General features: G+C 40.4%; 39 protein-coding genes. 22 read left to right on the top strand and 17 right to left on the bottom strand.

Features of this window, described 5'->3' with window-relative positions; translation table 11 throughout:
* The first annotated feature begins 12 nt into the window (after positions 1–12).
* The 6 genes from WSC_RS24170 to WSC_RS25285 all read left to right on the top strand — a co-directional run bounded on the left by WSC_RS24170 (position 13) and on the right by WSC_RS25285 (position 5,518).
* On the top strand, positions 13–498 hold the full coding sequence (locus WSC_RS24170) for a sigma-70 family RNA polymerase sigma factor (protein WP_016956076.1): 486 nt from the start codon (positions 13–15) through the stop codon (positions 496–498).
* A gap of 118 nt (positions 499–616) precedes the next feature.
* Positions 617–1,405: an NPP1 family protein gene (locus WSC_RS0111485; RefSeq protein WP_016956075.1), complete on the top strand. Its 789-nt coding sequence runs from the start codon at positions 617–619 to the stop codon at positions 1,403–1,405.
* A 99-nt stretch (positions 1,406–1,504) separates the two neighbouring features.
* The gene (gene creB / locus WSC_RS0111480) at positions 1,505–2,221 is read left to right on the top strand and encodes a two-component system response regulator CreB (protein ID WP_026016806.1); all 717 of its coding nucleotides are present in this window, start codon (positions 1,505–1,507) and stop codon (positions 2,219–2,221) included.
* On the top strand, positions 2,211–3,653 hold the full coding sequence (gene creC / locus WSC_RS0111475; RefSeq protein WP_016956073.1) for a two-component system sensor histidine kinase CreC: 1,443 nt from the start codon (positions 2,211–2,213) through the stop codon (positions 3,651–3,653). Before creB ends, creC begins: the two co-directional genes overlap by 11 nt.
* Positions 3,654–3,741: 88 nt before the next feature.
* A complete protein-coding gene (creD, locus tag WSC_RS22610) occupies positions 3,742–5,148 on the top strand; it encodes a cell envelope integrity protein CreD (RefSeq protein WP_016956072.1) in 1,407 nt (468 codons plus the stop codon).
* A complete protein-coding gene (locus tag WSC_RS25285) occupies positions 5,138–5,518 on the top strand; it encodes a VanZ family protein (RefSeq protein WP_016956071.1) in 381 nt (126 codons plus the stop codon). Before creD ends, WSC_RS25285 begins: the two co-directional genes overlap by 11 nt.
* Here WSC_RS25285 and WSC_RS0111460 read toward each other — a convergent pair.
* Positions 5,513–6,364: a type 2 periplasmic-binding domain-containing protein gene (locus WSC_RS0111460; protein ID WP_157447270.1), complete on the bottom strand. Its 852-nt coding sequence runs from the start codon at positions 6,362–6,364 to the stop codon at positions 5,513–5,515. The two genes, WSC_RS25285 and WSC_RS0111460, sit on opposite strands and share 6 nt — an antisense overlap.
* 170 nt (positions 6,365–6,534) lie before the next feature.
* Here WSC_RS0111460 and WSC_RS22605 point away from each other — a divergent pair, with 170 nt between their 5' ends.
* Positions 6,535–7,641, top strand: a complete 1,107-nt coding sequence (locus WSC_RS22605; protein ID WP_016956069.1) for a serine hydrolase domain-containing protein — start codon at positions 6,535–6,537, stop codon at positions 7,639–7,641.
* Here WSC_RS22605 and WSC_RS0111450 read toward each other — a convergent pair.
* Together WSC_RS0111450 and WSC_RS0111445 are read right to left on the bottom strand one after the other, a co-directional pair.
* Positions 7,638–10,496 carry a TonB-dependent receptor domain-containing protein gene (locus tag WSC_RS0111450; protein WP_016956068.1) on the bottom strand — a complete coding sequence of 953 codons (2,859 nt, stop codon included), beginning with the start codon at positions 10,494–10,496 and terminating at the stop codon, positions 7,638–7,640. The two genes, WSC_RS22605 and WSC_RS0111450, sit on opposite strands and share 4 nt — an antisense overlap.
* Positions 10,497–10,555: 59 nt before the next feature.
* Positions 10,556–11,515, bottom strand: a complete 960-nt coding sequence (locus WSC_RS0111445; protein WP_016956067.1) for a FecR family protein — start codon at positions 11,513–11,515, stop codon at positions 10,556–10,558.
* Positions 11,516–11,767: 252 nt separating this feature from the next.
* Between WSC_RS0111445 and WSC_RS0111440 the strand changes: the two genes are divergently transcribed.
* The 4 genes from WSC_RS0111440 to WSC_RS0111425 all read left to right on the top strand — a co-directional run bounded on the left by WSC_RS0111440 (position 11,768) and on the right by WSC_RS0111425 (position 17,892).
* Complete coding sequence (locus WSC_RS0111440) at positions 11,768–12,706, top strand: choice-of-anchor A family protein (protein ID WP_016956066.1); 939 nt, start codon at positions 11,768–11,770, stop codon at positions 12,704–12,706.
* 107 nt (positions 12,707–12,813) lie between these two features.
* Positions 12,814–15,609 (top strand): XrtA/PEP-CTERM system TPR-repeat protein PrsT, encoded by a 2,796-nt coding sequence (gene prsT, locus WSC_RS0111435; protein ID WP_016956065.1) that lies wholly within the window; start codon positions 12,814–12,816, stop codon positions 15,607–15,609.
* A gap of 108 nt (positions 15,610–15,717) precedes the next feature.
* On the top strand, positions 15,718–17,409 hold the full coding sequence (locus WSC_RS0111430; protein WP_016956064.1) for an alpha-amylase family glycosyl hydrolase: 1,692 nt from the start codon (positions 15,718–15,720) through the stop codon (positions 17,407–17,409).
* Positions 17,410–17,505: 96 nt separating this feature from the next.
* The gene (locus tag WSC_RS0111425; RefSeq protein ID WP_016956063.1) at positions 17,506–17,892 is read left to right on the top strand and encodes a putative quinol monooxygenase; all 387 of its coding nucleotides are present in this window, start codon (positions 17,506–17,508) and stop codon (positions 17,890–17,892) included.
* 59 nt (positions 17,893–17,951) lie between these two features.
* Here the strand turns inward: WSC_RS0111425 and WSC_RS22600 are convergent, their stop codons facing one another.
* The 4 genes from WSC_RS22600 to WSC_RS22595 form a co-directional block, all read right to left on the bottom strand.
* Positions 17,952–18,455, bottom strand: coding sequence for a methylated-DNA--[protein]-cysteine S-methyltransferase (locus WSC_RS22600; protein WP_016956062.1), 504 nt, complete (start codon positions 18,453–18,455; stop codon positions 17,952–17,954).
* A 70-nt stretch (positions 18,456–18,525) separates the two neighbouring features.
* Positions 18,526–20,181: an alpha-keto acid decarboxylase family protein gene (locus WSC_RS0111415; protein ID WP_016956061.1), complete on the bottom strand. Its 1,656-nt coding sequence runs from the start codon at positions 20,179–20,181 to the stop codon at positions 18,526–18,528.
* A gap of 17 nt (positions 20,182–20,198) precedes the next feature.
* The gene (locus WSC_RS0111410) at positions 20,199–21,032 is read right to left on the bottom strand and encodes an MBL fold metallo-hydrolase (RefSeq protein WP_016956060.1); all 834 of its coding nucleotides are present in this window, start codon (positions 21,030–21,032) and stop codon (positions 20,199–20,201) included.
* A 93-nt stretch (positions 21,033–21,125) separates the two neighbouring features.
* Positions 21,126–22,562 carry a glycoside hydrolase family 15 protein gene (locus tag WSC_RS22595; protein ID WP_016956059.1) on the bottom strand — a complete coding sequence of 479 codons (1,437 nt, stop codon included), beginning with the start codon at positions 22,560–22,562 and terminating at the stop codon, positions 21,126–21,128.
* Between the two features lie 387 nt (positions 22,563–22,949).
* Between WSC_RS22595 and WSC_RS0111395 the strand changes: the two genes are divergently transcribed.
* From WSC_RS0111395 to WSC_RS0111375, 5 genes are read left to right on the top strand one after another with little or no spacing between them, the layout of a single operon-like run.
* On the top strand, positions 22,950–24,875 hold the full coding sequence (locus tag WSC_RS0111395) for a GMC family oxidoreductase (RefSeq protein WP_016956057.1): 1,926 nt from the start codon (positions 22,950–22,952) through the stop codon (positions 24,873–24,875).
* Positions 24,868–25,998 (top strand): ferritin-like domain-containing protein, encoded by a 1,131-nt coding sequence (locus tag WSC_RS22590; protein WP_016956056.1) that lies wholly within the window; start codon positions 24,868–24,870, stop codon positions 25,996–25,998. The genes WSC_RS0111395 and WSC_RS22590 overlap by 8 nt, the downstream gene beginning before the upstream one ends.
* Positions 25,998–26,504 carry a hypothetical protein gene (locus tag WSC_RS0111385; RefSeq protein WP_016956055.1) on the top strand — a complete coding sequence of 169 codons (507 nt, stop codon included), beginning with the start codon at positions 25,998–26,000 and terminating at the stop codon, positions 26,502–26,504. The genes WSC_RS22590 and WSC_RS0111385 overlap by 1 nt, the downstream gene beginning before the upstream one ends.
* A gap of 24 nt (positions 26,505–26,528) precedes the next feature.
* Positions 26,529–27,446 (top strand): myo-inosose-2 dehydratase, encoded by a 918-nt coding sequence (gene iolE, locus WSC_RS0111380; protein WP_016956054.1) that lies wholly within the window; start codon positions 26,529–26,531, stop codon positions 27,444–27,446.
* 26 nt (positions 27,447–27,472) lie between these two features.
* A complete protein-coding gene (locus WSC_RS0111375; protein ID WP_016956053.1) occupies positions 27,473–28,507 on the top strand; it encodes a sugar phosphate isomerase/epimerase family protein in 1,035 nt (344 codons plus the stop codon).
* A gap of 31 nt (positions 28,508–28,538) precedes the next feature.
* Here WSC_RS0111375 and WSC_RS0111370 read toward each other — a convergent pair whose 3' ends face one another.
* Entirely contained in the window at positions 28,539–29,408 is an 870-nt protein-coding gene (locus WSC_RS0111370) for an AraC family transcriptional regulator (RefSeq protein ID WP_016956052.1), read from the bottom strand.
* A 147-nt stretch (positions 29,409–29,555) separates the two neighbouring features.
* Between WSC_RS0111370 and WSC_RS0111365 the strand changes: the two genes are divergently transcribed.
* From WSC_RS0111365 to WSC_RS22575, 4 genes are read left to right on the top strand one after another with little or no spacing between them, the layout of a single operon-like run.
* Positions 29,556–30,143, top strand: a complete 588-nt coding sequence (locus tag WSC_RS0111365; RefSeq protein ID WP_016956051.1) for a GNAT family N-acetyltransferase — start codon at positions 29,556–29,558, stop codon at positions 30,141–30,143.
* A gap of 6 nt (positions 30,144–30,149) precedes the next feature.
* A complete protein-coding gene (locus WSC_RS24165) occupies positions 30,150–32,351 on the top strand; it encodes a carbohydrate binding family 9 domain-containing protein (RefSeq protein WP_016956050.1) in 2,202 nt (733 codons plus the stop codon).
* A gap of 10 nt (positions 32,352–32,361) precedes the next feature.
* Positions 32,362–34,962, top strand: coding sequence for an alpha-amylase family glycosyl hydrolase (locus WSC_RS22580; protein WP_016956049.1), 2,601 nt, complete (start codon positions 32,362–32,364; stop codon positions 34,960–34,962).
* A 58-nt stretch (positions 34,963–35,020) separates the two neighbouring features.
* Positions 35,021–37,015 carry a cation:proton antiporter gene (locus WSC_RS22575; RefSeq protein ID WP_016956048.1) on the top strand — a complete coding sequence of 665 codons (1,995 nt, stop codon included), beginning with the start codon at positions 35,021–35,023 and terminating at the stop codon, positions 37,013–37,015.
* Between the two features lie 16 nt (positions 37,016–37,031).
* Here WSC_RS22575 and pulA read toward each other — a convergent pair whose 3' ends face one another.
* The 6 genes from pulA to WSC_RS0111320 all read right to left on the bottom strand — a co-directional run bounded on the left by pulA (position 37,032) and on the right by WSC_RS0111320 (position 46,728).
* On the bottom strand, positions 37,032–39,845 hold the full coding sequence (gene pulA, locus WSC_RS0111345; RefSeq protein WP_157447269.1) for a pullulanase-type alpha-1,6-glucosidase: 2,814 nt from the start codon (positions 39,843–39,845) through the stop codon (positions 37,032–37,034).
* 90 nt (positions 39,846–39,935) lie between these two features.
* Complete coding sequence (locus WSC_RS0111340) at positions 39,936–41,327, bottom strand: alpha-amylase family glycosyl hydrolase (RefSeq protein ID WP_016956046.1); 1,392 nt, start codon at positions 41,325–41,327, stop codon at positions 39,936–39,938.
* A 99-nt stretch (positions 41,328–41,426) separates the two neighbouring features.
* Positions 41,427–41,621: a DUF4250 domain-containing protein gene (locus WSC_RS0111335; RefSeq protein ID WP_016956045.1), complete on the bottom strand. Its 195-nt coding sequence runs from the start codon at positions 41,619–41,621 to the stop codon at positions 41,427–41,429.
* A 28-nt stretch (positions 41,622–41,649) separates the two neighbouring features.
* Positions 41,650–41,859, bottom strand: coding sequence for a DUF2061 domain-containing protein (locus WSC_RS0111330; protein WP_016956044.1), 210 nt, complete (start codon positions 41,857–41,859; stop codon positions 41,650–41,652).
* A gap of 204 nt (positions 41,860–42,063) precedes the next feature.
* On the bottom strand, positions 42,064–43,623 hold the full coding sequence (locus WSC_RS0111325) for a sodium/sugar symporter (RefSeq protein WP_016956043.1): 1,560 nt from the start codon (positions 43,621–43,623) through the stop codon (positions 42,064–42,066).
* 144 nt (positions 43,624–43,767) lie between these two features.
* The gene (locus WSC_RS0111320) at positions 43,768–46,728 is read right to left on the bottom strand and encodes an early set domain-containing protein (protein WP_016956042.1); all 2,961 of its coding nucleotides are present in this window, start codon (positions 46,726–46,728) and stop codon (positions 43,768–43,770) included.
* 168 nt (positions 46,729–46,896) lie between these two features.
* Between WSC_RS0111320 and WSC_RS0111315 the strand changes: the two genes are divergently transcribed.
* Positions 46,897–48,846 (top strand): alpha/beta hydrolase family protein, encoded by a 1,950-nt coding sequence (locus tag WSC_RS0111315; RefSeq protein ID WP_040394366.1) that lies wholly within the window; start codon positions 46,897–46,899, stop codon positions 48,844–48,846.
* A 21-nt stretch (positions 48,847–48,867) separates the two neighbouring features.
* Here WSC_RS0111315 and WSC_RS0111310 read toward each other — a convergent pair whose 3' ends face one another.
* From WSC_RS0111310 to WSC_RS0111300, 3 genes are all read right to left on the bottom strand, one after another.
* Positions 48,868–50,376, bottom strand: a complete 1,509-nt coding sequence (locus WSC_RS0111310; protein ID WP_016956040.1) for a tryptophan halogenase family protein — start codon at positions 50,374–50,376, stop codon at positions 48,868–48,870.
* A gap of 5 nt (positions 50,377–50,381) precedes the next feature.
* On the bottom strand, positions 50,382–51,872 hold the full coding sequence (locus WSC_RS0111305; protein WP_016956039.1) for a tryptophan halogenase family protein: 1,491 nt from the start codon (positions 51,870–51,872) through the stop codon (positions 50,382–50,384).
* Between the two features lie 73 nt (positions 51,873–51,945).
* Positions 51,946–54,927: a TonB-dependent receptor gene (locus WSC_RS0111300; protein ID WP_026016803.1), complete on the bottom strand. Its 2,982-nt coding sequence runs from the start codon at positions 54,925–54,927 to the stop codon at positions 51,946–51,948.
* 421 nt (positions 54,928–55,348) lie between these two features.
* Between WSC_RS0111300 and WSC_RS0111295 the strand changes: the two genes are divergently transcribed.
* Positions 55,349–56,980 carry an alpha-amylase family glycosyl hydrolase gene (locus tag WSC_RS0111295; RefSeq protein ID WP_016956037.1) on the top strand — a complete coding sequence of 544 codons (1,632 nt, stop codon included), beginning with the start codon at positions 55,349–55,351 and terminating at the stop codon, positions 56,978–56,980.
* Positions 56,981–57,671: the final 691 nt, after the last annotated feature.

The raw sequence follows: 57,671 nt of genomic DNA, 5'->3' as shown, positions 1-57,671 counted from the left end.
CGGCAGCTGGCTGTGAATAACAACAATAGCGACTATTCAATAACATCAGAATTATTAAAAGAAGAATCAAAACTGAAAGGTGTGATCCGTAAATGGGTTGCCGAGCAGCATGATCAAGCCGATGTTTATCAAGAAACCCTCACCACAGTGATTGAACAACACCAACAATCACCAATTAAAAACCCAATTGCTTACGCAATAACAGTCGCACGTCATTTTGCTTGGAAACTTGGCAACCGCAGTTTTGAAGTGTACGACGAAAGCAGCGATTTACGCGAAAGCCACAGCGCCGAAGACAGTTTGTTACAAAATGAACAAATTGAAAAAATTCAGCAAGTACTCAACGCCATGCCACCAATGCGCCAACAAGTATTTATTCGCCGCCGTTTGCACAACCAATCACGCGAACAAATAGCGCAAGATTTAGACCTAAGCGAAGAAGCTGTTAAAAAGCATATCAGCCGCGCATTAGCGCAAATTGCTATGCATGTGGATTAGCCCCCAAACAAATTCGGTTACACTGCAATCAAACCTTCATAAATTTTTCTGTCTCCTTTTGTTGCACCAAACACTCATTGCTAATGAGTTCTCTCAAAACCCAACAAAGGAAAATTAAATGAAAACTATCTATCTTATTAGCAAACTCATAGCGCTCAGCGCGTTATTTATTAGCCAATTCGCCAATGCTGCGCCACCACCAAAAATTTTGGAATATGCAACCAACGCAGCCCATGAATGGTCACCTCGTTTTGATTACGACAGCGATGGATGTTATCCATCTGTTGGCATTGGTCGTGATGGTAATGTAAACGGCGGTTTAAAACCAACAGGCGACATTTCAGGGGGTTGCCACGATGTGTCGGATTTACACAACTCCAATACCAATCATAGAGGTATTTGCCAAACTGTAAACGGCAATAACTATTGCGCACATATGTACGCACTCTATTTTGAAAAAGACCAAGCTATCGACGGCGCTTGGTTTGACGATGCATTTAGCCACAGACACGACTGGGAATTTGTGATTGTGTGGTTAACCAATAACCAAATGACTCACGTAAGTTATTCTGAACACAGAGATGTAGTAACACGTGCCGCAAATACATATGTATATAACGATGCAGCGCAAAAACACGTGCGTATTGTTTACCATAAAGATGGCGCGTCTACCCATGTATTTCGCGCAGCAGACCCAGGTGAAGTCGCCGAAAATGACACAGGCTATTGGCACAAACCAACTTTAGTTTCGTGGAGTGCTATGGTCGGAAACTCAGGTGTAACCAATTCAGATCTTCAATATCTGTTTAACACCACCAGCTACGACAAAGCCAACACACCATTTAACGATGGTAACTTTATTAACAAACTCAACGCGGGTTTACCGTTTGGCTATCCGAGCTTTTAATTTTAGCGGCGACCAAATCGAGTTTTGGTCGCTTTGATTGCTGTTTTTAATCCACAAGCTTGTTATATTGCTAAAAAATCACTTTATTATTGCAAACTTATGCCAGCAAAAATTCTGATAGTCGAAGACGAACCTAGCATCGCAGATAACTTAATTTACGTTTTAAAAAACGAAAGTTTTGCGGTTGAATGGCTAAGTTTAGGCCAGCAGGCAATAGATTTAGCGGCGCAACAACAGTTAGATCTTATCGTATTAGATGTTGGTTTACCTGATATCAGTGGCTTTGAAGTGTGCAAACAAATTCGCAAATTCTCTGATGTACCAATTTTATTTTTAACCGCCCGAGGAGATGAAATAGACAGAGTTGTCGGTTTAGAAATAGGCGGCGATGATTATGTGGTTAAACCTTTTAGCCCTCGAGAAGTCACAGCGCGGATTAAAGTAATTGTGCGCAGAAATCGCCTGGAACAAACACCCGCTGACAACACTCCAGAGCCAGTGCAACCGGGCTGCCTATTTCAGCTAAACAATGACAAACGGCAAATAAAATATCAAAACAATTTACTCGATTTAACCTTTTACGAATACGGCATTTTAGCCTTATTAATTGAACATCCAGAACGTGTGTTTAGTCGTGAACAGCTAATGCAGGCGGTTTGGAATACCCCAGAAGACAGTTACGATAGAGCTGTTGATACCCATATAAAAACCATTCGCGCTAAAATTAGAACTGTTAACCCTCACGACAATTCACTGGTCACCCATCGTGGAATTGGCTATAGCCTCAATGTAAAAGGACATACAATTGAGTCTTAACTTTCGCATATTCTCAGCATATTTTGTGGTGCTGGCACTCGCCATTTATTTGCTGTTTAACGCTTTTATGTCGGAAATAAAACCCGGTTACCGCCAGTCAACAGAAGAAGCTTTAGTCGATATGGCAAACTTGGTTGCCGAGTTAATTACCGAAGATTTTATCGGTAATAATCAGCACAGTATTAGCCCGAATATCCAAGATTCAATTAGTCGTTTAGGCCAACGCGCCTACCAAGCCGATATATTTAATACACAAAAAAGTTACAGTAAATTGCGAATTTATATAACCGACAAACAAGGTATTGTCAGATACGATTCATCCGGCAAAGATATTGGCGCAGACTATTCACAGTGGAATGATGTTTACCTAACCTTGCGCGGCCAATACGGCGCACGTAGCACCAAAGCTGACCCGAACGATGATTTAAGCTCAGTTATGCACGTAGCAGCGCCCATTTATCATCAACAACAAATCATTGGTGTCGTCACAGTTGCGAAACCAAATATAGCAGTGCAACCTTTTATCGATAAAGTAAGAGCCAAACTGAAAAACCAAGGTATTTGGTTAATCGTGATGTCGTTTGTGTTAGCTTTAGCCCTCGCATATGGGTTAACCCATTCAATTCGAAAACTAGTCAACTATGCAAACAATGTAGCGCAAGGCAAACGTTTATCACCACCTAAACTTGCGGAGAAAGAACTGTCGAAATTGGCGGACGCAATGGAAAATATGCGCCAACAACTCGAGGGTAAAGAGTATGTAGAGCAGTACATACATACCCTAACCCACGAGTTAAAAAGCCCAATATCGGCAATTAAAGGTGCTAGCGAAATTATCTCGGCGGATATGAAAAGTGCGGATTTAACCCGCTTTATCCAAAATATTCAAAGCGAAACCAACCGCATCAATAATCTAGTCAATAAGTTGTTGGAATTGGCTTCGCTGGAAAAACAACAGAGCTTGACCCAGCTGTCGAAAATCAACTTAAATCAGTTGCTAGATAAAGTAGTTGAGAGCAAACAATATGCACTGGAAAGCAAATCTATCTCAATCCAAACCACCTATTCACAGCCAACTGTCATTCAAGCAGATAAACTGTTAATCAGCCAAGCTGTCGATAATTTACTGCAAAACGCGATAGATTTTAGCCCTCAACAATCAAGGATTAAGCTGCAACTTTCACACATAAACGACAAACAAATATCAATTCAAGTAGAAGACCAAGGGTCAGGCATTCCGCACTATGCATTGGATAAGATATTTAACCGATTTTATTCCTTACCTCGACCCAGCACAGGACAAAAAAGCTCTGGACTAGGTTTGTGTTTTGTCCAGCAAATAGCTGAGCTTCACCAAGGGCAATTTTTTATTAACAACACACAAAACCAAGGCGCTATTGCACAGCTAATACTGCCGACACAACAAAATTAACGACAAACACATAAAGCACACACAAAACACATAATTCGCCCATTTAAGTTCACTAGTCTATCGACAATAACAATTGATGGAGCGAATTATGAAACCAATACCTAAAACTCTTACGAGCAAAATAGCTTTTATCGTATTTATTAGTTTAGTGCTGCTTATTCCGCTAACTATGATAGATGAACAAATTAAAGACAGACAAAGATATTTAGCTGAAGCAAGCCAAGCTGTAGCGCACAGCTGGACTGGTCAACAAAAAGTGACAGGGCCAATTTTAGTTATGCCTTACGAAGTTGTTGGCACTAAACTGGTCTACGACACTTCCGCAGAAAAAACCGTTGAAAAGCCTTACCGCTACACAGATAAATATTTTATTAAACCGACTGATACACAAATTAGCGTAGAAACGCTCGACGATGTTAGGCACAAAGGTATTTATGCAATTCCAGTTTACACATCAAAAATTCAAATTAAGGGTAAACTTCCACAGCAACTGATTGAAGAAAAATTAGCAGCCAAAAATCTTTCAGAAAAACATGAGATCACCTTTTTTCCAGCATACATATCTATGATGATTTCAGATCCACGTGGTATTAATACAGTGCCCAAACTCAATTTAGCCAATAAAAGTTTCGATTTTGTTCCAGGCAGCCGAATTAATCAGCATAACAATGGCTTACACGCGCCAATTGGTGAGTTAAGTAAAATAGATTTAAACAACTTAACATTTAACTTAGAAATTTCGCTACGCGGCATGCAGCAACTGTCATTTGTACCTATAGGGAATAATGTTGCTATCACAGCACAATCAAACTGGCCACACCCACAATTTACCGGGCAGTTTTTACCAACAAAGCTAAATATTTCAGATGCGGGATATCAAGCACAATGGCAAGTTACCTCGTTTGCCAGTAATATTCAAAACAAGCTGGATGCCTGCGAAAACGGCAAATGTGATGAGCTGTTAGACAGCGCTTTAGGGATCAAACATATAGAGGCTGTAGATGTATATTTGCAGTCTGAGCGCTCAACCAAATATGGAATTCTGTTTATTGGCTTAACTTTTATCGCTTTTTTTGTGTTTGAAGTAATTAAACAACTAAGAATACATCCAATTCAATACACCTTAGTTGGCCTGAGTATTTCAATTTTTTACCTGCTGCTTTTATCTTTATCCGAACATATCGCCTTTATCAGAGCCTATACAATCGCAAGTATGGCTTGTGTCAGTTTGCTGATGTTTTATTTGTCTTTTGTCCTTAAAAGTTTTGTTCGTGCGAGTGCCTTTTCAACAGCCATCGCCAGTTTATATGCGGTGTTGTATGTGATTATTAGCGCAGAAGATTTTGCTTTGGTTATGGGGGCGTCATTAGTATTTATTGTGCTGGCCATCATAATGGTTGCGACGCGTAATATTGATTGGTATCAAGTCAGCGACAACTTAACGAGTACAAGTAATAAGCCAGCAGAAAATACTGAGTTCAACAATGTGGACTAAAGGCTTCTGCATCGCATTTATTTGCTTCATTGTTTGGGTGATCGCCGCCGCAAACAGTGGAGCAAACTTAATCTCGTTTCAGTTAGTAGCAGGTTTACCCTATGGCGATAAACTGGGTCACTTTGTGATATTTCTGCTCATCACAATATGTGCTGAATTGCTACTCAAGAGTAGACGCTGGAACTTAAGCAGAATGCAAATATCAGCCCCAAGTATCTTGGTAGCAGTATTTGTGATTTTAGAAGAGTTCAGCCAACTCTTTATCGATAACCGTACATTTGATTGGCTTGATTTAATCGCCAGCTTAGTAGGTGTGATTATCGCGAGTTGGTTAACTCACAAACGAACTATGGAAACGCGACATCTATAACAACTCAGAATTCAACAAAAAAACTTTGTCGTGTTCATACAAACCTGGAGCTAAATTAGTGTTTTTAATTTTAAATACACGGCGTTTATTTAGTTCAAATTCGTCTAATTCACTGGCAAAAAAGCGCTGCATTAACTTAAGTAATTCGCCTCTGCTATGTAATTCACGCAGTCCGGCTTCAATTCGTTTTGCGAGTTTTGGTGTTTTTTCGGATACGTAATAGTAGTCAGGTAAATAAAAGAATAATACAAGATGCTTATCATAAGTCAGGTTGGGGTAGCTTGGTTTAAACTCTGCTAGTTCCGAGCGTACCTCGTGAATACCACGGTTAAAGGTATCGAAATGCCCCAGAGATAACATTTTAAATAGTGATTCGTATTGATTTTCAAAAATCACATTAAAACCTTGGTCATATAATACTTTGGTTGTAGTCCATTGCCGGTGAGCGCCGGTTCTAACTTTTTTTAGTTGTTCAATTGTTGTGATATTTTTCAGTATGTCTTTGTTTTCTTCTGTTACTAAGAAAATCCTTGAGCTAGGAAGGCCCATTTTTAATGGAACCGGTACTCTAATACCAAACTTGTTGTATTTCTCTTTGTATGGCGAAGCCAACACATTTATAAACTTACCTTTTTTTAACTCTGCAAACTGGCGATCTCTCGTCATAGGCAGTAGCGTACCATCTAGCTTATAAGCGCCAAATTGCTCAATTGTGGTGTCCAATGCAAGTTTTAACAGCTCCGAATTGTAGTTGTGCGAAAGTGTATTCCCACTGGTGTTTTTTAGCATCAATACAGAATCAACTTCAGCGGCAATGCTTGCGGTCAGTAGCATTGGCGCTAACATAGTTAACTTAAAAAAAGAGCTAAACTTTAATATAAAATGCGACATTACCTAACTATATCGAGCACACCATGAACTCAAGTATAGGTTAGATTTAGTTATTGTGATAAACAAAGCGCTGCTTACTTGTTACTATATCCACCGACCTGCGTTTTGTTAAAAAGGAATTTATCGTGTTGAAATACTTTTCTGTTGTTATCAGTTTTTGTCTATTATCCAGCTGTGCCAGCCATGCCGAGATAAACAGCAATTATGAACAAGTATTAACAAAAAATTTTTCTAAAACTGGAGCAGGCGTCGTTGCTGCTGTGTATAAAAACGGTCAGCCTGTTTTTAAACAAGCTTATGGCATGGCCAATGTTGATAAACAAATACAGATGAACACTGACGCGCAATTTCGTATTGGCTCGTTAACCAAACAATTTACGGCAGCCGCAATTATGCTGTTGCAAGAGCAAGGTAAGTTGTCAGTTAAAGATCCTATTAATCAACACTTAGGCAAGTATCAAAACCCACTGTGGCAAGATGTCAGTATTGAACATTTATTAACCCATAGCTCAGGTATTGCTGAAATTCTTCGGCTTGTCCACAGCTCACAATGGAATAATGAAAATACGAGTCTTGATGATTTAATTGGCTATTTTTCGCAAGAGCCTTTGCAGTTCGAACCCGGCGGTCAAACATCTTACAGTAACTCAGGTTTTATCTTGCTCGGCGCTATTATCGAACAAGTGTCTAACACCAGTTACGCTAATTTTATGCAGCAGCATATCTTCCAACCGCTTGAAATGAAGCATAGTTTTATCTGCCAATGCACGGACAATAGCTTAGGTGATGTGTTTGGTACTAAAGGGTCAATTGGCAGCCCTGCAAATCTCAATGGCGCTGTGGCGTTTTCTGCTGGCGCTATGGTTTCAACAGTTGAAGACTTAGCCAAATGGGCACAAGCGATTAACACCAATAAGCTGCTCAGCAACCACAGCTGGAAGGTCATTTTTCGCCGCTATAAACTAACAAACAAGAGTGAAAGTGAATTTGGTTATGGCTGGGTAATCGACAGTAATCCAACACCACCTAGCTATTGGCACAATGGTGCCCTACCCGGTTTTTCAAGCGACATACTGATTAAACCAAATGAAAACATCACCATTATCACCTTAACAAATCAGTACGATATGGGATTATGGGCCCAGCTTAAAATGTACTTAGGCGGCGACCATCCGACAGCTAAAGCCGACACAGTTCGCCAACAATTGTTAGCAATAGCATTAGCTAATTAATTCAACATCAACACCCAACGCAGATAAAACTGCCGACCTGTTTCGGTTGTATTGTATAAGTGTTGATGTTTACCGGCGTATTCGCGGTAGTATTGATTACTCAAGTTTTGCACACCAAAATTTATCTCTAACTCACGGCTAACCTTGTAAAAAGCCGCAGCATTAATTCGTGCATAAGCTAAATAGCCGGATTCAATTTGGTCTTGCGCTGTGCGTTCAAATTTTATTTGATCAACATAACCACTGCGATAATTGGCCGCTAAGCGCACTCCCCAACTTTTCTGTTGGTAGTCTAACGTGAAGCTAAGGATATGCTTGGATAAACCCTCTAATGGCGCGGCATACTCGGTAATCTCAGCAAATTTATGTGTGCGCTGCGCATCGGCAAAACTATAAGAAATTTGACTGCTTAATTGAGCTGACCACAGCTGCCGCCAACTAATATCCACACCGGTTAACCAAGCATGTTCAGCATTAACACTTTGATATAGCGCTTTGTCCGCATAAACGCCAATTTGTCGATAATTGATTAAGTTATCCAAGCGTTTGTTATATATAGCAGCTGATAAATAAGCATTATCCACAGTAACATTAGATTGCAGCGCAACTTGGTTAGATTTATACGGAGTTAATTGGCTATTACCAATTAAATAACCATCAATCCCACCTATAAACGAAGCTGTCGGTGCATAATATTTGGTCTGCACTGGCGTATAGTTTTGACTAGCAATTAAACGCAGTTGCCAATTTTCTTGCATTTGGTACAAGGCATTTGCCGACAGCAATACTAAGTTGTGCTGCGCAGGTGTATTCGCCTTATTGTCAACATCAGTAATTTGAGTGGTTAACTGTTCGTAGCGCGCGGCTATATTTACCGTCAGATCATCTTGCTGATGCTGATATGCTAACCAGCTTGCGACTTGTTCGCGCTTTAACTTGTAGCTTTGCGTTCGGTTTAAATCCTTATCCGTCCAATTATGCTCAGCTAATAAATCGGCTTTAATTTCAGTGTTATTTACCCCTGCCCATGCAAGCTGTTTGTGCTGATTGGCAATTCGGTAATATGCCTCGGTTAACTGGTTATCTATCAACCCCAGTGCAAATTCGCTTTTAAATAAGTCGTCTTGCTGATAAATATGCCTGTCGTCGACAAAATTTTTAAGCTGGGTGGCAAACGTCCATTTATGCTCTTGTTGTTGATAATCTAGCGCGAGCTTAACTTGCTGTTGGGTCAATTTATACCAACTTGATTGAAGATCAATTTCATCTAACTGCCACAACTGCGGTTGAGTTAAATCAGCAAAATAAGTATTACGTGGATAATCTGTGTTATAGCGATAGTCGCTGACTAAATCGGCATAAGTTTTTAAATAAACTTTCTCATCGTGCGGTATGTTAAGGGTATTTTGTGCAGTCCCCGCCAACCAGTGAAAGGTTAATTGTCGCTTGGGCTGCCACTCACCGGCCCAAGTCAGCTGATTAAAACGGCTGTCTTTTTTCAGCTGACGACTCTCACTAGCAAGCTGCGCATGTGCAACCCTAGCGTATTCAACAAAGTTAAATTCATCTAACTGCAAGTCCAACAATGTAGAAGCTTGTTGATTTGTCTCATCCACTCTAGCTAAAGCTGTGCTGCCAATACCCCGAGTGGCTAAATGCTCTTCTGATTTTTGATTCGACAATTGGCTTATCACCAAATCAAATTTATGCTGCAGTTGCGGCGATAAATAATGCAGCGCTGCAGTGAGCCCTGCTTGTTCAATTTGGTTATGCCAAACTGAATATCTGTTACCTCGCGGAAAATACACTTGTTGCTGTTGTAATAACTGCTGAGGCGCGATTGGCAGCTGGCTGATATCTGTATCAGCTATATTGATATTTCGCCACCTGTAGGTATTAAAACCCTGCTCTTGAGTGTGTTTTTGTTTATAACTTGCCGAAAACGCATAAAACCAATTGCTAAATTTAGCTTGCCAATCAAATGCTAAACTTGTGCCTGTTTTGTCGGCTAATTGATGGTAGTTATTTTCAACAAAAGCATTAAATTGCCAACCATCAACCAAAACTTCATCACTGATACTCGACAACAAATTGATGTTGGCGGCAATACCGCCGCTATCTTGAGTCACAGCATAATCTCGGCTGATGTTTATTTGTTCGAACAACGCAGTTGGCAATAAATTAAAGTCGAACGCAAGCGCGCGTTCATTTTGTTCACGCGAATCTAAGCTTGAGCCATGCACAGCTAAAGTTTGCATACCATTGAGTGAAATATGGACAAAATCGCCGCCTAAACCACGTAACGCAATTTGCCGTCCTTCTCCCCCATCAAAACTCGCAGCAATACCAGGCACAGTTAATAACGACTCAGCTAAATTATTAACCGGATAGCTCGCAGCATTCATAACATTTAAACTTTCGACTCGCACACCTTGGTTAGAAGCCGCATTGTCATAACTTTGATAACCCCTGTTGATTCGCGTTTGTAACGCTGGTGCACTCACTATCACTTCTTCGGCAATTGGCTTGTTATTGGTTGGCTTAACGGCAGGTTTTTCAATTATTGGGGAGTCAGACGAAAATGGAGTTTCCGCTATATTTGCAACTAAAATAGAACCTTCAATAAGCTCAACTTTAACTTGGTAAGTTTGCGCAAGCTGCGCCACAACAGAAGTTAAACTTAGTGCTAAGTTATCATCAGCTACAAAGCTAAATTCACCTGCAACATTAGTGACATCTGGGCTAAAAAAAATCGGTATTTGGCTATGCTGAGATACTAGCCTTAAGCTTGTAAATAAGTTGTCTGCGGTAACTTTGCTCGTCGCCCAACTAAAGTTAATGCCAGCACAAAACAACAGAACACAGCAAAGCAACAAACAGAGTGGATGAAACCTTACGACAGCGCGCATAATAATTAATTACGACGGATAAGAATATGACCCGGATATTCAGCAAGACGCAAATTGCTAGCCAAAGCCAACATTTTTAACGTCTGTTTGGGCTGATTTAAGTCAAAACGGCCATTAATTGGCATAGCCATTAAATTTGGATCTTCTAAACTAATTTGTTCGGTTAACTTTCTATCTAACTTGGCGATAACAGCCCCTAAACTCATCTGTTGTGCATCTAACCAATTAGCTTGTAAATGATGGTTAAAAGCTGCTGGATAAATAATTTTATCGGCCATCTTGCCTTTAATCACTTCAACACTTTGCCCTGCTGTTAACACAAGTTGCTGTTGGTTGGCACTTACCACCACACTACCTTCAACCACAATAATTTGCGTTGAGTAGTCGTTTTTATCCACCGAAAAAGTTGTACCTGTTACCTGTACCTGCACATCACCAGCATGTACATAAAAAGGTTGGTCATCGGCAATATGCTCAACCGAAAATAAAGATTCTCCTTTATTCAAGGTAACGCTGCGCACCTGTTGCTGCTGATTAAAAGTCAGTTGCGTTTCACCGGCTAAGGTCATGACAGAGCCATCTGGCAAATTAATTTGTTGAGTTTGATTGTGTGCATCAGTTGGTGTGGCAGCGACAATAGATGCCATTTCAGGAGTGTTTTTTAAAGTAAAGATACTGGCACACAAAGCTAACAGGGCGAAACAACAGCTACCCAGTAAGTGCTTTTTTGTAAAAGTGAAGCTTGCTTTATCCGCTTGTTTTTTTGTGTTTTGATTCGGCAAACTTTGCAGCGCATCGGCCAATTCAGCTGATTGCCAAATAGCCATACATTTATCGTAAGCTTGCTGATGTGCAGGATCAGCCGCTAACCACAACTGCAGCTGTTGTTGCTGTTGCTCAGTTAACTCATCTGCTATTTCCGCCCACTCGGCAGCTTGTTCAAATATGGCTTGCTGGTTTTTCATAGTCACTGCACATGCTGAAGAAGCGGCATTAATAGCACGTTAATATGACAGTTTAAAGTCGCCAAACACCTACTGTAATCAAAGTGTTAAAAGCATGTTTCTGTACTGATGAAAACATTGTCAGACTATTTTACAGCAAATAACCAGCGCTCATTAAAACCCCAACCAGAACAACAACTTAAACAATGGCTTACTTCTTGCTTTTAGGCTTAACAATAAAAAACTTAATAATTCCAATTGGATAAAACCGTTATGAAATGGACAACCGCAATATCTGTTGTTTTATTAACTGCGCTGCATACATATTCAGTTTCGGCTTCAACTGTCGATACTTACAACCTGATTCTGAAAAATGATCTATCCACTTCAAGTGATATTGAAGGGAAAATCTTTATTGGTGGTGACATTAATATGTCCGGCCGCTCTTTAGACGTTGGTAGCAAACTTGCGACAGATCCAAAAGTAGATGCTGTAACTGTTGTTGGTGACATTAGCGCCAATGACGTCAAAGCAGAAAACGGTCACAACATAGTTTATGGCGGCAATATTGGCAGCACCAATTTAATCAATAACGGTTCTGGCGGAACATCAACACAGCAAGACCAAGCCGCTTTACAATCTGAATTTGATGCCTTGTACGATAAAGTCATTGCACAAAGTCAGTATTACCAATCGTTAGCTGCAAATAGTACCTTTGACACCTCAGATTTTAACCAAAAGAAATTTGTCTCAGGCGCTAGCGCGACAGACGAGTTGTCAGTGTATAACATCAGCAGCAGCGATATTTTATCTGGTGGATTTGATTTTAGCTCAACCCCTACAATCCCGGTTGTGATCAACGTTGCGGGTACAGGCTCGCTCAATATTTCCTCTAAAGCTCAAGGTAATTTCACCAAAGAACTCGCTTCTATGGTTTTATGGAACTTTTACGAAGCGACAGAATTAACTTTTAGTGGCGACGGTTGGAATGGTTCTATTCTTGCGCCTTACGCAGATATCTCTGGTTCAACTGGTTCTATTGACGGCGGTGTAGCTGCATTGTCTTATTCTGGTTCAGTAGAAATACACAACAAACTTTTCGCTTATACACCACCAGAACCGGCTCAAGAAGTACCAGAGCCTCCAATGATAACTCTGTTACTCATTGCTTTTGGTTTGTTGATGGCACGCAAACGCCTACAAAAGGCTTAAACCATTCAATCATTTGAATTTAAGCAAAAATTTATAATATATTAAGGCGGTTTTTACCGCCTTTTTATTTTATGCGCTCACAAAAAAGAAATTCAGGAAATTCATATATGTGGCTGAAATCCCTTGCACTTGTTGCCCTTATTTTGCCTTATTGCACTTTTGCCCAAACAAGCATTCAACTCAGCTACGAAAAAGCGCGCTCAGCCTACCAACAAAAAAATTACGATGAATCAATAATCCATATTAAAAATGTTCTACAGCAAGACTCAACCAATTTGCCCGCACAAACACTAATGGCGCAAGTGTTAACCCAAATAGGCGAATACCAAACGGCCAATAGCTACTTTGAGCAAATAATTAACAGTGGCGTCGACTTCAGTTTGTATATTGATAGCTGGGCACAAGTATTAACTAGGCTCAAGCAATACCAACAAATTGTTGAGTTTAAACCACCATCTTCGCTAAGCCATAAACAACAAGTGGATTGGCAGTATGTGCGCGTAAATGCGTGTTTAAAACTGCCGGACTATGATTGTGCCAAACAGAGTTATTTGCAGTTAACTAAGCTAACAAACAACCCAGTAGAACAGCTTAACGGCTTAGCCAATATCGCCTATTTGCAACAAGACTATGCCAAAGCAGGTGAATATCTAACGCAAGCACTCGAAAAAGCGCCGAACAATGTAGCAACACTGCATTTGATGGCTTTGCTCAATAAACAAGCGGGTTTACACGAAAAAGCGCTTGAGCAACTACTAGCGGCAAAATCTATCGCCCCAAAGCAACTAAGCTTGTTAAAAACTTTAGCTGATGTTTATTTAGCAAAAAATGATACCAACAATGCTAGTTTAGTTATTGAGCAAATTTTACAACTCTCACCGCAAGATCCTTTCGCTATTTTAGTTAATAGCCAACTAACACATGCGTCTGCTGAAAAATCACAGCAAGCGTTGGAGCAATTACAACAATTGGCAGAGCATGTGTATGTATTGCCGGATGAAATAATAGATGAAGAGCCAACCTTATTATTGTTACGCGGTTTATTGTCTTTTACCCAAAATAAGTATCAGCAAGCCTTACGGGATTTCAGAGTACTGACAGAGCAAAAACCACAAGATATGCAAGCGGTTATGCTGCTAGCTCGCACACAACTTGCATTGAAACAAAATAAAGATGCAGTCGACTTAATGGAGCTGCATCAAAAATCCTTGTTACAGTATCCAAGTTTTATTGTATTGCTTGGTGAACAATATCTAAATTCAGGCAAAACCTTTAAAGCATTAGTTCTGCTGGAAGATTTACAACAACATCACCCAGAGCAGATAGATGTGCAACTGCTGGAAATTAAAATATTACTCGCTCGCCAACAAACCGAGTTGGCGTTATCTATGTTAGATACATTAGTCGAGAAACACACCAATAGTCATTTGTTGTTTATTCACAGTGTATTAAATTTACAAGCAAAACGTTTGGACGTAGCACTTAAAAGCATCAACCAATTATTGGTACACGCGAGCAATAATGAAGATTATTTAACAACTAAAGCAGCAATACTGATACAACAAAGAGCGCTAGTTGAAGCAACTCAAATAACCCAACAAACTTTAACTTTGAACGCTGAATCAATTAGCGCACGCTTTAATCTGGCGAGTATTTATTATCAGCAAAATAAATTTGAGCAGGCATTAAAAGAACTAGAGCGTATTCACCAACAACAACCTTTGCATCAACCAACTTTAACTCTACTCGCAGAAATTGATGTAAAAGCAGGTAATTACCAACAAGCTATTGAACGTTATTTGGCCGTGTTAACGCTAGAGCCAGAAAACATTAGCGCACTTGACGGTATGTTCGGAATTTATCTGGCACAGAAACAACTGAATGACGCTATAAAAACACTCGATAAACTGGTTTCTATTACCGCCGCAGAGCCTAAATATTTATTACAGCGAGCTTACCTATATTTAGCCGTCGGCAATGAAAAAAGTAGCGCTTTGGATAGCAAAATGCTAGCTACTAGCGCGAATGACGACCCTATTTTATTGTTAGCACTAAGCCAGTTGTATTTATCACAACAAGATATAGTCGCAGCTGAAAACAGCTTACGCAGAATACTCGAACTGCAACCGAATCATGCAAAAGTGACTAGTCAACTGATTGAACTCTTGCTCAATGGCAATCAAACCGCCAAAGCAGAAACTGAGATCAACAAACAATTAAAGCTAAATGCAAACTCGGCCAGTTTATATATTTTAGCTGGCAGAATGTATGAACAAAAAGGCGAAATTGTGAATGCGGCTTTCAGCTACAAAAGAGCCTTATCATTAGACGATACATTAGAGCTCGCTCTAGCTAAGTTATACAATTTAACTCGTTTCGGTTTAGATGAAAAAATATTTACCCAACAAGTCCAGCAACTAATTGAGCAACACCCACAGCGTTATTTCCCTATTAACTTATTAGCGCAATATTATTACTACAATCAACATTGGTCGTTAGCGGCGCAGCAGTATGAAAAATTATTGCAGCATCCATCTAACCCAAATAGAGCAGCTTTGTTAAATCGCCTAGCCAATATTTATATGCAGCTTGATATAGATAAAAGTCAGCTCTATATACGCCAAGCGATAGAGTTGGATAAGCAAGATCAGCATATCCAAAAAACCTATGGTGTATTGTTAGCGCAGAAAGGGCAAAGCACTGAAGCACTCGGCTACTTACGTAAAGCTTTTGTGAAAATGCCGAATGACCTAGATTTACGCTACCACATAGCAAAATGTTTAGCCGACTTAGGTTTAGTCAGCGAAGCGAAAGATGAATTAGGTTTTATTCTATCGCAGCAACAATCTGAACACTCAAACAAAGCACAGCTATTGTTAGATAGTATTAATAGCAATTTATAAATGAGACTTTTTAAAAGCCGTCTGCGAGTTTAGTTAATGGTTATTGGTAAACATTAATTCAATACTTTGCTCTGTATTGAATAAAACCAATAATCATTAGGCACACAGATGAAATTAAAACTCACTTTACTTGCAAGTGCATGCGCACTTGCATTAGTTAATGCTTGTTCAAGCACGCAAACAAACACCGCAGAAAATACCTCCACCAGCTTATATGGCACGCTCGAACCTTTTGCTCAAGAAGCAGTATATTTTGCATTAACCGACCGTTTTGTAGATGGTGATAAAACGAATAACTTTCCTCAACAAGGTAAAGATTGGGGTGACGGCAGTTGGGGCACATTTAACCGCGAATTGCCTGGGCCAAATGGCCAAAGTGCTAACGTTGGTTATTTAGGTGGCGATTTTAAAGGTGTATTAAACAACGCCGCATATATTGCTGATTTAGGTTTCACTTCAGTGTGGTTAACGCCTATTTGGGATAACCCGGATTACGCATTTAACGGTGGCGAAACCATTACTTTTGATGGTGGTTATAAAGATGGCGGCAAAACCGGTTATCACGGCTATTGGGCGCATAATTTTTATCAAGCCGATGAACATTTAGTTTCAAACGATTTATCTTTCAAACAGTTTTCAGCAGGGCTTAAACAGCACAACTTAAAGTTTGTCTTAGATATAGTGGGTAACCATGGTTCACCTGCATACTCAATGGTTGAAGAAATGCCGCAGTTTGGCAAAATTTACGATAGAAATGGCAAGTTATTGGCCGATCATCAAAACATCCACCCAAGCAAATTAGATAAAACCAATCCACTACATCAGTTCTACAACACTCACACAGGGCTCGCTCAGTTATCGGATATTGACGAAAATAACCAAGCTGCGTTTGAATATTTAACCGATGCGTATCTGTATTGGATTGAACAAGGTGTTGATGCAATTCGCATAGACACCATTCGCGAAATGCCACATCATTTTTGGTATCAAGTGAGTAAAAAAATTCGCCAACATTACCCAGATATGTTTATGTTTGGCGAAAGTTATAACTATGACGCTAACTTTATCGCTCAACATACTCGCCCTGAAAATGGCGGGGTAAGCGTATTAGATTTCCCTGGTCGCGCCGCTATCACTCAAGTTTTTGAGAATAAAGATGCAAGTTACGCCGACATTTTAAGTTACTTACATTTAACTGACGGCATTTACCAAAACCCATACGAACTAATGACCTTTTACGACAACCATGACATGGCGCGAATGAATGCAGATGACAATGGTTTTATTGATGCAAACAACTGGTTATTCACCAGCCGCGGTATTCCGGTTATTTATTACGGCTCTGAAATTAACTTTATGACAGGTAAAGCCGAACACCAAGGCAACCGTAATTATCTCGGCCAACAAAATATAGAAAAAGCCAAAACTCACCCTATCGCACAACAGCTAAAAACCATTGCGCATGTGCGTAAAAACTCAATTGCGTTGCAGCGAGGCTTGCAGCTGAACTTACAATTTAATCAAGATACAGCTGCGTTTTACCGCATTTACCAACACCAAGGTAAAAACCAAACTGCGTTAGTATTGCTGAATAAAAGTGACGAGGCCAAACAAGTGAAATTAGATAAGTTGCAAAACTTAGCCTCTTGGCAAAATGCGTTTACTGGCAAACAAGTTGATTTATCCAAACAAGCAAACTGGCAATTTGAATTAACACCGCATAGTGTGCAAGTGTATTTATTGGATAGTCAATTGAGCAATCCAGAGTTAATCGAACAAGCAAAGACATTGCAGCTATAAAGCTTTAGATGGTCTAGCTTGTTATCCCGAATTTAGCTTATATACTGAAACAGCACGGAAAAATCCCAATGCATAACCAAACTAATGGAGCTAGATATGATTGCACTCATCTCTCGATGGAAACTAAAAAATGGCTGTACCGACGAACTCGTTCAAGCGTTAAAAGAATTAACCATTCAAGTTGAACAGAAAGAACCAGAGACACTTTCTTACAATGTTCATATAACGGCAAAACCGCCATTGGATAGTGACAACCAGCCATTAAATCCACCGGCGAAAAACATCCCAAACCAGTTGCAAACAGAAGTAATTTTTTACGAAAGATATGCTAACGCCGCAGCATTTTCAGCGCATGTAACAGGTGAAATATTTAACGAATTTAGACAAAAATATATTCACCACTTCTATCAAAGTCCAGACAAAGCCGGTTGGCCACAAACCGACAATACCTATTTAGAGCTTGAAGCTGACTTCACTCGATAGGTTTTTATTGATTAACAAAAGTCGTGCTTGTTGGTGTCTAGTGATAAAGTGATAAAAGCTTACTTTGCCAATAACTTTTCTTTTGCCAACAGCTGACTTTTTCGTGTTAAACCCCAGCGGTATCCAGACAAACTCCCATCTCCGCGAATAACTCTATGACATGGAATAACTACGGCGAGTTTATTGGTTGCACAAGCACGAGCGACAGCCCTTGCTGCAGTTGGCGAGGAAATCTGCTTAGCAATTTCAGCATAACTCATTGTTTGACCGACTGGTATTTGTTGTAAAAATTGCCAAACCTGAGTTTGAAATTGAGTGCCGCGAATATCTAGCGCCAAGGAGAAGTTAATTTGCGGATTATTGATAAAGGCTACAACTTTTTCTGCAACAGCAGATACTGACTCATCAGCCTTCAATTGAGCCTTCGGGAAATTTGCAGACAAGTCGGCTAATAGTTGTGCTGATTCATCACCAATAGCAATTGCACAAATGCCTTTATCTGTACTTGCCACTAAAACTTGGCCTAAAAAACATTCGCCGAAAGCAAATTTAATAATATGCATAACACTGCTCATGCAGAAAAGTTAAGAGTTAACCATTGTGCTAACTCTTAACTTAAACACAAGTGGAAAATTATTTTTCTTTCCACCTAGCATTATCCGGCAATGATTTTTGCGGAACTTTAACTTGAATAAGTGATGGACTGTTGGAATTTTCTAACGCGCCTAACACTGCAGTTTCTAACTCGGCGTAGGTATTGGCTACCCAAGCTTTACAACCAAACACTTCTGCTAATTTGGCGTAATCCCATCTATGTAATACACAAGAATCGAAAAATTCTCGTTCACTCGAAAATACTTCAGCATCGTACAGCCACTGTTCAACACCATAAACACCATTATCCACTACAAAAATAATCGGATTTAAACCAAAACGAGTTTGGGTTGATAAACATTGTGGACTCATTTGAAAACCACCGTCACCGGAAAATACCATCACTCTTTGGTGGTCTTGTTTAGCTAAGCTCATGCCGGTTGCGGCTGGGCCTATATAACCAATTGCCGAATAAGTTGGTTGTGCCAAAAAACCTCTAGGAGCACCCACTTTAAGCAAAATGCTGCCAAAATAATTTAAGCTTGCATCACTGCCTACTAAAGTTGAATCGGTAATGTATTGTTTATTTTGAATAAATTCATACAAACCTTGATAACTTATCGCATCCGTTGGGTTTAAGGCAGCTGGAGCTTCATCCGTTGGCAAACAGTCTGGCGTCGCACAGCTTATTGCTTGATTATTCACTTCATCAATAAACTGTCCCAACGAAACTTGAGGTACAAAATAACTGCCGTATTTAACTATATCACCAGCCACTAGCGCCATTTTGTCGTAGTCTATGCTGCCACCTAATGAATTAATATCAGATAACCACACGCCCAAAGCTAAAATAAAATCAGATTCTGCGACTAATTTTTGCGTTGCGGCTGATGATGCTTGGCCATCGTATACACCTGCAAATAACGCATCGTTTTCAGACAACAGCGCTTTGCTAATTAATTCGGTGACATAAGGCAATTTTAACTTTTTAATCAGCTGTTCAACTTGCACATGCAAACCCATACGGTCTACTTCAGCACCTATCCAAATAATTGGCTTTTGTGCGCTTTCAAGTTTTTGTTTGATGGTTTGCACTGATGCTAACAAACCAGCAGGATCTGACATCACTCTAGCTGGCTGTAATTTACCGACTGGCGCACTACAAGTTTGATCAACCATGTCATCCAGCAATTCAATATAAATTGGACGCTTTTCGGTAATACATTGAGTGAGCGCATAATCGATTAAATTAGGCGCTAAATCGGGATTATCAATTTTAATTGCGGCGGCTGTAATATTTTTATAAATGTTCAAGTCTGTTTCACCATTAATCATATGGTGCGAAACAAAACCTGTTTTTTGAAAGGTTAGTCGTTGCTTAATGTTAGGTGAACCGTTTATCAGCACCACAGGCGCGCGTTCGACATAAGCCCCAGCAACCGCATTTACCGCACTTAAAGTACCGGCGGAATAGGTAAAACACATAGCAGCTATGCCTTTATATCTTGCGTATGCATCAGCGGCATAACCTGCGTTTAATTCGTTAACTTCTTCAATTAACTCAATTGAGCTAGGCTCAATATAATTGTTAATCCAATTGATTGTGTAGTCACCCGCGATAGAAAATAAATGGCCTAAACCCAACTGCTCTAATCTATCTGCTAAATATTGTCCTACTGTGTATTGAGCATTCATAATTTAATCCCTCACTATTAATATTCTGGTGCGCCGTCAAACAAACGCGGAATGTAGATATCAAAAATCGCTGGGCATTCACGTTCAGGAAAACGCTGCAACATAAATTGTTTATAGGCGTCGTCTCTTAAACCATCATCTATTGCCAACTTAGCCGCGGTAAGATACTTAACATTGGCGGTAACTTCTTTTTTGTCGGCTGGAAAACCATGCCCAGGTAAAAAAATCTCATAATCTGAGCTCAGCATGTCTTCGAGTATCGCAACCCAATGATCAATATATTTAGTTACATACAAGTGCGTGCCGCTATAAATTAAATCTTGCACTATATACACACCATAATCCGGCAGCTTCAGGGTAATTGCATAGTCAATTTCTGTATCGACCACTCGTTCAACTACATATTTAACCCCGTCTATTACATCAATGCCCGCTTTAGCAACATGCTCGGGAATAACGACTTGGGTTGGGGCCAAATCAGCGCCTATTTTCGCAATATGATCTTCGCGCGATGCTTCGCCATGTTGTTTAAGAAATTCTATGGTTTCGATTGGCGCATAAATATCAACATCACTAAAAGCATCACCTAAACCAAACCAGTGATCCGGATGACGATGTGACAAATAAACTCGATCAATTGGCTTTTTCAAACTGTCGGCATATTCACGAAACTTCTTCGCGTAAGGACGTAAAAACTGCCCGTCGATTACAACTAAGGTATTTGCACTTTCAATAATATGTGTTGCATTGGCAATATTGTTGCCTTCATACGATGAAATAAAGGTATGAATACATACGTCACCTTGGCGTTTAACAACTATTTTAAATGGGTTGGTAATTGGAATCGTCATATTGGTACTCTCCGTCCATAAATGAGTGGCTTGATTAGAAAACCTATAGCTGTAGATAAGAAAAAGGCATCGGTAGATGCCTTATTCAATTAGCTAAAAATTGAGTTCGTTACGTAAATCAATGCTGATAGCAACCGACACATAACTCCAAGTTAAATCAACCGCGCTAGTCATATAACCGTCGTAACGGCTAAATTGCTCTGAAAGCGATACATCTTCACCAGCATGAATTTGCACTCGGCGTAAATAAGCATCACCTAAAGCTTTTAACCCTTGAATAATTGTTTTAAACGCTTTGGTTTTGTTGCTAAAACTATCCCCAACATTCAACACTAATTTTGTATCAATCAGCGCAACCGCTAAGTTAAGCTGATTAACATTGTATTGAGTAATTTGAATAGATTTCTGTGCAGCAAATAAAGCTGCCGCCTTATAACTTGTTCCACTTAAACAAGCCGTACATAAAAACCATGGATTGCCTTGGCTTAACGGCCCGCTGCCTGTGTATTTGTCTTCTGGATATCGGCCGATACCCGGAGCAACCGGCTCACCACTTGCAGTTTGTTCAATTGCATTGATTGGATATAAAGGATCGAATGCTTGATGCAACGCATAAGCCGTCGCTAAAATTTTATCGTCATTCGGACTTAAAAACGGATGTGATTTTGACATAGCTTGGAAAGTACCAAGCATTACAGCTACGTCTAAATCTGAATATTTATAATCTAAACCACCCACGCGGTTCAGCGTTGCCATAAAGTAACCTTTGTTTTCACTCCAAAAATCACTCATAGCATTTTCAATTAATTCCGCTTGCTGATTATAAAAGTCAGCTGCACCTTGGTCGTTAAGCAAACTCGCTAAATCAGCACCTTCACGTAAAGCCGTGCGCTGCAACATCCGCGTATAAAAATGGCTACCGTCAACTTCTTCCCATAAATCAAAGCAGCTATCTTGCCAGTGGTTTGCGACAAAATCTAAATCCGCTTTAATCAAACTAAATGAAGGTTCCTGACCATCGTATAGAATGCCAGTCACATATTGCTGCTCACCATTGGCTAAAAGTATGTTTGCCCAACGGGTTAGTGTTAACGCTCTTTGTGCGGGGCTATCGTTTTGTGGACGACCCCAAGGGCCACTAAAAGCTTGGCCTGTTACATAAAATTTAGGTTCACCCAAACTATTACTGACCGTTGGTGTAGTCTGATTAATCTTTGAAAACTCAACGTAATCGACCATGAGTTGGTAATATTGGTCTTTGAAATTAGTTTTATCTAAGCCATTTAGCTTAGCGATTTCACTCATAGTCCGAGCGGCATCACGCACCCAATGGTAATAATAATTTGGATTATTTCTCGAAGGTGAAGCCAAAACGGCCCCACGCTCACCGTCGGCCGGTGAAATATTGGCGATCATTTTTTCTAAAACAAATTGTCTGGCTGATACAGTCCATTGATCTAAAGATTGAGCCACAATTGGGCTTGCATACTCGGTTTCCATCTTAAGCATAGTGTTGGTTTGTATAGACATAATATTTCCAAGAGAGATGAATAAATCATCAAGTTAAGATTAAGTTCTCGGAATGTCATGGTGTAAGCAGGCAGACAAGAATTATCGGTTAATCTGCCGTGTGCCTCGCAGTAACAATCCGTTGTAAGTGCGCCGAAACGCAATTGAAAGTATATACACAGATTTGACTTTTGCTGGCGCACATTGCCACTGAATAAAATATTTCATGTTAAGCCCCTGATTTAGATAGCTTTAAAAATTAAAATAAAATTTTGTTCGTAAAATTCATCAATTTCACCTTTGCTTTTAAAATTTGCTGCTACACTGAGGGTGAACAAAAAACGTTCACAAGCTTGTTAATGGAATCTATGCCTGAGTTGCTTGGGCATATAACTAAAAGGCTTTCTCATGACGCATTCAACCAGAACGATTAAACAAATCACCCCAGACCAAGCTATAGAAAAATCCGCTAATGGTGAATACCACGCTGTGATTATAGGTTCGGGGATCAGTGGCGCAATTGCAGCTAAACAACTCACAGCCAAAGGGCTAAACGTATTGGTGTTAGAGGCAGCACCAGCGAAAGATTTAACTTATAGCGGCTTTAAACAATACCTGAGTAATTATTACAGCAACGCCTCCAAAGACAATAACGCACCTTACCCAGAAAACCCCAATGCCCCAATGCCAAGATCAACCACAATTAGTAAATTAATACCTGGCCAAACTGACGCTAAAGGTTACATGGTACAAAATGGTCCACTAGCATTAGACAGTACTTACACACGTGTAACTGGCGGCACCACCATGCATTGGGAAGCAAAAATTTTGCGCATGTTGCCGGAAGATTTTTCGATAAAAAGCACCTATGGCGTGGGTTTAGATTGGCCGATTAGTTACGACGACTTGATGCCTTATTATCGAATGGCCGAGCGCGAAATAGGCGTTTCAGCTAACGTCGAAGAGCAAGGTTTTTATGGAATTAAGTACGAACAAGATTATGTTTACCCTATGTATGGTTTGCCGCCATCTTACCTAGACCAAGTTGTAGCCAAAGGTATTGATGGTGCTGAATTTGAGCTGTCTGGTGAAACCCTTACAGTTAAAGTTCGCCCCTTTCCGCAAGGTCGTAATGGCATTCCAAACCCAAATTACAACGACGGCAATGGTTTTAAACCTGTTGGTGCCGTGAGCGCCCATCAAGTTGAACAAGGCGGTCGTTGCCAAGGCAATAACAATTGTGTCCCAATTTGCCCGGTACAAGCTAAATACGATGCGCGTAAAACTTTGGTTGACGCTGCACAAACCGGCCGCATGGACTTTCTCCCTCAAGCAGTTGCCAGCAAAGTTGTGGTTAACCCAGCCGATAACAGCATAGAACATATACAATTTAAACATTACAAAACCACTCAAAGCCCCGAATACACTGAAGGCAAAGTTAGTGGCAAATTATTTATTCTCGCTACTAATGCGATTGAAAACGCGCGTTTAATGCTTGCTTCTGGGTTACCAAGTTCCAGCGGTTTAGTCGGTAAAAATTTAATGGATCATACCTACCTGCTTACATGGGGTTTATTACCAGAAGCAGCCGGAACTATGCGCGGCACTAAATGTACTTCAGGCATTGCCGATTTTAGGCACGGTAAAAGTCGCAGCAAACAAGCGGCTTTTGGTGTGGATATTCATAACGACGGTTGGGGCTGGGCGACTGGTTCACCATTTTCAGATATTGAATATTTAGTGGATGGACAAAACAAATTTGGCCGAGATTTACGCCAAGGCGTAATCAACCGAGTGTCGAATCAATTGTTGTTCGCTTTTATGGTTGAACAGGTAGCCGACGAAAGCAACCGAGTAACTGTCGACCCTCAGTACAAAGATGCACTCGGCAATATGCGACCAATCGTTAATTACAATGTATCAGACTATTCTAAAGCTGGAATTGCCTTTAGTAGCCAAGCCTCGAAAGTTTTTTATCAACGCTTAGGGGCTGAAGACCATTCAAACTATTCACCGCTCGATTATGGCTATTTTAATTACCAAGGTGAAGATTATTACTTCAGAGGTGGCAACCACTTTTCTGGTACTCACATCATGGGCACTAGCGCAGAAAACTCTGTAGTTAATGAAAATCAGCAGTCTTGGGATCACGCCAATTTGTATCTAATAGGTTCTGGCAGTATGCCAACTATAGGCACTTCTAACACCACACTAACGCTGGCGGCGCTAGTGTTCAAAACCACTGAAGATATTATAAATAAGTTGAGCCATTATCGAATTGATTTAGGTAATGAAAGCAATACCAACACTGCCAAGGAAGCCTGCCATGAATAATCGTATCATCAATAACATAGACGACTTGTATCAAATGCTGGATGCGGCCATTCAATTAGAACATGCAACCATTCCACCATACTTAACCGCCTTGTATAGCATTCATCCAGAAACCAATATTGAAGCAACTCAGGTTATTCGCGCAGTACTGGTTGAAGAGATGTTACACATGACCTTATCAGCCAATGTACTGAATGCTTTAGGCAAACACCCAGACTTAACCGCTGAAGGTTTTGTGCCTGACTTCCCAACTTATTTGCCCGATGGCGAAAAAGACTTTCAAGTTTCAATTGATAAATTTTCGCCTGATACCTTAGATACATTTTTAAATATCGAACGTCCTTCGAAACAACCACCCGATTGTGGCTGCACCGAATTAAAAGGCTGTATTGTTCGGAGTAATCACCAAAAATTTCAATTAAAAGCAGTTAAGCCCCTTAAATCCGCCACTTATAGTTTTTATAGCATTGGTGATTTTTACGATGCCATTATCGAAGGCATAGAGTATTTAGAAGAGCAAGCGCAGCAACAAGGTAAAACCATATTTATTGGTGATGTTAAGTTCCAAGTTTCCAACAAATATTATTATTCGGGTGGCGGCAATGTAATTGTGGTAACAGATAAAGATTCGGCAATACAAGCGTTAGATTTAATCAAAGACCAAGGTGAGGGCCATTGCCAGCAAATCTTCGATCCACAAGGAGAGATTGCCCATTACTACCGTTTTGAACAATTGAAACTTGGCCAGTTTTATCAACTAGGAGATGAACCCGGTAAACCAACTGGCGAAAAGTTTGCCGTAGATTACAAAGCGGTTTATCCGGTTAAACAAAATCCTAAAATGAAAGATTTCCCCCAAGAATCATTGTTATATCAAGCAGCACAAAAATTTAACTACAGCTACTTTGGATTTTTAGCTTTAGTTAACCAAGCTTTTCGTGGTCAGCAAGATCTTCTACTTGGCGCTGTCTGTGACATGTTTAGATTAAAAGAACATGCAACCCAGCTCATTCGTAACCCCATTCCGAATGACCCCAGCCAAAATGGTGGGCCGACGTTTGAAATGTTTTACGCGCTACAACCACAAACAGAACACAAAACAACTGAAGCGGAGGCCGTCTGATGGAACAGCAAACCCAAAATATTAAACACTTTATTGAATTATCCGGCGCGCTTACCGACTTTAACGAATTTGCCCTCAATGGCACTGGTCAAGTCGCCGCTTATTACCAAACTTTGGTGGATATTGTTGGCCAGCAACTAGTGGATAATTTGCTGTCAACTTATTGCTCGGTTTATGAAATATCAATCAACGAACAAATGTTTTTAGATGGTTTGAGAAAACAAATATTAGGCGATTTAAAACTCGGGCCAGTTGCACGCAACATCATCAAACTCTGGTACACAGGTACTTGGTATCAATTACCCAACACATGGCGCCAAGCTTATGGCAAAAGTGACAACGACATCACCTTTTTTGTCAGCTCAGCTTCCTACATGGAAGGTTTACTCTGGCACGCAATTGATGCCAACCCTTCCGGTGCCAAAGGCCCAGGTTATGGCTCTTGGAGCCAACCACCGAACATCAATTTCGATAACGCTTGGCAGTTTAAAGCAAATTATCAATAACCCCCAACAAACAGGAAGTTTCTCATGAACAAACAAACTATGTTTCCAACCGGCACAATTCAATTTGGTATCACGCCGACAGGCTGGGTAAATGATGACTTTCCCGATATCGATATTGGTATTCCATTTGGGCAAATTGTCAGTGAAATGGCACTTGCAGGATTTGCTGGCTGTAGCCGCGGACATAAATACCCAACCGACACAGCAGTACTAAAACGCGAACTCGACATGCGCGATTTAAAAATGTCTGAGCCTTGGGTAAGCACCTACTTCACCATTAACGATATGTACGAAGAAACCCTAGCTAACTTTGAAAAAGAGATTAAGTTTTTACAAGAAATGCAAAGTGGTGACTTAGTACTTGCCGAATTGGGTGGTTCGTCGCACCAACAACCTATTGCACTAGTACCAAACGCACCGAAATTTAATGACGACCAATGGAAGCGTTTAGCCAATGGACTAAATGAACTCGGCCATAAAGCCAACTGCCAAGGCATTAAAATGTGTTACCACCACCATATGGGCACAGGTGTTATGACCACAGACGAAATTGCGCGATTGGCAGAAATGACAGATCCAGACTGCGTATGTATGTGTTTAGACACAGGCCACCTACATTTTGCTGGCGGCAACTGTTTAGACTTTATCGAATCGTATAGCGACCGAATCAAACATGTGCATTTAAAAAATATTCGCCAAGATGTAATGGACTACAGCTTAGCCAACAACCTTTCGTTTAAAGAGTCTATTTTACAAGGGGTGTTTACTGTACCGGGCGATCCAGACGGTTGTTTAGACTTTAAAGAAATTCTTGAAGCATTAGCCAACAAAAATTATGCCGGTTGGTTAGTGGTAGAAGCCGAACAAGACCCAGCGAAAGCCACGCCTTTATTGTATGCGCAAATGGCACGCAAATACCTTAAAGAGATAACTGGCTTATAAATTCCAACGGATAGGAGTAACAACAGATGCAACAGCATACTGAACTCTATTTTAGTTTTTTTATGTTTGGCTCTAACTTCTCGATTGAAGACCAAAACTTTTTAGACCAAGCCATGGTGCACATTCAAAAGCTAGTTGATATGGGTTATACAGGTTTTGAGTTTCATCCAGGGCGAGAAGACACCACAGCATATGCTTTTCCAACATATGCAGATGAACTAAACGCTTATATCGCCTTTCGACAACGCATGGATGATGCAGGTTTTGCCAACATCAAGGTTGCAACCAATGTAGGTGCAACACCTGATTGTGATCCAAGCTCATCTAACCCAGCAATACGCGCAGCTGGTATTGAATACCTAAAATCCCGCATAGATATCACCGCCGCTTTAGGTGGTGAAATAATGATGGGGCCTATGGTAATTCCGTACGGCGGGTATGTATTTAGCGCTCCCAATGGTCAGCCAGTTTGGAGTGACAAACTGCAAGACGAGCTAGAGCTGAGATACGCTAATGCCCAAGCTTGTTTTGTTGAACTAGGAAAATACGCGCAAACCAAAGGGGTGAAACTAGCAATTGAACCCATAAGCCATTGGGAAACACCAGGGCCAAACAAACTTGCACAACTCATATCATTTTTAAATGGAATTGAAGACCCTACTGTTGGTGTTATTTTAGACAGTGCGCAAGAAACCTTAGACGGTGACGGCCCTGAACTATATAAACAGCAAATTAAACATATAGCCGACCAAGGCCGTTTGCATTATGCCCAAGCCTCACCACCGGATAGAGGTGAACTAGTAAATAGCTGGTTACCTTGGGAAGGCATATTCACGCCAATATTAGAGAGATTCGACGGCCCATTTGCGGTAGAAATATTTAACGCAGTTGGCGCTTTTGATAATGGCCTGCGCCTAACTCGGCGCAAATATTGGATACCAGGTGTGGATGAACCAAACGAATACCCAGACGCCTACCAAGTAGCTCAACAAGCTTATGAAATAACCCAATGTAAGTTGAATAACATTAGGTTGGCTGTTGGAGATAAGGTTAAGCATTGATTACCGATTGAAGGGGCTTTGCCCCTTTTATTTATCCCTCCACCAATTCCCTATACTGGCTCGGTGATACTTTCATCCATTGTTTAAAGCGAGTGGAAAAGTTAAACGGGTTGTCGTAACCAACTAAATCAGCAATTTGTTGAATTGATAGCTGGGTGGTTTTTAATAACAACCCAGCTTTTTGCATGCGTATTTGGGTAATTTTTTGTAGTGGTGAACAAGCAAAAGTTTGCTGGCATAATCTAAATAAATGCGCGCGCGAATAGTTACACTGCTGGCACATGCGCTCTACAGTCCACTTTTGTTCAGGTTGCAACGCCACCTGACGAAACAAAGCTTGTACACGTTTTACGTTTAAATCGACCACTTCTTCTAATTGCTGCAGTTGACGCTTTAATAAAATATAAATTTGCTGAGCATAAGTTTGATGCATTTGTTGCGACAGCACATCGTCGGCAAAACGCTCCTGCAACATGCCTTGCAAAATTTTCACGCATTGCAGGCCTACATCGTCGTAAATTGCAGTTGATGAGCGAATTAACTTAATTTGCAGAGGGAATGATTGCCAAAAACCACCTGCGGGTAAAATAAACCAGACTGTTTGCCAGCCTTGATGCAAACAAGCTTTAAAATTGAACGGGCTACCTGCTGGGATAAACAAAGCGTCACCTGTGTTTATATAGTCAAATTCGGGATAATCTGCATGCCATATCCCACGGCCTTTCACAGTAAATACAACCAAATGCTGTTGTGGCAAAGTGCGCGCTACATGGTAGTCGCCTTCCAATACTGACAAACCGCCCATATAAATTTGCCAGCTTTTTAACGCTGCAAATTCATCGTCCGCTAAATAATGTTCTACGCAGCGCTGACCAAGCTGAATAATATCGCCATTTTGCATCTAACCATTCCCACTTTGTTGTGTAGAAAGAATGATACCAATTCAAAGGCATTAGATAACTAACAAGATGGGCGGCTGCATTCGTATTCAATAACATAGTTGCAACATATAAAAGTAGAATTGTATGTCCAAACTGGAAAACACCTTATGCACGCAACCATAATTAGCAATCAACAAGGCGAACGTTTTGTCTTACGCCAACTAAACCAACAGGATACTGTTGAGCTGGCGCATTTTTTTGCCAGCTTGTCGGATGTTACGCGCAGCCGTTATGCACCGCATCCAATGACTGCGGCGTATGCACATACTTTATGCTCTGACGGCACTTTGATTGCAACTCGATATGTAATCTGCACAGCCAAACAAAATAAAATTATTGGTTATCTGATTTTGGATAATTATTCAGCCGAGTCTTATCCACAAGATGCATCTCGCTACCAAAATTACCAACTCACCTTAAGCGCCAACAGCAAAGTATTTGCCCCTTGCATTGCGGACGATTATCAAAGCAAAAACATCGCCAGTGCGGTTATGCCTGCACTTATTCAGCAAGCTCAATTGTTAGGTGCAGATCAGATAATTTTAATGGGCGGAACACAAAAAACTAACGCTCAAGCCGTGCGTTTTTACCAAAAATCAGGCTTCAATGAGCTCGGCCAATTCACCACTTTAGACAAAAATCAGCAGCCACTAGACAACCTTGATATGGCATTAACCTTAGCGGTAAGAGACTAATTTTTCATGTATCAAAAACTAATAAAAACAATCACTTTAATCTTAACTGCAGGCCTGTTTAGTACATCAGCTATTGCCAATACAATCAGCATTCCAAACTTGTCTGAGCAAATAGTATTAGACGGTCAATTAAACGAGAGTGTTTGGCAACAAGCCGCCGAGTTTCAACTAAATTACGTAACTTTTCCGTACGACAATACGCAAGCGCCAGTAACAACCACAGCATATGTATTTCATGATGCACATTATTTATATGTGGGTTTTAAAGCCAATGACCCTAACCCAGCACAAATTCGCTCGCATTTAAAAGACAGAGATCTAGTTTGGGATGACGATTTAATTGGTTTTAAACTCGACACTTATAACAATGCCAAATTTGCTTATCAGTTTTTTGTTAACCCAGATTCAGTGCAAATTGATTCATTAGAAAACGAGTTTGATAAATCAACCGCTGACGATTGGAATGCTATTTGGCAAGCAAAAACCCAGCTAACCGAATCAGGATATAGCGCTGAATTTAAAATCCCATTTGATCAGCTTAGTTTTGCCGACAGCAAGCAACTGAAAAACTGGCAAATAGAGTTTATTCGTAAATATCCGCGCAACGTTCACTATCAAATATCCAATGTTAAAAAAGACAAAAACCAAGAGTGTGTATTGTGCCAAATGCAAAGTATCAGAGGTTTTGAACAAGCAACCACTGCCAGCCAATTTTTATTTACCCCAACTCTTTCAGCGATTAGCCAAAAACAGCGCCAACGCTTCGACCCAGAGCAATGGCAATCGGACAATCAAGTAGAAATAGGCGCAGATTTAAACTGGCAAATTAGCTCGAACAGCCGGTTAACCGCGACGATTAATCCAGATTTTTCACAAGTGGAAGCTGACAGTGCGCAGCTAGATATCAATAGTACATACGCCTTGTATTTTGATGAAAAACGCCGCTTTTTTGTTGAAAATAGCGACCAATTCGGCAGCTTATTTAACCTATTGCATACACGTAATATTGCTAAACCAGAAGCTGGGGTTAAGTTTGTCAGCCGCAGCCAACAACATAGTTTTGCCACACTGTTAACGAACGACGAATCAACTTTGGTTCAGCTACCCGGCACTTTAGGTTCAAGCATTGTTGAATACCAACAAAAAAGCACTAACGCCGCGGCTCGTTATCGCTTTGATAGCAGCGAAGATTTTAGTATAGGTGCATTTGCAACCTCACGACAAAGCGATGATTACCATAACCATGTAGTAGCGCTAGACAGCAAATATAGCTTAACCGACAGCACCACAATTGAAGGGCAATTTGTTTGGTCTGACACTCAGTATCCAGATGCTTTTGAGCAAACCTCACCCGGCACTGGCGAAGCTTGGCAAATCAAGCTTAACCATAATCAACGCAACTTTTGGTTTAATGCAGAATACCAACAAGTCGCAGAAGATTTTCGTGCCGACTTAGGCCAGGTAAACAGTGTTAATCGCAAATACCAAAAAGTACGTGCGGGTTACGTTGAGTATTTTGCAAATTCAGCTTGGAGCCAGTTTGAATTTTGGGCGGGCGGCGAAAAGAAAAGCACACTCGATAACCAAGCAATTGAAGACAATGTTGAAATTCAATTTAACTTTAAAGGCCCTAAACAATCGCGCATTAGCACAGGTGCAGGCATTCAACACAAAGTTGGTCGATATTTAGACCAAGGTATGTTTAATACCAATTTTGCTTTCTTTTATGGCGAAATGAACCTAACACCTAGCGTATTTAGTAGCGTACTTTTGCTGCGTGCCAATGCAGTCGACTATTTTAATAATAGCCAAGGTGACAAGTTTCAAATTCACCCCATTGTGAAGTGGAATGTAAACAAACACCTCAACATTCAACTCACTCACACATACGAAAATATGGACTCTGGCAGTAACGACTTATACCTAGTTAACCTGTCGGATTTACGCGTGAGCTACCAATATAACCACAGCCATAAAAGCAAACTGTCGGTGGTTTACAACAACCTCAAACAAAATATTCAGCAACAAGAGCTCAATTATCTACAGCACAATCAATCAGTGTCAGCTAAATTTATTCATAGCTGGCGATTTGATGCATTTACCGCAGCGCACTTTGGTTTTTCAATCAATATGCTGGATGACTCTGTATTACAAGGTTTCACCACCCAGCAAAAAGCTGCATTTTTTAAAGTGAGTTACACTTTTTAGGATTTAACCCATGCCCTTAATCAATAAAAACAGACTAACAACCTTAAGCATAACAAGTTTGTTAACTCTAACTTGCAGCAGTTTTGCCAACGAACAACTTGGGCCATTGCATGTGCCCTCACCTGACTGGCGTGAACAAGTGATCTATTTTTTGATGATTGACAGATTTAACGACGGTAACCCAACAAACAATGATCAAGGCGTTGGTGTTTATCAACCGGGGGCTGCAAGTAAATACAACGGTGGTGATATTCAAGGTATTACTCAGCAACTCGATTATTTACAAAACTTAGGCATAACCGCCGTGTGGACAACCCCACATGTTGCCAACCAATGGTACGACCCAATTGCGCAATATTGGGGTTATCACGGTTATTGGGCGCGAGACTTTGATAAAGTAGACGAACATTATGGTACTTTGACCGATTACCAAAATTTGTCACGCAGTTTGCACAAACGTGGCATGTACTTAATTCAAGATATTGTGGTTAATCACACAGGCAATTTCTTTACTTATCAAGGTGAATACAACCCAAATAACCCACAACAAAACTTTGTGCTTAATCACCAATCTATTCCTACGGCTAAACCTGAACAGTTCCCGTTTAATTTGAATAATGCATTACTCGGTAGTGAATTTAAGCAAAACATTTACCATTGGACACCGGCTATTAGCTCAGTAAACGACCCTTACCAAGTTAAACATTATCAGTCTGCCGATTTAGATGACTTAAATACCCAGAACCCACATGTGCGTCACGCACTAAAACAAAGTTATGGTGACTGGATAACTAAAGCAGGTGTTGATGCTTTTAGAATAGACACAGCCAAATACGTTGAAGCCGATTTTTACAACGATTTTATTCACGCTGATGACGGGGTAAGAGCCATTGCCAAAACCACAGGGCGCGATGATTTTTTTACCTTTGGTGAAATATTTAACACATCATTGCCGTACCAAGATGATGGTGAACAAACAATCAAAAAATACCTCAGCGACGACACAACAAAACGGATCGACGCGCCAATCAATTTTCCACTCTACAAAGAAATTGAAAATATTTTTGCTGGCGGTAAACCAACCGCACAACTCAGTTACCGTTTAGAGCTCGCGCAAAAAGTTTATGCCGACACGGGTAAGTTAGTTAATTTTATCGACAACCATGACGTGGTACGTTTTTTACAAGCAGGCAATATCGACGGCTTTAAACAGGCCTATGTTTTATTGTTTACCACACCGGGTATTCCAGTTATTTATCAAGGTGATGAACAAGCGCATATATTGGCACGCCAAACTATGTTTGCTGGTGGCTATGGCTCAGAAGTCAGCCAGTTTAATCCCAACTCAGAAATGTATAAACACATTCAAACTTTGGCAAAATTACGTAAACAGTCGAAAGTATTTACCCATGGCAAGTTGAACATATTAGCTGATAGTGAATTTGGTGCAGGTGTATTTGCTTACCAACAAAGTTATCAAGGTCAATCGGCTTATGTATTAATGAATACCGCCAATGAGCCAGTATTACTCAGCCAAATCAATACCTCGTTAAACCCACAAAAACAGGCAAAACTGCTGTTTAGTTTAAATTTAACCAAAGCCGAAGCTTTAACTAATACACAAGGTTTTACCGGAGTATTACCAGCGCGCTCGGTCGCTGTTTTTTACGCAGAAAAAGGCGCGAGCGCGAATAAACAGATTAAACAAAACAAGCAGAAAAATTGGATAACAAGCAACAAAATTGCCAAAGAGTTTATAAATCAAAACCAAGCTAGCATCAGTGGTCAAGTGAGCCAAGCGAATGCAAAATTGTTGCGAGTAATAGACGGCCGTTTAAGCAATGCCAAAGCATTTACCGCAGATAAAAATGGAGCTTGGCAAGTTGACCTACCAGTGAATGATTTAGGCAGTTACCCACATTCTATTGAAATATATTCACCAGAATTGAATATCAGCAGCGAAAAGCAGTTATATAAGGTTAGTTATCAACAAGGCAAACAAATCACCCAACAAGATCCAACTGGGGATGACAAAGGGTTAGCCAATCAATACCAATTAGCCGGTTATCAACAAAATGCCTGTTATCTGGATATTCAATCGGCCAGCGCTAAATACGCAGGTAAAAACTTACAACTAACACTCACCATGTGTGATATCTCGACTGATTGGGCGCCACCCAATGGTATGGATCACTTGGCCTTAACTGTGTTTATCGATTTAGCTAATAAAACAGGCGCTACCTCGCTGCCTAAATTAAATGCGACTATGCCAGCCGGATTAAATTGGGATTTAGCCAATAGCTTATTTGGTTGGGGCAATTATATTTTTACCAATACAGGAGCATCAGCAGAGCAAGATGGTGAAAAGTTTAGTTACGCGCCAGACATTCAAGTAGATAAACAAGCAAAAACCATTACGCTAACCTATCGCGGCGAGTTTTTGGATGTTGAACAATGGCAAGCTAGTCGCATTTATGTAACTACCTGGGATAAAGATGAAAAAGGCGAATATCGACATATAAGTGACCAAGCCGCCGAATGGAGTTTTAGTTTAAAAGCACAAACAAACCAACGCAGCAAAATTGCCGATGCAGTGTTAATTAAACTTTAAGCTAATAAAACCTCAAAGTAGGCTACACTTAGCCAGTAGCCTACCGTGGAGGTTGATTATGCTTGAGCATGTTGGTGTGCAAATACTGTTGTTTGTTAGCGTTACTTTGTTAGTTGGGGTAACTTTGCGCCACATGCTTAAACGGGTTGCTATACCTTACACAGTCGCCTTGCTGATAGTCGGTATTTTATTTGGTTTAGTTTACCGTTTTGACCATAGCAATATGCCGGCTTTGTACAATCAAACTGTGCAACTTGTTGCTAACATTGACCCCCATTTAATTTTATTTTTGTTTCTCCCCACACTAATTTTTGAATCTGCTTACGCTATTCAAACCCATTTGTTTAAACGTACCTTTAGCCAAATCGCCCTGCTGGCCGTACCAGGTTTGATCCTTTGTACCAGTATTACCGCTGTATTTGTTAAATATGTATTCCCATGGGATTGGAGCTGGCCAGTCTGTTTTATGTTTGGTGCACTGATCAGTGCAACCGATCCTGTTGCCGTGGTCGCGCTACTTAAAGAACTCAGTTCACGCAAACGCTTAGAAACCTTAATTGAAGGTGAGTCATTATTAAACGACGGTACAGCCATCGTATTATTTACCTTGTTTTATAGCATGTTAAGTGCAAACCATGCCGCCGACATTACTGCGTTAGAGGTTATTGGCGACTTTACTTGGGTTGTTAGTTTTGGCTTTTTAATTGGCTTAGCAGGCGGCTGGCTTATGATATTGTGGTTAGGCAAAATTTTTAATGATCCGTTAATTGAAATAACCTCATCTATCGCCACCGCCTATCTAGTCTTTTATATCGCCGAAGGGGTCTTTCATGTTTCGGGGGTAGTTGCCGTCGTCACTTTAGGTGTGCTGTTAGCAGCTCAAGGGCGCACGCGCATTTCCGCCGAAGTAAAACACTTTTTGCATCAGTTTTGGGAGCTCATGGCCTACCTAGCCAACACGCTTATTTTTGTGTTGGTTGGCATTATTGTTGCAGTAAAAATACGTTTAAATGACCCTCAAGCTTGGTTAATGCTGACCATTTTGTATCTTGCCGTTTTAGTAATTCGTGGGGTTTCTATCGTATCTCTCTCACCGATTCTAAAACACATAGGTATAGGCATTACTAAAGATAAGTCGTTAGTGCTAATTTGGGGGGGATTACGTGGTGCAGTTGCATTAGCATTGGCTTTATCTGTCGTACAAAGCGACCATATCGCACAAACCATAGGTGAACAAATTCTGTTTTTAACCGCAGGCATAGTGGTGTTAACCATAGTCATTAACGGTGGCACCATTCGTTTATTGTTAGAAAAACTTGGCCTTAATAAGCTACCTGAAGCCAAACAAAAAACCGTCGACAAAGCAGAATTACATATTCAACTCAGTTTGCAAAGAGAGATAGAAAAACTGCGTAAAGATGAAAATTTTGAAGCTGCCGATTGGTCGATTATTTTGCAACATGAGCATATCAACAAACTGATAACCGAAGAAGAAATTGATCATTTAACCAAAGACGAGCATGAGCTGACTGTCGCTTATAAACGACGTATTTTAGAAGCTGAAAAGCGCTTTTATTGGCAACAATTCGACCAAGGCATGTTGAGTATCAAAGCTGTGCAAATACTCAACGAAGCAGTTGAACATGCATTAGATGGTGAGCCTAGCATTTACCCACGCAAAGAAATTTATCTAGAACCTATAGACGACAGTAATTTTGAACTGACATTTTATATCGCGCACAGTTTTATCCAAGCACAAAAAAGTAACTGGAGACATTTGAGTGACTTAGAAGCACCAAAACATATTTATCAGTTAATCGCCCAGGAGCTTGAGCAAAACATTGAACAAATGCAGCATTATTTACATGCAATTAATCAGTTTGAACCTGAACGAGTAAAACAAATTCAAACCCTGCTCGCCACCCGCGTACTACTCAATAAACGCCGACATAAAATAACAGACCTTGCCGAACAAGGTGTACTTGAACCAGCAGAATCAGAAAAACTGCTGGCAGATATAGACGAGCAAATACATAAATTGGCGCTCGGATAATAACAATTAAGTGACACTAATCCTTATGAGAAGTCATAAATACAGCAACCGTTAACCCTGGTACAATAAAACGGCCATCCAATGCTTTTGCCTGCTGCACACGTTTATCCACACCATTTTTCTGCACAGGATGCAAACGATACAACTTGGCTGATGGATATCGCAAATCAATTTGCTCAGTCCCATGATTAAAAATAACCATCAACGACTGGCGTTTATCCAGCACTGGCTCACCATAAAAGTCAGAAACTTTCATCGCAATTACACCATCAACAGCATTTGGACCAGTATTATGAAAAGTCACTTTATCCATAACCTGTTTTTCCGTAGTTAAACGGAACAACTTATTTTCGCTGCGAATGCGTAAAAACTCTTGGAAAACCATAGCGCTAAACTCAATATCCGCAGCTTTAACTAAATCACGCCCTTGGTTTTCTTTTAGTAGAGTGCGAATAACATCCCAGTTATCTTTGTCTTTGACCTCAGGCGGTAAACCGACATGATAATTGTTCGATTGTTTAGCAAAGTCGACCGCATTAAACCAATCACCATAATCATAACTATCACGCAGAAACGACTTAGAACGCAATAAATCAGACCCCATATGAATAAACGGAATACCCTGCCCCATCAAAGGGTAAGCTAGAGCTAACAACTGCATACGCACTCTATCTTCAGTTGCAACATGATAGGCAATACGGTACTGATTATTATCCCACAAAGTTTGATTATCGTGTTTCGACACATAATTAACAGTGTCAGCCGGATCTAACGCGTAACCAGTTGGCGCGCCACCATAATCAACCTCAGCGCCAGTGACCCACAGGCCTTGTTCATTTTTAACTTTAAAGTTAGCTAAATTACCGGCTAAACCAATACGCGCTTGGTTCATTGATAACAAATATTCGTCTTTTTGTTTATCTTCTGGCTGCAACTCATTTGGAATGACATACAAACCATTCGATAAACCTTGGCCACGGCGGATCCACTCTCCACCATCAAAAGGTGCCCCTCCTCGTACAGCGTCACGCATACGGTCAGTAAATGTACCGATTTCAGTGCCAGATAACTCAGTTTGAATCGCTTGGACAAATTGTGCATTGTTGGCGACTTCGCCAAAATTCCAACCTTCACCATAAAAATAAGTGTCAGGGTCAACCGTGCGTACAGCTTCACGTGCAACTAACATAAGCTCTTTTGGTTGATGACCCATTAAGTCAAAACGAAAGCCATCAATTTTATAATCACGCGCCCAAACCACCAGCGAATCTACCATAAGTTTGCCCATCATCACTCGTTCACTTGCAGTATTGTCACAGCAAGTTGATTGTTCAATCGCACCAGTAATTGGATTCAGTCTGTGATAATAATTTGGCACAATTCTATCTAATACAGATTTTGGGTTTAACCCAGCTTGAAAAGTATGGTTATACACAACATCCATAATCACGCGAAAACCTAACCCATGTAAGGCTTGCACCATCTCTCTAAACTCAACAATACGTGATGTGCCTTCAGGGTTTATCGCATAACTGCCTTCTGGCACAGTGTAATGGTAAGGATCGTAACCCCAGTTATATGGATCAGCAGCGCGAATTTGTTCAACAACGGCTTGTACATCAGTCGATAAAGGATCCATGCTGGCAAATACTTCACGCACAGTTTTATGCTGAATTTCGCCGCGACTACAAATATGCACTTCAGGGAACATACGGCATAATTCACCAATAGTTTCGTCCAATTCGATCACTTGCTCTGCGGTTTCGTTAATAGAACCCAGATCATAAGTAGGTAATAAGTGCATGACATTTAAACCCGCTTTACGCAAAGCTTTTAAATGATTTATAGATACAGAATTGGTTTCTAAAAAGGCTTTATATTTACCTTTATATGCGGGATCAGATAACGTATTGTCAGAAGCACTAAAGTCACGAATATGTGATTCATAAATAATCAAATCTTCCGGCGCAGCAACCACAGGAACAGTATGAGTTGCCCAACCTTCAGGCATAGTTTGTTGAGCGGTTAAATCAACCACTTGGCTGTATAAACTATCGGTCGATAAACTCAAGGAGTATGGGTCGGTCGCTTCTGTTACCAGCACTTCCTCTGCAGACGGTTGATATTGGGTTATTTGGTATTTGTAATATTTGCCGACTAGCGACTTATCAATTTCAGTCGACCAAATACCCGAATTGTTATCGAATGCCAAAGTAACCGGCACAGCGCTAAATGGTGTTTTATCGGCATTAAACAGCAACAAGCTAACTTGTTTCGCCAAGGGCGCCCAAAGCTTAAAAGAGACATTTTGTTGATTAACGACCGCGCCTAAATCTGCCACTTCATCCGCGTCATTTGCGCCGCGCGTATACAAATCGTCTAATACAAAACCGCTTTGCACTGTATTAATTGCTAAAAGATTTTCATTTTTATCAAGCTGAACAACCACAACTTTATCACGCAACCAATGTTTAGCTTCGGCAGGGGTTATTTGCACTGAATAATTAGTAAAGTCTTTCAGGTGAGGATACAAACCTTGCAGGTTATCTTGTGCAGCAATTAAAGGAATTGCCGATGGCATAGCTTTAACCACGGCTTGCTCGGGTGCTAACGAATAATCATCAATTTTAACCAGATATAAATTTGCGCTGTTTTGCGCTTGTTTAACTTTTATTTGTGTTGTTGTTAGCCAATGCGCCGCAGCATTTAGTTCAAGCTGCTGGGTATCAGCCGATACACTTTGTGGTTGCTGTTGTTCACAGCCAGTTAGCGGCCACATCAAGATGGCCGCGCTTATCAATGAAACTGTCAATTTGGTATTTTTATTCATGCTAGTAACAATTCATCTAAATTAATTTAACTAAGCATGAGCCATAGTAGGCAAAAGCGCAATTTGCATACGTATGGAATAATAAAAACCTTATTTACTAAAAACTTTAAAACCCCAAGCAGGAATTTCTAACTCAGTTGTATCAGTTAGTACCGCCTGTTTGGCCGTTGTAAAATCGATATACTGGCCGTGGTAGAGTTTTTCACTAAACTTAACTGTCTTTGCAGAGCCAGAAAAGTTAAATACAGCAAACACTTTGTCTTGTTGATTTTGTCGAACAAAACTCAAGACCTCAGTCGGATGATTATTTGGTACATGCACCATGGTTGCACCCCATTGTGCATTCCATAACGCTGTGTTTTGTTTTTTCAGCTTGAATAACTTTTTGTATAAATCACCAATTGGATGCGGCTGCCAGTCTATCGGATCTTTCTCAAAAAATGCTAAGCGTCTTGGATTACCAGCTTCTTGGCCATTGTAAATCATTGGCATACCTTCACCGACCACAGACAGTACTATGCTCGCTTCAAGCGCTTCACCAAAAGCTTCAAACTGAGTAGCTTCCCACGCATTTTTATCATGGTTACTCACCATAGTCATACGCATGGCTTCTTTGGGAAAAGCACTTTCGTTCCACGAATAATAGATAAATAAACTATTCACGTTAGTTTTGCCATGGGCGATATTGTGCATATGCTCCCACCAGCTCCATGCATAAGTTGCATCAAATGCTTGCGCATGCAAATCGCGTGATTCCCATTCAGCTAACATAAATACAGGTTTTATTTCATCTAACTCTTTACGCAGCTGGTTCCAAAAATCAATTGGCACAAAACCCGCTACGTCACATCTATAACCATCAACGCCTACTTCTTCCACCCAGTATTTCATCGCATCTGTCATGTATTTGCGCAATTCCGGCTGACTGAAATCTAGATCAATAATATCTGACCAATCCCACCAAGGTGTTGGTCTAAAATCGCCTTTGTAGTCACGCTCATACCAGTCTGGATGATCAAAACGCAAATGATTGTCCCAAGCGCTATGATTGGCTACCCAATCTAATATCACATACATGCCCATTTCATGCGCTTGCTTAATAAAACTTTTTAAATCATCTAATGTACCAAACTCAGGGTTAACTTTGCGGTAATCTTTGACTGAATATGGGCTACCTAAAGTACCTTTGCGGTTTTCTTCACCTATGGGGTGAATTGGCATTAACCATAAAATATCAACACCTAAATCTTTTAACCTTGGCAGTTGTTTGGCCGCTGCATTAAAAGTACCTTCTTGGGTAAATTGACGCGTATTAATTTGGTAAATAACCGCATTTTTAGTCCATTCAGGGTGTTTGACCTGAACATAAGGTTTAGCTTGATAAGCCGAAGTATCATTGCTTGTAGTTGAACATGCTGCTGTCAATACGCACGCAGCAATAAGCGTTACAATACGCTGACAGAAATATCTGAAAGGGAACATAATTAATCCTATCTTAACCACCTAAATCGTTTAAGTTAAAATAAAATTAATATAAAGAAGTGAATTTGTAAAAATATTAACCAGTGAATACGTATGCAGTTAGCTGGCTTTAAACTGGTTACTTGTTGGGTCATAACTAAGATTCAACTTAGCCAAACGCGCAACTAAAATATCTTTGTTCATGTCATATTCACTGCATAGCTCTTCCAAACTAATTTGACTGTTACGCAGCTTCATATTAACGATAGACAATAATAAATTAACGTCCATGTTCTGATAATTATTTAATTGCATAATCTCTCCTAGGGAGCCTCAGCTGAGGTTAGTTGGCAACTTGCACCTGTTGTTCAGATACAAATACTTTGTTTTTAATTCGGTTCCAAATTTTTTCATGGAAGTAGTAAGCAACTGTGTTTACCGCTGGCTCAACCATAGCGACTGCGCCACCTATTACAATATCACCCGTTAATAACCAAGCTACCGCAAAGGCAACAGAAAAGTGCATAACAGCAAAAGTAATTGTTTTAATCATAACCTGTCTCCTAAAGATTGACCCAAACCGCTTGGGCATGTGTTAATAATAACAATTCGCATTTAATTTAAAATCAAACTGATTGAATCGCTCTAATAGGAAAATACGATTAGATTGTTTTTTGTGCTATCAGGTACAAAAAAGCCCATTTAGACATAATCTAAATGGGCTTTAATATCAGCTCAATAGCTTAAAAGTAATTAGCTACCACCAAGCGGCGTATAAACCAGCTAGAATCAATACACAGCCAACTGAAGCTAGGTTGAAGGTAGATTTGGTATCAAAAGAAATACCAGCTAAATCAACACCTTTTTCTCCTTTACCACCTTCTAAGTGTGAAATACCGATTGCTAATGCAATACAAAGTACAAACACTAAACCAACACGATCCATAAATGGTAAGTCTGGGAAGATAAACTTAAAGGCTAAAGATAAGATTGCCGAGCCAACTGCTGCGACTAGTGCAGCATTCGCTGTGGTTTTCTTATAGAACAAACCTAAAATAAAGATCACACAGATACCTGGGGTGAAGAAACCTGTGAATTCTTGAATGTATTGGAACGCTTGTTCAAAGCCAGCTAACAAAGGTTTAGCAACAATAACTGCAATCGCTAGTGACAATAAACTAACCATACGACCAACATTTACATAGTGAGTTTGACTCGCATCTTTTTTCACATGTTTGTATAAATCCATAGTGAAAATAGTTGAGATACTATTAGTCATAGAAGCTACAGAAGAAACAATCGCGGCAATTAAAGCAGCGAAAATTAAACCTTTTAAGCCTTCTGGCATTAGCGTCATCATTTCAGGGTAAGCTTTGTCTGGGCGTTCTAAATCAGGTGCGATTAACACTGCACAAATACCTGGTAATACCACGATAATTGGCATCAAGATTTTTAAATAAGCAGCAAAAGCAATACCTTTATGCGCTTCGTTAATATCTTTAGCAGCTAGTGCACGCTGGATAATATATTGGTTAAAACCCCAATATGATAAGTTCATGATCCACATACCACCTAACAATACAGATAAACCTGGTAAGTCAATATAGTTAGGGTGATCACTTGCCAAAATCATGTCGAATTTTTCTGGTGCTTGTTCTAATAACATATTAAAACCAAGCATTGCACCTTGACCATCAGCAATGGTATCTAAACAAATGTAGGTTAGAATAAAACCACCACCAACTAACAATACAACTTGAATAATGTCAGTAAAGGCAACCGCTTTCAAACCACCGTATAAAGAATAAGCGATAGAGAAAATAGCGATAAAGATCATGCCAAATAACGCAGGCATACCTGATACTGTTTCAACCGCTAGACCACCTAACCACAAAATACTGGTTAAGTTAACAAGTACATATACGCCTAACCAAAAAGTCGCCATCACTGTACGTACACGGCTGTCATATCTTTGCTCAAGGAACTGCGGCATAGTGTAAATGCCACGCTCAAGGAAGATAGGTAAGAAGTATTTACCAACAATAAGTAGGGTAATGGCTGCCATCCACTCGTATGAAGCTATAGCTAAACCAATGGCAAAACCTGAGCCTGACATACCGATAATCTGTTCAGCAGAAATATTTGCTGCGATTAACGAGGCACCAATTGCCCACCAAGGAAGAGATTTACTCGCTAAGAAGTAATCTTCAGTATTTTTTTGATGTGATTTATCTTCTCTAGAAACCCAGAGCGCCAAAATCAACAGCCCGATTGCATAAACTATAAATATAGTTATATCTAGATCTGTTAATTGCATATTTTGTGTTCTTCAATAAAGTAATATAGTTATTAATTTAGAGACGATTTATATTTGATTATCCGCCAAATTAAATCGCCCCTATATACCGATGTATTCCATACTCGGTTTGCCCATGTGTGTGTACGCGAAGTTACACGGGCGTTACTTTAATGGAAGTAACACAAATGTTACAGCATAAATATCAAACTTATTGGAAATTCCGCTGATCCCACCTGCCGCAGTGTAATTAGTATTACTTTTTAGGTAGCTCATGTTGTAAAAGTCGTGTAAATTCAACTGGTAACTGCCTACTTTTAGTTCAACTTCAACTGGGGTAGATAAGTTGTCACCAAAGCGAGTTTTATCCACACGGGTATGTGGAAATTGCACCACAGCATCCGTTATTGGCTGTTCGTTGGTTTTATCAAATAGCTGTAAAACTTTAACTCCATTACTGATGCCTAAGTTAATCGCATTAGCAGGGTTGTGGTAATTAAACTGAATGGCATATTTGCCTGCAGTTTCAATTGAAAAATCAATTGTCAGTTTATCGTCAGCTTCACCCCACTCTACCAAAACACTTTGCTCATTCAGCTGCTGCTTAGTTTTATTGCTAACTAGCTGTTTATCAGCAACTAAAATTTGCTGTTGTGCGCCGGTACATACTACTTCAGATAGGTGCGACTGATTTTGGCTTTTAACAAAACGCGCAGCCACAGCATAACAATGCGCTTGGCCAGCAGCATTTTTATCTAGCCAACTAGTTGTATCAGCTTGGGCAGATATGCTCTGCAATAATTGACCATTGCGATAAACCTGATATTCAATTTCCGCAGCTGTTAATTGGGCATTGCCTCTATCCGTTATGCTCAGCCTAACATCATCGGCTTGCGCGTCTGCACTGATCATTGGCTCTAAAGGTGCATAAACCAAAGGGTCATATGCTAATGGGGTCGAGTCGACTAAATTGATACGGTTATCTAACTTGTCATCAAGTGCCAATTCAATTTCAATTAAATTGTGTTGTTTTAAATTATTTTCGCTGAGCAGACCTTTGTTCGCTAAACCATTCACTTTTATCCGTTTCACCACATAAGCGCCAAACTTTTTATTCGATGGTGCAAATTTGACTTGAATATCAAACTGTTTGTCGCGCCATTGATAATTAATTAAGTTAATTACCTGGCTGTGTTTAAACCAATGCTCTTTAAACTCTTTTGGAATAAATGGCTTAAATTCAATTCCTTGCTGACTGGTATTAATCCCAAATACAGTATTGGTGACTAAATTTAGATATGCCGCAACTGACCACAATTGACGCTTAGAATTAATTACAGGGCCAGATAGTTGCGGATTGTTTTTATCCAACAGGATAGGCTCGGCACTTAACCACTCTAAGTTTTCCATATTAGATAAATTTAACGCTGCGGCTCGAGTTAATGTATCCAGCCCAGCTTGGGTTACCGCGACATTTTGTCCTTTAACCGCGGCATTCAACCCATAAGCAGTGACAAATGGCCAAATAGCTCGATTGTGGTAAACAGGAATATTCGGTTGTTGCGGAAAGATAACCGGCGCGCCCATAGCACCATGTGGATAAGCAGCTAAAATAGCTTGTGTTTGTTTGTCTGACGCTATACCAGTAATTATCGCCAGTGATTGACCCAACCAATCAAATTTTTCTAATGCAACCTTGTGATAATGACCACTGGTTAAACTTGAATATAATCCCTTTTCTTCTAACCATAAGTGCTGGTTAATTGAAGCTTTTAGTGACGCTGCCCACCCTTGGTATTTATTTGCTGCCGCTACATCTGCCAATTGTTTAGCGAGATCTGCAGCCAACAGCAAAGCTTGGTAATGTCCGGCATTAGTGGATAAGGAGATGGCGGTAGACATTGAACTTAAGTCGTTCACTATCCAACTCGCATAACTTTGTTCACGCCAATCTAAAAACGACTGCTCTCCCATGTACAAACCTAAGTTAGTATCAAAAGCGGCAATTCGGTCGTTTTCAATTGTATTGACTAAAGCTGTATACGCTTGTTGAGCAAACGGCATGCGTTGTGATTCAGGTAAATTAGCCAATAACGCACCTGCGCCGAAAGCCCAAGTCATGCGATCGGTACTGACAGGCCAGCTGCCACCGCTACCAGTATCCTGAATAATTTGGCTAAAAGGCGCAGTACCAGCTAAAAATGGACTGACTGGCGCGGAATCACGCAAAGCAGATACTTTAAACAATAAGGAGTTTTGCACACGTTTAGGATCAAACTGCGCCAAACTTAAGTGCGCAGCGTAAGATAAATCACGTGTCCACACGTAATTCCATTTTTCACCGGTTTCGAAACAACTGCAATCTATAGCTTTGCCATGGTTGTAGTTGCCGTCTTTAATTTGCTCAACACTGTTGAGTTTCATTTCATCAACCGCCAGTGCAAACAAAGCATCAAAAGCAGTGTTGCCACTGCGCACTCTCGGTAAATTCACATCTTCTTGGTACAGGCTAAATGACGGTACAGGATCACGCAGCGCTTGAGTGGTTGAATGCACATATTCACGTAAACCATTGTCATGCGCTTTTGCCGAAAACACAGCTTCGACCGCGTCGCCATTAAAACGATTAAATTGTAACTTGGTCATTTCACCTTGATGTGGCGGTTTAACACTATCAGCGTCTGTAGCTATCATTTGAATTGTCAATTTAGGCTTGTCCGCTTGAGTTAAATCTAAAGTGAATTGATACAAACCGCGACTTTCAATAAACAGGCTATCTTCTTGACCACCCGCCGTATCCAAGACATATTCACGCCCTAGCTCGACTACTTGGTTTTTATGCGCAGCAATCACCCAAGCAAACGACCAATCAGACGGTGCCAATTTAAAACCATGGTTACCCATAGTAATTTTACTCTTGGCGATATAAATACCCGGCTGTTTAGTGCGCTCAAACGCGGTAGCTGTGCTCCAACCGTTAAATCCACCTCGAATATAAATAGTTTGAGCTTGATGGCCAGTAGCAGAATTTTCCATTTTTGGACTTGTTTGAATGCAGCCGGCTAATGCCACTGCAATGACAAAATATTTAATTAAGCCTAGTCCAAAAGAACCATTTTTACGCATACTAACCTCAAAAGCATTATCGCTATCTTAAAGGATAGATCCTAATAGCAACATTGCATTAACATCAATTTACTGCATACGTATTCAAATTTAACACTACTAAAAATTTGTACAATTGGCTAAAATGACTGCACAAAAAATAATACTAATACAAAAAAGGACAAGGACATGCTTCGGAAGAGACGCATTCAATCAATATTATATACTTTACTTTTGTTACCAAACCTTGCTTTCGCAAATAACCCACAAGCAGGTGAAGTAATCACTTTGCCAACTAAAGCCTTTGCTTCAAAACCAGATGTTTCTAACATTCATGTTTCCCCTGATGGAAAACACATAGTTTCTTTGGTTCGAGTAGATACAGCAGACAAGCTAGGCACTGCGATTAATTTATATAACTTCGAAACCCAAGAACGTTCGTTTCCGGTATTTGTTGAAGATAAAAAATTTGTTATCAGTGATATTTACTGGGCGAATAATAATATTTTGTTAGTCGAAGCCAAATTCGCGTCTAGCCGTCAAGGCACCCCAATTACCGAATGGCATTTGATGAAGTTTGATTTACGCGACAAAAAGCTAAAACCCGCTATACCAAACTCCTTTATGGAGCGCTTACGTTATATTCCAAATGTGCGCAGTAACGTAATTGATATTTTACCTGACGATCCCAATCACTATTTGTTACAAATCGCCGGCCACGAATATAGTGGTGAACCCAGCGTTGCGAAAATTGCGTTAGAGCGTGGTGGAAACACCCATTATATCCAACCAGCACAAACAGATATCTTCAATTGGCAAACCGATCGCCAAGGCAATGTGCGTATCGCCATCCAAGAAAAAGACGCTGTATTTACCATTTATCACGTGCCTGTTGGTGAAGAAGACAAAGATGACTTCGAAAAACTTTGGACTTTTGCTGCTTTTAGCGAAGAAGCCGTATGGCCAATCGGCTTTGGGCAAGACCCAAATGAGCTTTATGTCAAAGCTGTCCACCAAGGCTACGATGCCGTATTTAAAGTAAACTTAGCCAGCAAAGAGCGTCAATTAGAACTCATTAAAGCCAAAGAAGGTTACGACGTAACTGGCGGCTTGCGTTATTCGCGCAATCTAAAAAAAGTAATAGGTATTGGAGATTGGATTTGGGATGAGGATATTAAAGCTTTCCGAGATGCAATTGACAAAGCTCTACCAGATTTAGACAACTATATCGTCAGTATGAGTGAAGATGAAAACAACTATGTTGTTTTAGCCACCTCTGATACTGAACCTGGTATATACTTGATGGGCGATAGACAAAAGAAAGTAATGGAAGTACTGGCGTATCGCTATAACGCACTCACCCCTGAAGTACTGGCCGAGAAAAAGCCAATCAGTTATAAAGCTAGAGACGGCCTAACTATTGAAGGTTATTTAACTAAACCTAAAAATGCCAAAGAAGGGCAAAAATTACCTATCATCATCCACCCACACGGTGGGCCAATTACCTTCGACGATGACGGTTTTGATTATTGGACCCAATTTTTTGCCAACCGAGGTTATGCCGTTTTACAAATGAACTTTAGAGGCTCATACGGTTATGGTTTCGACTTCCTAAAACAAGGCATACAAGCTTGGGGACAAGCTATGCAAGACGATGTTGAAGACGCCACCCGCTGGGCAATTAAACAAGGCATAGCCGACCCAGACAAAGTATGTATTGTTGGTGCTAGTTATGGTGGTTACGCTGCACTAATGGGCGCAATTAAGACCCCTGACCTATACAAATGTGCAATTAGTTTCGCCGGTGTTACCGATGTTGAAGCTTTGGTAAAAGGCAGCCGCAACTTTACCAATTTTGATGTAGTGAAAAAACAAGTAGGCGATGATTACGACCAACTTTGGGAAAACTCACCACTTAAACACGCGAAAAAAATCAACATTCCTGTGCTATTAATTCATGGTAGCAAAGATAGAGTTGTGCGCTTTGATCAAAGTGAAGATATGTATGATGAACTAAAAGACGCTAAAAAAGACGTTAAGCTTGTAGAGCTAGATAAAGGGGATCACCACTTATCCAATGCAGAGCACAGATTAACTGCGTTTACCGAGATGGAAAAGTTTTTACAAAGATTTTTGTAAAACTACAACTCGAAAAGAGACCTAATCCAGGTCTCTTTTCTTACCAGCCAAGTTGTCCGTATGAGAACAAAAGTTGACAGCGCAGCCAGCTAAAAACTGTTCAATATTTTGCTCTTTGTACAAATCGCCTTTATTCGGTTGATTTGCCGCCAAAGGTGGGAATACTCCATAACCGGCAAATAAACAATGCCATGATGCTGAGCTAAAATGATTTTCAATTTTTTGCCTGCGAATTTCGCCAGACAAGTCTTGCTCGCGATACCAAACATCTAACAAATGACGCAAAGAATCCGACAGTTGCATGTTTTCCCGATTGTCACACCAATATTGACTATCATTACGCGTATTTAACTTATAATGGGCGACAATATAATCTCTAACACGTTCAAAGCGCTGATAGATCTTTTGATTATATTCTGCTTGATACTGATTGGAAAACTGACCTTTTTCATACAAACTGACAAACATCTCAATAGAGATTTGCACTAAATGCAGCGCGGTTGCTTCCAACGGCTCTATAAATCCTTGGGCTAATCCTAATGCTAAACAGTTTTTCAGCCAATGCTGTTTTAATTGACCAACACGCATCTTCAGCGTTCGACACTCAGATAGTTTCGACAGCGGCAAATCTAGGTGTGCCAATAACTCTTTTGCAGCATCTTCATCCGCTAAATACTTAGAGCTATACACATAACCATTGCCAGTACGATTTTGCAGCGGAATTTGCCAAGCCCAACCGCAAGATAACGCAGTTGAACGCGTATATGGCTGTGGATCTTGTTGTTTATCCGTTGCAATAACCACAGCTCTGTCGTTGAACAAATTTGCATCAAAAGATTCAAACTCACCCGCTAAAGTTTTTTGCGCTAGCACGGCAGCAAAACCACTACAATCGATAAAAAAGTCGCCAGTAATCTCGTCGCCATTTTCATCAATTAAGCAGCTAATATTGCCTTGCGGGTCTAATCGGCTATCAACAACCTTGCAACTCTGATGTTTAACCCCCTTACTTTGAGCAAATTCAGCTAAATATTTTCCTAATAAAATCGAGTCAAAATGATAACCATATTCAACTCTAAACGGGAAGTGCTCTCCGACCAAAGGACCTTTATGCTGCTGCGCCAACACTCCATTTAAAAAGAAATCTGTTGGCCTTGTATTAACCGCTAAACCCATACGCCGCGTGCGACAATTCACTTCAAACGCTCGCTGGGTAAAAGTGTCTAACTGGCCAACAAAAGGATGACTATAACTCTTGACCCCGCTTTGAGGGCTCCATCCGTCAAAACGAATATCTAACTTGTAGGTGGCATTGCATTTAGCCATCCAGTCAGATTCAGCTATGCCTAGTATTTGAAAAAAGCGTTTGAGCGTTGGTGTTGAGCCTTCGCCAACCCCAACAATGCCGACCTCTGGCGATTCCAGTAAAACAATGTCCACGGGCAAATTATGCCAATAATGTTTCATTAAATTGGCGGCCATCCATCCAGCTGTACCACCACCTAAAATAACAATTTTATGCGGTTTCAAACTATTTATACCCCAGCAAACATTTTTAAAAATTCATCATGGGTTGGCATTTGTAAAGACGGCGCTTGTTTAGCTTTTTTCATATTTGCCATCATTTCAGCTAATTTTTCTTGTGAAAACTGGTTGGCGAGAGGGTGGTAGTCTTGAGGTTTGATTCCTTGCCCCATCATAACTTGCAGCCAAGAGGCTTCCCAAAAAATATCCAAGTCGTCATGAACAAGCGTGCCACTCTGTTGGAATTGAGAGATTTTATTCATTAAACGTTCCGGTACATCCAACCCTTGCATATCACGCCAAAATTGGCTGTCGCTTCTATCTGTTACATGATAATGCAGGATAATAAAATCTCGAATCAAATCATATTCAAGTTTTGACTGGCGGTTGTATTCATCCCTTTGCGCATCTTCAATCCCCATATGCGGGAAAAGTTTAATTAAACGCACCACGGCCGATTGGACTAAATAAATACTAGTCGACTCTAGCGGCTCTAAAAACCCACTCGCTAGCCCAACAGCTACAACATTGCGGTTCCATTGTTTGCGGGTACGTCCAGTACGAAATTTAATGATTTTTGCATCGCCCAGCGCAGGTGTATCCAAGTTGCTCGCCAATAAGTCAACGGCTTGCTCGTCAGAGTAGAAGCGGCTGCTATACACTAAACCATTGCCGTTTCTGTGCTGTAATGGAATACGCCATTGCCAACCTGCTTCATGCGCGATTGAACGAGTATAAGGCGCAGTGTGCTGATGACGTTCAGATGGCATAGCCACAGCTCGGTCACACGGCAGCCAATGGCTCCAATCTTCAAAACCAGTGCCCAATTTTTGATTGATCAATAAACCTCTAAAACCAGAACAATCAATAAATAAGTCACCTTCAATTACACTATTGTCTTGCAAAATGAGTGATTCAACATCACCTGTTTGTACATTAAGATTTACTTTTTCAACTAAACCTTCGGTGCGTTTCACGCCCATTTTTTCACTTAGTTTACGTAAGTACTGGCCATACAAACCGGAATCAAAATGATAAGCATAATTAAAATCGAACAAGGGGTCTTGTGTTTGCAATTTGGCAAAGCGGCCTGCTTCAGCGGCATAGTAGTTTAGATCATGCGCCCACAAATTTTCGTCTAAGCCAAGTTGATTTGCCCGTGTCCATAAATGATGAAAATGACAAAATGGTAAACTACGTCCAGGGGCTGAAAAGGTGTGATAATAACTTTCGCCTTTAACCCGCCAGTTTTCAAATTTAATCGCTAACTTAATCGTTGCTTTGGTTTCACGAATAAACTCAGCTTCGTCTATGCCTAAAGTTTCGTTAACATGTTGAATGGGTGGAATAGTCGCTTCGCCAACACCAACGATACCAATACTTTCTGATTCAACTAGCTCAACTTCGACTACATCACCCAAAACTTTTTTTAGTAGTGCAGCTGACATCCACCCCGAAGTACCACCACCTAATATCACAACTTTTTTAACTTTATTTGTCATAGACTTACCCTAAAAACAACAAAACCCTACTAGCAAGGCTAGCAGGGTTTTAGAAAATTACTAATTAGAAAAATTAGAATTTATAGTTAACACCTAACAAATAGTTTGCACCATAAGTTTGATATTTAGTAACTTGACGAGCATCATTGTTAGTAAATTGAACTTGGTCTTCATCAGTAATATTCTGTGCTTGTAGAGAAACAGTTAAACCTTCAAGCGCTTCAATACCAGCTTTACCAAAGTCAAAGCCAATTTGAGCATCCCAAATTGTACTACCTGTATCAACAGCCTGTACCAATGATAAACTTAAACCACGAGTTTCAGTTTGGAAATCATCACGTTTGGTACCAGCGAGACGGAATTGGAAACCTCCACGCTCATAAAAAGTAATTAATGAGTAAGTTTCGTTAGATAAACCTGGAATACGTAAAGGATCAACTTCTACACCTTCAAATTTATTTAATTCACCATCTGTATTTGCATAGGCCAAAATTAAACCTAAACCATCAAGTGCATCGGCAACTAAATTAAATGGTAAAGTCGCTTGGAACTCATAACCACGAACAAAACCTTCTAAACCATCAAATTTAAACGACTGAACACCTTCGAAGAAGGTCGGCTCAACAACTACAGGATTTCCCTGAGCATCCTCGTCTGTTACGAAGTGGTAATCTTTAATATAACGGTCAGAAAAGTCGATGACAGTACCTGAATCATAATGCCAGTTGGTAATATCTTTATAGAAGAAAGCTACCGACAAGAAACCATCTTCAGCAAAATACCAATCATACGCCAAATCAAATTGGTTTGATTCAATTGGTTTTAAGAAAGGATTACCTGAACTTGCACTCCAAGGACTGTTCTCGACATTCGAAGTCTCTCGCACTTGTGCTAAGTTAAAAGCAAAACTAGAACGTTGACTAACACGCATATCGTCGATACGTGGACGTGTTTGTGTTTTTGCTAAACCAACACGTACTAGGTGATCATCTGCCAATTCAAAGTTTAATGACAAGCTAGGTAAAACGTCAGTGTAACTTTCTTTTGCATGTAAAGGAGAAGCATCAACCAATTTATCTGGGCCAATTTCCGCTAAGAAACCACTCGACTCCTGAGTTGTATCAATAACTTGCACACCAAAGTTACCACGTACAAAAATCGAACCCAACTCAGCTTCTAAATCAGCTTGCACATAAGCTTGTGTTAAGGTTTCACTTACTTCATAGGTGTCACCCAAGCGGTCAGTTTCAAATTGACCTGCATCATATTCATCGTAATAACCAGAGCGATATAAACCTAAGCTATCGTATGCAACCATATTACCTAAACCAAGGAAGCCTAGGTCGGCTAACCCAACGACATAATCTTCAGGAATAGCATCGTGGTCTGGCCAAGTTTGTGCGGTAATAAACGAGCCAAAGTTAACTTTGCTTTTGGTTCGATCGCTATAACGCACACCAGCATGCACTTTGGTAATAGGACCAAGTTCAACTAAACCTGTAGTACTTAGTTTTACTGCATCCATTTCTTCTTCAAAAACAGGTTTGTTAATAAAACCGTCTTGTGCTTCAGCATAACCAATTGGTGAATTTACGTTAGCAGCAAAAGTAGTATTTTCAGGAAAAGTAGATGCAAAGCCACTCATACCGCCCCCCCAAGATTGAGGGCCTGCTAACTTGACATTTTCAGGGTTAGACAAGTCAACATTACCAGAGTCAGGTGTATACATAACCCCTGTTGGTGTCATTTCGAAAGCGTAAATCATGCCGTCACCTTGATCTTTATGGCGCGAACGTCCAACCCCTGAATAACTCTCAATATCAGCAATCACTTTATCCACTTTACTGGTAGATAAGTCTAGCTCTACTTTCCAGTCTGGGCTGATATTGTATTTGATATTAGCCGCGTATGATGTCAATTCCGCAGTTTTGTCGTAAGCATCGTTACGTACCACAGTTTTAAATGAGTTGTCCGCATCACCCACTTTACCTTTAGTAACCAAATCATTTTGGATTTCAGAAATAGTATAGTGTTTACCAATACCCCATTCTGCTCCACCTTCTTCGAAACCACGCTTTACTTGAGTATCAGAAAAATCGATATATAAAGCATCTAAAGTAATTTCTAAATCATCTGTTGGCGCAAATTGAACTACCGCGGCCAAAGTATCACGCTTTAATTCAGCTGAACGAACATAAGAATCATGACCACCTAAAATGACTGAAGCTTCTGCTTGTTCACGGGTAATACCATTTTCTAAAACCAAGGTTCCTTCTTGATTATTTACCGCGTCATATACATGGTCTTTAGTGATGTTACCTTCTTCATCGTAGTCATAAGTACTAATGCCTGCATAACCCCAGCCACGGAACTGCTCTTCTTGGCTTGGCGATGAGGTGGTAGCATAGGCTACAGCAACACCGACCTTATCGTTAGCAAATTTCTGCGAGAAGCTAACAGCTAATCTATGACCTTGATCATCAAAGTCAGGGTTAGCTGATTTTTTACCATTCTGTTCAAGGTTAAAGTTAATTGCGACATACTCGTCAGCCGCTAATGGACGAACTGTTTGTAAATCAATTGTACCCGCAACACCTTGAGTAGTTAATTTAGCTTCTGGTGTTTTATAAACAGTTACACCACTCATGATCTCAGAAGGGTATAAGTCGAATTCAACACCACGGTTGTCACCCATACCTAATAATTCTCGGCCATTCATGGTTGAACCAGAATAATCTTCGCGGAAACCACGAACTGAGATACCACTAGTACGACCGTCACGACGTTCACCCGCCATACCCGGTAAACGCGATAACGACTCGGCAATTGAAGAATCTGGTAATTTACCTATATCTTCAGCTGAAATAACTTCAACAACCGATGTATTGTCCATTTTTACGGCTTGCGCACGCATTAAACTACCACGAATACCAGTAACCTTAATGACCTCTTCAACTTCTGTATCCGCGCCTTCTTCAGCTGCATACGAATAACCAGATACAAGTCCGGTTGTCGCTAACGCTAAAGTTAACAAACTTGGTTTAAATTGTTTCATGTGTATATCCCCTTGCCTTCTATTGGCAACTTGTTGTGTTTGATAACCACTTGGGTAAAACCCGTGACTAAACTGCACACCTGTCACAGTGCATTGCATGAATATTAGTCGCAATAATTCATCAACAACAACAAACTGCATACGTATTCATAATTATGCATTTACAACTAATTCACACCATTTGGGCATTTTTTGCACACACACGAACACTAACCAGATCAAGATAAATAAATTTATTTTCAACAACTTAAATAAAAAAACCGCATAAACAAAAAACTTTAAATTCGTCATTTCTGTTAATTTTTTGCAGATTATGCATACGTATGCAGGAACATTGCTGAGCTGAGTGGATGTCAACTATGCTGCATAAAAGTTAATCTTTCGTTGGATTCGAAAGCAGTTTGTTACAGGTTTATTGACAATGATTCAGTGTGGTTGGTGGCGAGGCGCAGTTATTTATCAAATTTACCCTCGTAGTTTTTATGACAGCAATAACGATGGTATTGGAGACTTGCCAGGCGTATACGCTCAGCTGGATTATATTGCCAACCTTGGGGTAGATGCTGTGTGGTTATCGCCCTTTTTTAAATCGCCCATGAAAGATTATGGTTACGACATTAGTAATTATCGCCAGGTCGATCCTGTGTTTGGTGATGTAGAAGATGTGAAAAAAATTGTCGCCAAAGCACATAGTTTGGGCCTAAAAGTACTGATGGATATGGTGTTGTGTCACACCTCAGATCAACACACTTGGTTTAAACAGAGCCGCAGCAGTAAATGCAATGACAAAGCAGATTGGTATATTTGGGTTGATCCCAATGACGATGGTACACCGCCAAATAATTGGTTATCTATTTTTGGTGGTAGTGCTTGGGAGTGGGATTCACACCGCGAGCAGTATTATTTACATCATTTTTTAAGCAGCCAACCGAGTTTAAATTTTCACAATTCTGCGGTGCGCCAGCAAATGTTGGATGAAACTGAATTTTGGCTACAAATGGGCATTGATGGTTTTAGATTTGATGCAATAAACTTTTGTTTTCACGACAGTTTGTTAACCAACAACCCAGCTAAATGCAAAGACAAACGCCGTGGCCGGGGCTTTTCTACCGACAACCCTTATGCATATCAATATCACTATTACGACAATACCCGCCCGGAAAATATCGCTTTTATTGAAGATTTACGTGAATTGCTTAATCAGTACCCAGGGGCAATTTCTCTAGGTGAAATTGCCGCTGAAGATTCGATTGAAACTATGGCGGAATACACCCACAGCAATAACCGGCTGCATCTTGCATACAATTTTGAATTATTGACGGATGAGTGTAACGCCAGTTATCTGCACCAAGTGATCAATCAAGTTAATCAAAAAATCACTGGTGGCTGGCCGTGTTGGGCAATTGGTAATCATGATGTTGTGCGGGTGCGCAACCGCTGGGGGGGCGACAAAGGCTCGCTGGCGCAAACTAAGCTGTATCACACTTTGTTGTTGAGTTTAAAAGGCTCAGCTTGTTTGTACCAAGGTGATGAACTTGCGTTGCCGCAGGCTGATATTGAATATGTGGATTTGTGTGACCCTTATGGCATTCGTTTTTGGCCTAGATTTAAAGGCCGTGATGGCTGCCGTACGCCTATGCCGTGGAATGAGCAATTGAACTGTGGTTTTAGCCAAGCTAAACCTTGGTTGCCCGTAGCAAAAGGCCATTCGGCTTTGGCGGTGAGCCATCAACTGCAAGACGGTGATTCTATGCTGAGTTTTTGCAAGCATTTACTTAGCTGGCGAAAAAATTCTGAAGTTATGCGATTAGGTGAGATGAAAGATTTGCAAGTGGAAGGCGAATTGTTAAGTTTTATCCGCTATGACGAGCTGGTTTGCATATTATGCATTTTAAATTTGTCGGATAAGCCTGTTGATTACAAACTTGCCAAAAATTATGCATTAGTTGAAAAAAACTGTTTTGCTTTGGGATTGTATTTGCAAAAAGGTCAACAAATTAAGTTATCGCCATATTCCGCTTTGTTAGTGGAGATTGTTGCAACGGCTGAGTAATAGAGTTTATCGCCAAACGCTGAATACTGCTGTAAGTCCAATGTAACAGGCACTTTGAAATCACCATTTTCTTCCTGCTAACGTCTCTGCCACACTTCCGCAGCGCTGTAAGTCTGTGTCATTTAGCCCGTTGGAAGCATAATTCTCTCAAAACGCTGCAAAGCCGCTGTTAACTCAATGGAAACGGCACTTTGAAACTGCGGTCAATTCACCAAACGCTTCAAGCCGTCCTTGGTCGCTCGCCGATTACATCCATGTAATCGGAGGTTGGTTCATTGCCCCCAGTTCCCAAGTACCTCAACTAGCATAAGCTGTGCTTTAAGAATCAGAACACAGCATATATATCGCGAAACGAATTCAGACCGCAATAAAATTTCCGAGGCAGGTGAAAGGATGTGTTGCGAGCAAAACTTCACAAAACATGGACGTTTTGTGCGAGCGAGTCATGGACGACCTTGAAGCGCTTTTGCGAGCAATACTCCATTTGCCAGCTGATTTCTCTGCCGCCATCCAATAGCAGCACAAACTCATTATCGCTAAGAGTAGTTGCTTCCAACAGACTTATATCTTACACATATATCGTGAAACGAATTCAGACAGCAATAAAATGCCAAGGCAGGTGAATGGATGTGTTGCGAGCAAAACTTCACAAAACATGGATAATGGAATGGACCCACTCCTCTTTAAATAC

This window comes from Catenovulum agarivorans YM01, from assembly GCF_000281085.1.
Taxonomy (GTDB): domain Bacteria; phylum Pseudomonadota; class Gammaproteobacteria; order Enterobacterales; family Alteromonadaceae; genus Catenovulum; species Catenovulum agarivorans.
The sequence above is the reverse complement of the archived record's forward strand: the minus strand, read 5'-3'. Positions and strand labels throughout refer to the sequence as shown.

Bases quoted from the DNA above. Each gene is read 5' to 3' on its own strand.
- WSC_RS0111325 (WP_016956043.1), bottom strand. From the start codon at position 43,623: ATGCAATTAACAGATCTAGATATAACTATATTTATAGTTTATGCAATC.
- WSC_RS0111320 (WP_016956042.1), bottom strand. From the start codon at position 46,728: ATGCGTAAAAATGGTTCTTTTGGACTAGGCTTAATTAAATATTTTGTC.
- WSC_RS0111425 (WP_016956063.1), top strand. From the start codon at position 17,506: ATGATTGCACTCATCTCTCGATGGAAACTAAAAAATGGCTGTACCGAC.
- WSC_RS25285 (WP_016956071.1), top strand. From the start codon at position 5,138: ATGTGGACTAAAGGCTTCTGCATCGCATTTATTTGCTTCATTGTTTGG.
- WSC_RS0111330 (WP_016956044.1), bottom strand. From the start codon at position 41,859: ATGATTAAAACAATTACTTTTGCTGTTATGCACTTTTCTGTTGCCTTT.
- WSC_RS0111295 (WP_016956037.1), top strand. From the start codon at position 55,349: ATGATTCAGTGTGGTTGGTGGCGAGGCGCAGTTATTTATCAAATTTAC.
- WSC_RS0111305 (WP_016956039.1), bottom strand. From the start codon at position 51,872: ATGACAAATAAAGTTAAAAAAGTTGTGATATTAGGTGGTGGTACTTCG.
- WSC_RS22580 (WP_016956049.1), top strand. From the start codon at position 32,362: ATGCCCTTAATCAATAAAAACAGACTAACAACCTTAAGCATAACAAGT.
- WSC_RS0111375 (WP_016956053.1), top strand. From the start codon at position 27,473: ATGCAACAGCATACTGAACTCTATTTTAGTTTTTTTATGTTTGGCTCT.
- WSC_RS0111370 (WP_016956052.1), bottom strand. From the start codon at position 29,408: ATGCAAAATGGCGATATTATTCAGCTTGGTCAGCGCTGCGTAGAACAT.
- WSC_RS24165 (WP_016956050.1), top strand. From the start codon at position 30,150: ATGTATCAAAAACTAATAAAAACAATCACTTTAATCTTAACTGCAGGC.
- WSC_RS22590 (WP_016956056.1), top strand. From the start codon at position 24,868: ATGAATAATCGTATCATCAATAACATAGACGACTTGTATCAAATGCTG.
- WSC_RS0111300 (WP_026016803.1), bottom strand. From the start codon at position 54,927: ATGAAACAATTTAAACCAAGTTTGTTAACTTTAGCGTTAGCGACAACC.
- WSC_RS22595 (WP_016956059.1), bottom strand. From the start codon at position 22,562: ATGTCTATACAAACCAACACTATGCTTAAGATGGAAACCGAGTATGCA.
- prsT (WP_016956065.1), top strand. From the start codon at position 12,814: ATGTGGCTGAAATCCCTTGCACTTGTTGCCCTTATTTTGCCTTATTGC.
- pulA (WP_157447269.1), bottom strand. From the start codon at position 39,845: ATGAATAAAAATACCAAATTGACAGTTTCATTGATAAGCGCGGCCATC.
- WSC_RS22575 (WP_016956048.1), top strand. From the start codon at position 35,021: ATGCTTGAGCATGTTGGTGTGCAAATACTGTTGTTTGTTAGCGTTACT.
- WSC_RS0111415 (WP_016956061.1), bottom strand. From the start codon at position 20,181: ATGAATGCTCAATACACAGTAGGACAATATTTAGCAGATAGATTAGAG.
- WSC_RS0111365 (WP_016956051.1), top strand. From the start codon at position 29,556: ATGCACGCAACCATAATTAGCAATCAACAAGGCGAACGTTTTGTCTTA.
- WSC_RS0111430 (WP_016956064.1), top strand. From the start codon at position 15,718: ATGAAATTAAAACTCACTTTACTTGCAAGTGCATGCGCACTTGCATTA.
- WSC_RS0111335 (WP_016956045.1), bottom strand. From the start codon at position 41,621: ATGCAATTAAATAATTATCAGAACATGGACGTTAATTTATTATTGTCT.
- WSC_RS0111445 (WP_016956067.1), bottom strand. From the start codon at position 11,515: ATGAAAAACCAGCAAGCCATATTTGAACAAGCTGCCGAGTGGGCGGAA.
- WSC_RS0111340 (WP_016956046.1), bottom strand. From the start codon at position 41,327: ATGTTCCCTTTCAGATATTTCTGTCAGCGTATTGTAACGCTTATTGCT.
- creD (WP_016956072.1), top strand. From the start codon at position 3,742: ATGAAACCAATACCTAAAACTCTTACGAGCAAAATAGCTTTTATCGTA.
- WSC_RS0111315 (WP_040394366.1), top strand. From the start codon at position 46,897: ATGCTTCGGAAGAGACGCATTCAATCAATATTATATACTTTACTTTTG.
- WSC_RS0111385 (WP_016956055.1), top strand. From the start codon at position 25,998: ATGGAACAGCAAACCCAAAATATTAAACACTTTATTGAATTATCCGGC.
- WSC_RS22600 (WP_016956062.1), bottom strand. From the start codon at position 18,455: ATGCATATTATTAAATTTGCTTTCGGCGAATGTTTTTTAGGCCAAGTT.
- creB (WP_026016806.1), top strand. From the start codon at position 1,505: ATGCCAGCAAAAATTCTGATAGTCGAAGACGAACCTAGCATCGCAGAT.
- WSC_RS0111440 (WP_016956066.1), top strand. From the start codon at position 11,768: ATGAAATGGACAACCGCAATATCTGTTGTTTTATTAACTGCGCTGCAT.
- WSC_RS0111460 (WP_157447270.1), bottom strand. From the start codon at position 6,364: ATGTTAGCGCCAATGCTACTGACCGCAAGCATTGCCGCTGAAGTTGAT.
- iolE (WP_016956054.1), top strand. From the start codon at position 26,529: ATGAACAAACAAACTATGTTTCCAACCGGCACAATTCAATTTGGTATC.
- WSC_RS0111395 (WP_016956057.1), top strand. From the start codon at position 22,950: ATGACGCATTCAACCAGAACGATTAAACAAATCACCCCAGACCAAGCT.
- WSC_RS0111410 (WP_016956060.1), bottom strand. From the start codon at position 21,032: ATGACGATTCCAATTACCAACCCATTTAAAATAGTTGTTAAACGCCAA.
- WSC_RS0111485 (WP_016956075.1), top strand. From the start codon at position 617: ATGAAAACTATCTATCTTATTAGCAAACTCATAGCGCTCAGCGCGTTA.